Raw genomic sequence first — 57,671 nt, 5'->3', positions numbered from 1 at the left:
TTGGCGACGATGCAGCCGGCGGTGCCCGCGCCGACGACGATGTAGTCGAAATCACCTTCAATCCGCCCAGGCATTTTGTTTGGTTTCCGCCCGATCCCACAGCCGTCATTCCCGGGCTTGTCCCGGGCAGCCACGTCTTTCCCGCTAAATAGTCAGACGTGGTTGGCCGGGACAAGCCCGGCCATGACGGCCTTTGTCAATCGCCGGGGGCTGTTGGGTGGACCGCCGCTTGCATGCTAGACAGGGGCAAATCGCTCAAACCCCCAACCGAGACCCCTCATGCCCATCGTCAACCGCGTCGCCGATCTGCAACCCGATATTCAGGCCTGGCGCCGCGATATCCACGAAAATCCCGAATTGCTGTACGACGTGCACCGCACTGCGGCATTCGTGGCGGACCGCTTGCGGGAATTCGGCTGCGACGAGGTGGCGACCGGCCTCGGTCGCACCGGCGTGGTCGGCGTCATCAGGGGCCGCAAACCCGCCGGCAATGCCGAGGTCAAGGTGATCGGGCTGCGCGCCGACATGGATGCGCTGCCGATCGAGGAAGAGACCAATCTGCCCTATGCCTCCAAGGTTCCGGGCAAGATGCATGCCTGCGGCCATGACGGGCATACCGCGATGCTGCTGGGCGCGGCCCGCTATCTCGCCGAGACCCGGAATTTCGCCGGCGATGCGGTGGTGATCTTCCAGCCGGCGGAGGAGGGCGGCGCAGGCGCCGCCGCGATGATCAAGGACGGCTTGATGGACCGCTTCGCCATCGATCAGGTCTATGGCATGCATAATGGGCCGGGAATCCCGATCGGTTCGTTCGCGATCCGGCCGGGTCCGATCATGGCGGCGACCGATGCGATCGATATCAAGATCGAGGGGCTCGGCGGCCACGCCGCGCGGCCGCATATGTGCATCGATTCGGTTCTGGTCGGCGCGCAGCTGATCACCGCGCTGCAGTCGATCGTCTCGCGCACCGTCGATCCCCTGGAATCCGCCGTGATTTCGATGTGCGAGTTCCACGCCGGCAACGCGCGCAACGTGATCCCGCAAACCGCCGAACTCAGGGGCACCGTTCGCACCCTGACCGACGAGGTCAGGAAACTGGTCGAGAAGCGGGTGCGCGAGGTCGTCGCCGGCGTGGCGCAGATGACCGGCGCCAGGATCGACCTGGTGTACGAGCGCGGCTATCCCGTGGTGGTCAACCATGCCTCGCAGACCGATTTCGCCACCCAGGTGGCGAAGGAAGTTGCCGGCGACGCCAATGTTCACGACATGCCGCCGCTGATGGGCGCGGAGGATTTCGCCTATATGCTGGAGGCGCGTCCCGGCGCGTTCATCTTCTGCGGCAACGGCGACAGCGCCGGGCTGCACCATCCCGCCTACAATTTTAACGACGAGGCGATCGTGTTCGGCACCTCGTACTGGATCAAACTGGTGGAGAACACGCTGGCGGCGTGAGGCGAGATCGTCCGAACCCGGCCCCCGTCAGGGCTGGACACGGTACAGCCTCAGATCGCCTCCATCGATTGCGGCGGTCAGGAGCCAGCGGCCATCGGCTGACATTTGCAGCAGTCGCTGCGCGATGGAAATGATCCGCTGCCGCTCGCGGCCAGTGACGCTGTCGCGCACGACGAGTTCGCCTGTCTTGCTGTCTTTCCGCCAGAACGCCTCGATACGCAGACCGTGTCCCGACAATGCTTGCTGCGGCGTATTGATCTGCGGATTTGGAGCGCGGTGATCGCCTTGGTCGATACTGCCGATCAGGGCTCCGGTCAGCGTATCGAAGGTCAGCGTCCGGCATATCCAGGATGAGGGCTTGGCGTTAGCCAGTGCGCCCGGCGGAACGCCACAAAAATTCAGCCGGATGGTTCTGTCATCGATCTGGACCTGGCCGGTCTGCGCCGTGAGGCTCCCGATCAGCGGTTTGGGCATTGCGACCATGACGATGTCGCGATCATTAGTCAGATCATGAATCCGGAATGCCTCGCCGCGGGGACCGAACTGCCAAGCCCACACGCTATCGCCGATTCGGTCGAGCCCTCCGGTCTGGCCGTTCGCCGCGACCGCCCCGTAGCTCCGGATATCGAATGGCTTGATCGTCAGCACGTCAAGCCGAACGGCCATCACGTCGTCGGGTTTGGGCGCGCCAGACTGGCCGCATGCCATCCATAGGCTGTTGCTGTCGCGGGAGAACAGCATCGGTTCGCGGGCGTACGTATCCAGGCAGGCGGTTTCGCGGCCTGAGAACTCTCCAGCCAGTTTCAGGTCCGGCAGCAGATAGAGCCGAACGCGATTCTGGTTTCGCCGGTACGGCGTGCCCGGCACCGCGACGTCAGCGCCATTGCTGCGAAGCGCGAGATAGCGGCCGTTCGGGCTCCACGCGATGGAATACCTTTCCGTCGGACCGAGCGCGCTGGCAAGTTGCTGCAAGTCGCGGCCGGTCGCCAGCTCCACCTGCATCAATGTGTGATCGACGGCGCGAACAATCGCCGTCTGTCCATCGGGCGCGATCACGGCCGTGGGCGCGTGGCCGACGGAAATCGCGATGTTGTGCGAATAGGCGAGAACGACCTCGCCCTGCGAGCGATCCTGCGGAAGCGATAGGGCCTTGCGCAGTTCCGGCGCGCTGCCGACGACCCCGTTCGGTCCCGCAAGGTAGCCGGCAAATGGCGCCAGCACGGCAATCAGCAACGGGGCGATCAGCATCAATTTCAAGTCCGTCGCATCATGGAGAACGAAATTCGCTGTGGCCGAAGTGTTTTCCAATGGCCGTATCATCAGCACCACGACGATTGCAGTGGTCGCACCCCAGACGGCGCCGACGCCACCGCGGACGGTGAGGATCTGAAAACGTTGGGTCCATGACATGCCGTTGAGGGCCCAATCACGGATCGGCCTGTTATCGACGGTCATGAGATAGATCTGTTCGACGATGCCCGATACGCATGCGCCGGCGATAGCGGCAACGAGGAACAGTAACGTCGCTCGCCGCATCCCGGATGCCGCGCCGAGCATCCATGCGGGTACGATCGAGATGAGTGTGCTGGTCGCGAACGTCGAGAGTAGAAACGGACCCCATGGCAGGCGGAGGATTGCCGCTGCGTTCAACGTGCCAGCCAGGCGCTCAAACCGCGCGGCGTTTTGAAGCCGCAATTGCGTTCCGAAGCCCCCTTCGATCGGCAGCTTCTGCGTCAGCACGAGCCACACGATGCCGGACAGCAGGATACCCAGGAACCAGAAGGCGACGTTGAGCTTCGGCATGATGCGCCGGAGCACGAGCCCCTGCATGATCGGCGGAGCCAACAATGCGAGAGGCACGATGGCTACAAGCCCGATCGCGATCAGCGTCGGGTGCTCGGCGTCCCGCGATATTTGCTTGCCGAAGGCCGTTGCAGAAATGGAGCAGAGGACCGGACCGAGCGCGGCGACGAGCACCCAGGCGAGCCAAATGGTCCAGGTGACTGGCCGGAGGCGTTCGGAAGAGTCCGGCCGTGAAGTCAGCGTGAAGGGAGGCAATCAATGTCTCGGCAGGTTGTGCGACGGATTGCTTCACTTCGCACGCCACGACGAGGCAAGAAGGGCAAAGGCCTGCATTTCCTGCGCAGGCTTTCACCATTTTCCGCTCATGCGAAATCGGGGACGCCGGGATCTGAAGGTTGGATTATCGTTGCGAAACCGCTGGACGCCGGCCTGGCCGCAGCCCCGCCGCGTCCGGACACAAGGACGGGCATACGCCGGCGGAGCCGGAAACGCTTCACTGGATAAACAGAATGGGACCCGGGTCTCGTGCCGCAAGACCGGCACGCTGCGCGGCGTCCGGGGCTAGGGTCGCTACGCAGCGCGCCGGACTCGAGACGGCACAGTAGTCTCACAATTAAAGGTTGTGAGATGGAATGTCAAATCCTTGTGCTGACTATCTGTGTGAATGGGATGCATGGCTACGCCGCGCGCGCCGAGCCTACGGGCGCGCCACCCATTCCGGTCTGAGCAGGGACATCAGACGCATGGATCGAAAGTTGCCATCGGCATCCCGGTGTAGGTCGCGAACGAGGCCTTCCTCGACGAAGCCGGTTTTCACGTAAGCTCGGTAGGCCCGCTCATTGTCCTCGAACACAAGGAGTTCGACGCGATGAGCAGCCAATTCGTCGAAACAAACTCGCAGGACCGATCGCAGGAAGTTTGATCCGATTCCGTGCCCGGCGTTTCGCACGGCGATGCGCTTCAGCCGAAGGCGTTGGTTGACACTTCCGACGCCCTGCAAAATAGCGAATCCGGCGACGTCTGTTTCATCTCGTGTCAGCAGATACCTGCAAGACGGGTTTTCGATTTCAGTGGCGTGCCGCTCGGCATCCCATCTGCCGACCAGGCGCGCATAGCCTTCCATGCGTTCCACAAGCATGATGGCCGGGATGTCCGATGGGGTCGCGGCTTGAATTTCCGTGGCTTGAATGTCCATGACCGCAGTTTGCCGTTCGGGACTGATCCAGGCAACGCGCGAAGCGAAAGCGCGGCCCGGCGGCTGCGAGCCATTTCGGGCTCCTTCGATCCCATTGGGATTGCTCATGAAAATCACTCCCTCCGATCCTGATTGACTCTCTTGGCCCTATTAGCTTTATATTAGAACATATCATGAACAAATGGGTTGGTCGCGGGTTCAACAAAGACCTGTGACGGCCCAACACCCCCGAGGAGCGGCGCATGACCGGCGCACGCACGAACACGCTTGCAAAGATGCGCGGCAGCATCGAGCGCATCGAGGCGCAGGCGGACGCGACAGTCCCTTTGCGCGTGGCGCTTGGGCATGCGGAGGCCGATGCGACGCTGCAGGGCGGCCTCGCGCTGGCCGCTATGCACGAGGTGTTTGCCGAGGGACGGCAGAGCGCCGTGGCAACCGGATTCATCGCGGGGTTGGCGGGGCGCGCGGCGGCACGGCGGCCGCTGGTGTGGATCCGGCAGGATTTTGCCGAGATCGAATCCGGCGCGCTGTCGATGGCTGGCCTTGCCGAACTCGGGCTCGATCCGCGCTGCGTGGTCACGGTGCGCGCTGCCGATGTCGACGCCGCATTGCGCACCGCCGCCGACGCGCTGGCCTGCGATGCGCTTGGCGCGGTGGTGCTGGAAGTCTGGGGCGAAGCCCGGCAGTTCGATCTCGTCGCCAGCCGCAAGCTGACGCTGGCGGCGCAGGCCTCCGGCGTCACCGGACTATTGCTGCGGGTGGCGGCGCAGCCGCAGCCCTCGACGGCGGAGACCCGATGGATCGTGCGCGCGGCGCATTCGCCGCCCGCCTCAGCCGGGAGCGCGTGGGGCGCGCCGGTGCTCGACGCGCAACTCGTCCGCAATCGTCATGGCCCGGTTGGCCGGTGGATCATGGAATGGAAATGTGATGAGTGCCTTTTCGCGAAACCGTCGGCGTATTCTCAGTCTGTGGCTGCCGCGCCTGCCCATCGACCGCATCAAGCGCCAAATTTACCGCGACAACGACGGGCCGGCTAACGACACGGACAGTGCGCTCCCTCTCCCGCTTGCGGGGGAGGGCCGGGGTGGGGGTGCCGCCGCGAGTCAAACCGTTCAAGTTTCCCCCACCCGTATCGCATCTATCGATGCGATACGACCTCCCCCGCAAGCGGGGGAGGTGAAACAAGAGCCCAGCATCGTCGTCGCCAGGCAGAACAATGCGCTGCAGATTTTCGCGCTCGATGACGCCGCAGCACGTCTCGGCTTGTCGATCGGCCTGCCGCTCGCCAATGCCCGCGCCATCTGTCCGCAGTTAAAAGTGTTCGATGCCGACGAGGCGGCGGACGCCAAGGCGCTGGGCGACATCGCCGCCTGGTGCGACCGCTTCACCCCGCTGGTGGCGCTGGATCCCCCGCATGGCCTGTTTCTCGATATCACCGGCTGCGCCCATCTGTTCGGCGGCGAGGCCGCGCTGATGCAGATGGTGTGCGGATCGCTGACCCGGCAGGGTTTTGCCGTCAGCGCCGCGATCGCGGGCACATCGATCTGCGCCCGCACCATGACGCGTCATGTCTCCGGCCGCATCGTGGCCGATGGCGGCGAGGCCGAGGCGATAAAATCGTTGCCGGTGTTTGCGCTCGGCGCCGATGAAGCCATCACCCGCGGCCTGCGCCGCGCCGGGCTGAAAACCATCGGCGACGTGGCCTCGCGCGCGCGCCACGAAATCACGGCGCGGTTCGGCGATGATTTTACCACCTTGCTGGAGCAGGCGCTGGGGCAGGGCGATGCGCCGATCAGCCCGTTAAAACCGCTGCCGGATTACATCGTCGAAAAGCGGTTTGCCGAACCGGTCGCCACCGAAGCCGTGATCTCGGCGACCTTGTCGCGGCTGGCGGCAATGCTGGTCGCGGCGATGGACCGGCAGGGCAAGGGCGCGCGGCGGCTGCAAGCCCAGTTCTTCCGCACCGACGGCGCGGTGCGCGCGATTGCGGTCGATACCGGGCAACCCGTGACCAGGCCCGAGGTGATCGACCGGCTGTTTCGCGAGCGGCTCGATGCGTTGAGCGATCCGCTCGATCCCGGTTTCGGCTTCGATCTCATTCGCCTGTCGGCCAGCCGCGTCGAGATCGTGGTGCAGCAGCAGCGCGATCTCGATGCCAATGTGCACGACAATGACGAGTTGGCGGCCCTGATCGACCGCATCGCCGCGCGGATCGGCGGGCCGCGCGTGGTCGTGCACCTGCCGCAGGACACCCATATTCCGGAACGCGCGGTGATGGCGGCGCCGGCGCAGCATCATCTGGCGGCGGCTCAAGTTGCGGACTGGCCGGAGCGGGAAGAGAGCGAACCGCCGTTGCGGCCGCTGCGGCTGTTCGCGCGGCCGGAACCGATCAAGGTGATCGCGGAAGTGCCGGATGGGCCGCCGGCGTGGTTTCAGTGGCGGCGGGCGTCCCATACGGTGGTGCGCGTCGAGGGTCCGGAGCGCGTCGCCATGGAATGGTGGCGATCGCGAGAGGAAATGCTGACTCGCGATTATTTTCGCGTCGAGGACGAAACAGGTTTGCGGTTCTGGCTGTACCGCGACGGTTTGTATGACCGCGAGATCGCGCAGCGCGAGGGTGAGATCGTGCAACCGAACTGGTTCGTGCACGGGCTGTTCGCATGAAGGGCCCTGACGGCATGGCTTACGCCGAAATCGGAATCACCACGAATTTCTCGTTCCTGCGCGGTGGATCGCATCCGCAGGAATATGTGCGGGAGGCCAGCGACCTCGGGCTTGCCGCCATCGGCCTGGCCGATCGCAACACGTTGGCCGGCGTGGTGCGGGCCTACAAGGAACTGGAAAATCCTGAGCTCACCTGCAAACCAAAACTGCTGATCGGTTCACGCCTCGTCTTCATCGACGGCACCCCTGATATCCTGGCCTATCCGCGCGACCGCGCCGCGTACGGCCGGCTCTGCCAGTTGCTGACCCGCGGCAAGCGCGGCGACGATGCCGACAAGACCGAAAAGGGCGAATGCCGCCTCGGTCTCGACGATCTGCTCGAATTCGCCGAAGGGCAATTGCTGGTCCTGACGCTGCCGCACCGCTTCGAGCCGGAACAAACCCTTGAAATTCTCGACCAGCTGCGGCGCAGCGGCGCCGATGGCGTGTGGCTGGCGGCCAGCCTGCTGTATCGCGGCGATGACAGACGCCGGCTGGCGCGGCTGCAGCGGATCGCGGCCACCGCCCGCGTGCCGCTGCTCGCGACCAACGAGGTGCTGTATCACCATCCCGCCCGCCGCCCGCTGCAGGATGTTTTGACCTGCATTCGCGAGAAGACCACCATCGACACCATCGGCAAGCGCCTTGAAGCCAATGCGGAGCGCTATCTCAAGCCGGCCCACGAAATGGCGCGGCTGTTTCGCGACGTGCCGGAGGCGCTGGCGGAAACCATGCGGTTTGCGAACCGCATCGATTTTTCGCTCGACCAGCTCAAATACCAGTATCCCGACGAGCCGGTGCCGCCGGGCAAGACCGCGCAGCAGCATCTGGAAGACCTGACCTGGGCCGGCGTCCAACAATATTTTGTCGGCGAGTTCGACGACACGCTCCGCGCCACCTTGCGCAAGGAGCTCGACCTCATCGCCGAGCTGAACTACGCGCATTATTTCCTCACCGTGCACGACATCGTCCGTTATGCGCGCAGCGTAAACATCCTCTGCCAGGGCCGGGGATCGGCGGCGAACTCGGCGGTCTGCTACGTGCTCGGCGTCACCTCGGTCGACCCGACCAAGGTCGACCTGCTGTTCGAACGGTTCATTTCCAAGGAACGGCTGGAGCCGCCCGATATCGATGTCGATTTCGAGCATTCGCGGCGCGAGGAGGTGATGCAGTATGTCTACCGCCGCTATGGCCGCCACCGCGCCGCGATCATTGCCACCGTCATTCACTATCGCCCGCGCAGCGCGATCCGCGACGTCGGCAAGGCACTGGGGCTGACCGAAGACGTCACCGCAGCGCTGGCCGATACCGTGTGGGGCAGTTGGGGCAAGGGCCTCAACGAGATGCAGGTGCGGCAGGCCGGGCTCGATCCGCACAATCCCATGGTCGGCCTCGCGGTCGAACTCGCCGGCGAGTTGATCGAATTTCCGCGGCACCTCTCCCAGCATGTCGGCGGCTATGTGCTGACGCAGGACCGGCTCGACTCCTATGTGCCGATCGGCAACGCCGCGATGGATGACCGCACTTTCATCGAATGGGACAAGGACGACGTCGACGCCCTGAAAATGATGAAGGTCGACGTGCTGGCGCTGGGTATGCTGACCTGCATCCGCAAATGTTTTGACCTGATCGCCGATCACAAGGGCGAGCGCTGGCAACTCGCGTCAGTTCCGCAGGATGTCCCCGAGGTCTACGACATGCTGTGCCGCGGCGAGTCGCTCGGCGTATTCCAGGTCGAAAGCCGCGCCCAGATGAACATGCTGCCGCGGCTGAAGCCGCGAAAATTCTATGACCTCGTTATCGAGGTGGCGATCGTCCGTCCAGGTCCGATCCAGGGTGACATGGTGCATCCCTATCTCAGGCGGCGGAACGGCATCGAGAAAGAGAATTATCCTTCGCCGTCGCCCGAGCACGGATCTCCTGACGAACTCTACAAGGTCCTGCACAAGACGCTCGGCGTCCCCCTGTTTCAGGAGCAGGCGATGCGGATCGCGATCGAGGCGGCGGGATTTAGTTCAGAAGAAGCGAACGGACTGCGTCGTGCGATGGCGACGTTTCGCAATGTCGGCACGATCGGAAATTTCGAAGAGAAGATGACCGGCAACATGATCCGGCGCGGCTACGATCCCGAATTCGCGAGAAACTGTTTTAATCAGATCAAGGGTTTTGGCAGTTACGGTTTCCCGGAAAGCCATGCCGCGAGTTTTGCCCAACTGGTCTACATCTCGTCATGGCTGAAGCATTTCCATCCCGATGCTTTCTGCTGCGGCTTGTTGAACTCGCAGCCGATGGGTTTTTACGCCCCGGCGCAGATCGTCGGCGATGCCCGCGCCAACGGCGTCGAGGTGCGCGAGGTCGACGTCTCGTTCAGCCATGCCCAGAATACGCTGGAGCAGGGGAGCGGCAAGTATTGCGCCGTGCGCCTCGGCTTCCGCCAGATCGACGGCTTCAAATGGGCTGATGCGGACGAGGAGAGGCTGAAGCGGATGCAGGCGTCGTCGCGAAGGGTACCGCATGCGAGCCCAATTCACCTCTCCCCGCCTGCGGGGAGAGGTGATGTCGACGACTGGGCCGACCGCATCGTCGCCGCGCGAGCGCGCCGTCCCTTCACCTCGCTGGAGGATTTCGCCCGCGATACCGGCCTGCCCAAGCGCGCGCTGATCCAGCTGGCGGATGCCGATGCGTTCCGCTCCATCGGGCTCGATCGCCGCGCCGCGTTGTGGGCGGTGCGGCGGCTGCCCGACGACGTGGCGCTGCCGCTGTTCGAAATCGCCACCGCGCGCGAGCAGCCGGACGAGAACGCGCGGCCGCTGCCGGAGATGCCGCTGCCGGAACAGGTGGTCGCCGATTACCAGACCATTCGGCTGTCGCTGAAGGGCCATCCGATGGAGTTTCTGCGGCCGATGTTCACTGGGGAGCGTGTCGTCGCCTGCAGGGACATCTGTCACGCCAACGACAGAAAGCGTGTCCGCTGCGCCGGCGTGGTGCTGGTGCGGCAGCGTCCGGGCAGCGCCAGGGGCGTGGTGTTCATGACGCTGGAGGACGAAACCGGCATCGCCAATATCGTGGTGTGGCCGCAGGTGATGGAACAATTCCGCAAGGAAGTGATGGGCGCGCGGCTGCTTCTGGTCGAGGGCTACATCCAGAGCAGCCCCGAACAGGTGACGCACCTGGTCGCGCAACGCCTCACCGACCGCTCGCACGATCTGGTCGGCCTCGCCAACGACGCGCTCGGCCGCAAGCATGCCGTGCCGGCCGGTCCCGCGCTGATCGAACCGCTCAACGACGACCGCCGCGAGCATCCGGACAATCCCGCCCAGAAAATCCGTCATCCGCGCAACGTGCGGATCCTGCCGCCGTCGCGCGATTTTCATTGAGGGGCGTGAGCTCACCGGCATTCTTAAGAATTCGTTCAGTTCTACGCATGATCATTGGCCAGGGAAGGTCCGTCATGCAGGTCCAACAGCCAATCATTTTTGAAGGTATTGGGGTGGAGACGTGACCAACAACCAGCTGCCGTCGCCACCCGCGAGCATGGACCCCTCGGATTACCTCAGCCCCATCCGGGAAGAAGCTTTGCAATTGCTGAACCCGGGTGTCGATCGGGCCCGCGTTGTTTGGCTTGCAGCGGGCGCACTCGTCGTTGGGTTCGGATTGGGATGGGCCAGCAGCTCAAGCTGGTACGATTCTCCAGTGGTCGTCGCATCGGCCCCGTCAGCTCAAAAAGATCATTCCATCCGTCGAACCGAAATGAAGCCGGCCAATAAGGCCGAAAGTGGTCGAAAGCAAACGGCGCTCGGTACCGGGACCAAACCTCCGAGTTTATCGTCGGGTGCGATACCAAGAACGACAACCGAAGCTTTGCCACCGGATACCAGTCTGCCCACTGGCTCGATTGCGCCTCGTGAGCCGCTGGTGCCAACCCCGGAGACACGACCGACGACAATTGAGGGCTGGATAGTTCGTGATGTTCGAGGTGGCACGGTCGTCCTCGAAGGACCGGATGGCAGCCGGACAGCAGTGGTTGGGGACAACGTGCCCGGAGTTGGGCGCATCGACTCGATCGTGCGTTGGGGTAATCGCTGGATCGTTGCCGCAGACAAGGGGTTGATTGCGACGCCCTGATCGCAACCAGCCCCGAAAAACTCTGTCGTCGCTCGGGAAGACGCCCGGTAGCGAATACCCGCCGCGAGCAGATGTACGGATCCTGCCGGCGTCAAGGAATTTTCATCAGAGCCGTCATGCGGCCGACGCGCACGGGCTCAACCCTGGCGCCGGTTGCCACCCGCCGAGCCGAGCAGTTACAAGATGCGCATAACTTGTCGGTCGCGCTGCTTCAAGCGGCGCCAACGGCCAAAAAAAAGAACAGGGCGGATCGTCATGCGCAAAAAAATCCTCGCACTGGCAGCGGCATTCGGCATCGCAGCCTGCGGATCAGCCTGGGCGGCATGGCCCGACGACAAGCCGATCGAGGTCATCATCGGCTTTGCTCCCGGCGGGGCAACCGATGTGATGGCGCGCAAGCTGCTGCCGTTCGTCGAAAAGAGGCTCGACGGCAAGGCCAAGTTCGTGGTGATGAACAAGCCGGGTGCCGGCGGCGAGATCGCGTTCGCCGGGATTGCCCGCGCCGCGCCCGATGCCTACACGATGGGCGTGGTCAACGTGCCCGGCTACAACTTCCTGCCGCTGACGCGAAAAACCCAGTACAGCATGGATGAAATACGCCTGGTCGCCCGCGTGGTCGACGATCCCGGCGTGATCGTGGTGAAGGCGGAAAGTAAATTCAAAAATCTTTCGGACGTTCACGCCGAGTTGCGCAGCAAGCCGGGCTCGGTGACGTTCGGCCACAACGGTGCGGGCACCAACGGCCATCTGGCGATCCGCATGCTGGCGGGCGCCGCCAAGGTCCAGCCCAACGAAATTTCCTATTGCGGGACATCGGCGCAACGAACCGATCTCCTGGGCGGCCATCTGGAGGTCGGAATGGTCAGCCTCAGCGAATTGCCCGAGCTGCACGGCGGCAACAGGGGGCCACTCCGTGCCATCGCCATATTGTCAAAGAAGCGCTTTCCGTCTCTTGCCGACGTTCCGACGGCAGAGGAAGCAGGCGCCGCGGTCACAAGTACGGCGGAACGCGGCTTTGCCGTACCAAAGGGCGTTGCCGACGACATCGTCAAAAAGCTTGAAGCTGCCATTGCCGATAGCCTGCGCGATCCCGAGTACATCAAGAGCTCGCCCGGCGACGAGCCCGTCCTCGCCTTCATGCCCGGCGCGGAATGGCAGAAGCATCTCGACAATGCGACGCAAGCCCTTCGTCCCCTCGCCGAGGAGCTGAAGGCGAGCGAGGCGAAGTGAGCAAGCCCCACCGACGGGCAAATCACTTCTGATTTACAGAAGTCATGTCAAGCCCCTCGCGAAAAAATATTTCTGTTTTCCAGAAATAAAAATCAGACTATAAGCGTAGCCATCCCGTCCCAATCCGGAGGGGCGTTGCGCAACGTCACCAGCGCGGGGCGGGGATGCGGTGGACGCGGATGGTGCTCCTGACGAGGGCGCCTGAGGCGGACGACGAAGTCGTGTTGTCCTGACATCTCGGTGCTGGTGTCAAGCCTGCGGTCAGTCCCGCAGGTGACGGTGGCAAGAAAGCCGATCGCCGGGGAGACCACGTATAAGCGTAAACCATCGCGCGGGGAGTGCCGGGTGATTCCGGTGTGACCTGACTAACGCGTGTGCGTTCTACCCACTACCCATTGCACACGCGGCTATCGGGCGCATCGGGCGCCCGGCCTCCCCGCGCCCTCTGATTGGAGAGGGCGGGAAGTAAATGGCAAACCTCGGGCGAAACGCGCCGCGAGAATTATACTCATGTCCGGATATCGTCATTGCGAGGAGCTCTTGCGACGAAGCAATCCATCTTTTCTTTACGCTGCGAAATGGATTGCTTCGTCGCATCCGCCTTCGCCCGAAGGCGGGCTTCGGCGGACAAGAGCTCCTCGCAATGACGCTGAAAGAGCGGTGCCTCGTCACGGCCGGGCTTGACCCGGCCATTCATCCGCTTTGAATGTCAGCCTGAGATAAACGAGAAGCCCTCATGCAAACTCCCCGCGAAATTCTCGCCGACATCTGGACGTCCGCCGGCGGCGATCCTTCAGCGCTCGATGTCGTCACGTTGAGCAGCGAGGAGCCGCAATTGCCGTCGTCGTTTCGTGTCGCCGTCGCGGCGCAGGCTTCGATCGCCGCGACTGGCCTTGCTGCCGCGCAGATCTGGCAACTGCGCAGCGGGCAAAGCCAGGGCGTCGCGGCCGACATGCGGCACGCCGTCGTCGAATGCCGCAGCGAGCGCTATCTGCGGGTCGACGGCAAGGGCTCGCCGATGGCCTGGGACGCCATCGCAGGAATTTACAACACCCGCGATGCGCGCTTCGTGCGGCTGCATACCAATTTTCCGCATCATCGCGATGCCGTCTGCAAGGTGCTGAACTGCAAGGCCGAGCGTGACGAGGTCCAGGCCGCGTTGCTGCAGTGGGACGCCGAGGCGTTCGAGACCGCGGCCTATGCCAATGGCGGCGTGGTTGCGATGATGCGTTCGCGCGAGGAATGGCTGGCGCACCCCCATGCCAGCGCGCTGGCCGAACAGCCTTTGGTGTCGATCGAAAAGATCGGCGATGCCGCGCCAAAATCCTGGCCTGCAGGCGATCGCCCGCTGGCAGGGCTGCGCGTGCTCGATTTGTCGCGGGTAATCGCAGGTCCCGTCGCCGGTCGCACGCTGGCGGCGCACGGCGCCGATGTGCTGCTGATTTCCGGTCCCGACCTGCCGTTCATTCCCTGGCTCACCATCGACACCGGGCGCGGCAAGCTCACGAGCTTTGTCGAACTCAAGAGCGAGCAGGGGCGGGGCGTCCTGCGCGACCTGCTGGCGGATGCGGATATTTTCGCGCAGGGCTATCGGCCGCAATCCATTGCCGCGCTCGGCTTCTCGCCGGAAGACGCGGCGAAGATCAATCCCGGCATCGTCTATGTGTCGCTTTCGGCCTATGGCCACGCCGGGCCATGGGCCGGGCGCCGCGGTTTCGACTCGCTGGTGCAGACCGCGACCGGTTTCAATCATGCCGAAGGCGAGGCGGCCGGGGTCGAGGGTCCGAAGGAATTGCCGGCGCAAATGCTCGACCACGCCACCGGCTACCTGATGGCGTTCGGCGCCATGATGGCCAGGGCGCGTCAGGCACGCGAAGGCGGCAGCTGGCACGTCCGGGTATCGCTGGCGCGGACCGGGCAATGGCTGTGGAATCTCGGCCGCATCGCCGACGGTTTTGCGACTGAGGATTTGAAAGGCGATGCAGTCAAACCGTTCGTGGAGGAGATGTCCTCAGGCTTCGGTCCGTTGCGGTCCGTCAGCCATTCGGCCTTGCTGTCGAAAACGCCAGCGTTCTGGGCCCGCCCGGCGATGCCGCTCGGCAGCCACCCGCCGCAGTGGCCGGCGCGTCCCTCAGGGAGGGGCTAGTTCTCAAAAAATTTTACGTCAAACACGCCATGCCGATCAATTTTTTGGTTGTTTGTCACAGGCGTTGGGCACTATTAGCATACTTATGAGGCAAATTGTCGCTGCAATCACAACCGGTTGATCAAGCCTGATGTTCCGATATTTTATTAAACAATTGCAGAAGCTTACCCGGCAACGACTGGCTGTCGCCACAGCCCTGCTGGCACTGGCCGGTGCCGCCTTGTTTGGCGTCCTGCATAATGGTGGGGCAAGCCACGGCCATTCCGAAGTGTCGAGCCAGTCCCGCAAGGGGCTGCAGCGCTACACCCCGACCCCGGCCGAATGGGCCAGCCTGACGATCCAGCCGGTGACCGAGCGCGCCTTCCGCGAAGAGCATGTCACCGAAGGCAAGATCGCGGTCGACGAGGACCGCTCGACGCCGGTGTTTTCACCCTATGCCGGCCGGGTCACCAAATTGCTGGCGCGGCCGGGCGACAGCGTCTCCCAGGGCCAGCCGCTGTTCGTGATCGAGGCCGCCGACAACGTGCAGGCGCAGAACGATTTCATTGCGGCCATGACCGCCTCGAACAAGGCGAGATCGGCGCATGATCTGGCGCTGCTGCAGGACAAGCGCGCCAGGGATCTGTTCGAGGGCAAGGCCGTTCCGCTGAAAGACTATCAGCAGAGCCAGGCCACCCTGATCCAGGCGCAGAACGATCTGCGCTCGACGCAGACGGCGCTGGAAGCCGCGCGCAACAAGTTGCGCATCCTTGGTCTGACCGACGAGGCCATTGCGACCTTCCAACAGAATGGCCGCATCAATCCGGAAACGACGATATCGGCGCCGATCGCGGGTACGGTGGTGCAGCGCAAGATCGGCCCCGGTCAATATGTCAATTCCGGCGCCGGCGATCCGGTGTTCGTGATCGGCGATCTCTCCTCCGTCTGGCTCACCGCCTTCGTGCGGGAGACCCAGGCGTCCGCGGTGGCGGTGGGGCAGGAGCTGAGCTTCAACGTGCTGGCATTGCCCGGTCGCGTCCTGACCGGCCGTATCAATTACGTCGCGGCGGCGATCGATCCCGCCACCCGCCGGCTGCTGGTCCGCGCCACCGTGGACAATAGCCGCGGACTATTGAAGCCGGAGATGTTCGCGACCGTGACGATCTATGCGCCCGGCGACGTGCCGTCGGTCGGCGTTCCCAAGACGGCGCTGATCATCGAAGGCGACCAGGTCCGGGTATGGGTCGCGCACGAGGACAAGACGATCGAACTCCGTCAGGTCAGGATTGGTCTCACCAATGGTGACCTGGTCGAAGTCAAAGGCAATTTGAAGCCCGGCGAGCTGATCGTGACCAAGGGCAGCCTGTTCATCGACCGCGCTGCGTCCAGCGGCAGCTGAGCTCCAGCGAATTGAAAGCTCCGGTCTGAATGGATCGCCTTCGCCGAGGCGGTCAGCAACGGGCATTTGCGCGCGCGACATGGGCGTGCGCCCACTGTTCCTGCCCACTCCGTTTGTGGTTGACGCATTCCAGCGGTTGCCCCCTGATTGCAGGCAGGGATCAAACCGCGGGAGATCAACCATGCGGGTCGAGGAAAATCCGGGACACGCCACCGCCGATCAGGTGCTGGGCGAAATCCGCGATTATTGCCGCGCCACGCGCACGGCGGAATCCACCTTCGGGCGGCTGGTCGTCAATGACGGCAAGCTGGTGTCGCGGTTGCGCGACGGCGCCAAGATCACCACCGGCACCCTCGACAAGGTGCGCGCCTATTTGTCCGAGCACGGCAGCACGTTGCCGCCCGCGCCCGGCCAACCGTCGGCGCCGGCGAGGGTGGTCAACGGTTTCGGTGCAGCCGCTGACGTAGCGCCTGCCGGCTTCCGGTTCTTCGACAACCGCCAGAAATATCTGCTGTTCGTCTCGACCTGCAGCGAGAAGACTGAAGTCGCCAGCCGGATTTCGCTCGAACTCGGCAACCTGCAGCCGGCGCCGCCGGCGCTGCGGATCTTCGATGCGGGAGTAGGCGACGGCACCGTGCTGTCGCGGGTGATGCGGGCGGTGCACGCCCGCTTCCCGACCATGCCGCTGTATGTCGTGGCCAAGGAAATCAGTTACGAGGACGTCCGCCTGATGCTGGAAAAGATGGCGGACCGCCTGTTCGAGCATCCCGCCACCGTACTGGTCATCACCAACCTCTATTATGCCGAAGCGCCGTGGCTGACGCCGCGCTCGGCGACCGCGGCGCAAAGCCTGATCTGGAAGGATGTAGCGCTGTCAGGCAATACCGCACAGGGCTTTGCCGAGCAGATCGGCGAACTCGAAGGGTTTTTGGCGCAGAACTGGCGCGCGGGGATCAGCCCGACCACCGGCAACCCGGTCTATCAGCGGCCGATCGTCCTGACACTGCGGCGCGAGGATCATTCCTTCCTGCTCGATCCGATCATGCCACGGCCGGGACGGGTGATGGCGGATTACGATCTGGTGATTGCCTCGCAGCCCTACCGGGCGCGGGCCAGTGTCGAGTTCAAGGCATCGAAAGTGGTGGCGCCGCTGGTGCGGTCGCTGCGGGCGGGGGGCCGGCTGATCGGCATCCATTCGCATGGCGGCGATCCCGGCATGGAGATCATCGACGGGGTCTGGCCCGGCGACAATCCTTTCACGTCGGATCGTCACGCCATCCTGCGACAGGTCAAGCACGAGCTCGGCGCGGCGGCACGGCACTATAATTTCAACGTCTCGTCCGACGCCCGCTCGATCTTCCGCTATCACATGCACACGCTGCCCGACGAGGTCTCTGGCCCGATCGGCACCTCGACGCTGTTCGCGGCCTGGAATGCCGCGATCTATGTCGCGCAGATCGAGGATGTCAGGCTGTCGGAGGTGGTCCGCGACGGCCGCTACCTCGAAGCCACCGACCGGGTGCTGAAGAAGCACGGCGGTCTGTGGTTCAACGATGAAACCTATGTGATTTCGCGCCGCCGCGCCCAGGCCTGACCCCGGGGAGGGAGCCGTGACCGCAGCCGACCTGGTTCCGTCCCGCGACCTCACCGCGCTGCTGTCGTCCGCTTCGGTCGAGGTCTCCTCGCGCGGGCATCAGCTGGCCGAATTGCGCGATCACTTCGCTCCCGGCACGGACGTCACCATCACCTTTCTGCCCGGCGACAATTATCGCCACAACGTCGAGACGGCCACAGCACTGCGCCGCGCCGGCTACAACCCGGTTCCGCACATCGCCGCGCGCGAAATGGCCTCGCGCGAGGCGCTCGACGATTTTCTGGCGCGGCTGCGCGACGAGGCTGACGTCACGCGCATCCTGCTGATTGCAGGCGATACCGCCATCGCCAGGGGGCCCTTCAAATCGAGCCTCGATCTCTGCGCCAGCGGATTGCTCGAGGCCCGCGGCATCGCGCGGTTGAGCGTTGCCGGTCATCCCGAAGGCCATCCTTATCTGGAAACGGTCGAAGCGCTTGATGTGCTCGACGCGTGGCAGGCGTGGGGGCACGAGCGAAAAATCCAGGTCGAGGTCATGACGCAATTCTGCTTCGAGGCCGCGCCGATTCTCGGATGGATCGGTGGGCTGGATGCGCGCCGCATCCAGCTTCCGGTTATCGTCGGGCTCGCCGGCCCGGCGACGCCGGCCACGCTGATGAAATTCGCGCTCCGCTGCGGCGTCGGCCATTCGATGCGGGCGGTGCGCAGCCAGATCGGCCGTTTCGGCCGGCTCCTGACCGACACCGGGCCGGATGAAGTCATGCGCGGCCTGCAGTCGGCGCCGAAAACTGCGACGGCAGCGATCGCCGGATTTCACCTGTTTCCGTTCGGTGGCTTGCGCAAGTCCGGCGACTGGCTGCGCAGTTATCGCCGGGAAAGCATCGGGTTGCCCAACCGGGCATCGGCTGACAGCGCGTCTGTTGAACCAGAAGCTTCCAGGTTTGACTAATAGAGCCTGCCTCTAGATGATCGCGCTCGATCCGGAATCAACTTAATGCAAAAATTATCCAGGAAATTCAAAACCGGCGCGTCGGCGATCGCGGTGCTGGTGGTGCTGTTCGGCGTGTACGGCTTTCGCAAGCTGCAGGCGCTGGCGGCCGACCCCGTCGGCGAAAAGGATTGCCGGCCCGCCGCAGACGGCGGCGAGCAAGGCAAGATCGATCTGGAGCGAATCAAGGCGATTGCGCCGCTACCGGGCGTAAAATGGTCGCAGCTCGGCGGCAGCATCAATGACGCAAGCTGTCTCAACAAGACCGAAATCTACGGCGTGGTCGAGGTGCACAGCGTCGAAGACATTGCCAAAACGCTGGCGTTTGCGCGCGACAACAAGCTGTCGCTCACGACGGCCGGCGTGCGCCACAGCATGGGCGGGCAGGCCTTTCGCAAGGGCGGCGTCGTGCTGGACATGCGGGGCTTTAATCGGATCGAGCTCAACGAGAACACGCGATCGGTCACGGTGCAGCCGGGAGCGACCTGGCACGATATCCAGAACGTGCTGCATCCGCGCTTCGCGGTTCGCGCCATGCAGTCCACCGACATCTTCAGCGTCGGCGGATCGATCTCGGTCAATGCCCACGGCATGGACCATCAGGCCGGTGCGCTCGCCAAGTCGATCAAATCGATGCGGGTGATGCTCGCCGACGGCTCGCTCAAAACGGTATCGCCGACCGAGAACAGGGAATTGTTCGACCTCGTGGTCGGCGGCTACGGCCTGTTCGGCGTCATCGTCGAGGCCGAACTCGATATCGCCGACAATCTGGTCTACCAGACCGGCCGGCGGATGCTCGACTACAAGGAATTTCCGGCGCTGTTCGCCAACGAGATCGAAAAGGACGCCAATGTCGGCCTGATGTACGGGCATCTTTCGACCGCGCCAAGCACGTTTCTGAAGGAAATGCTGCTCTATACCTATACCAGGGTGGACGGTACCGATTTCAAGCGCCAGCCGCTCGGCGAGGTCAGCGGCGTGAAGGTGCGGCGGCTGACCGTCAACCTGTCAAAGCAGGGGCCGCTGTTCCAGGAATTAAAATGGTTCTCCGAAAAGCACATCGAGCACCGGATGGAAACCTGCACGGTTTCGCGCGCGCAGGCGATCGGATCGGCGGAGGCTTGCTTGGTCAGCCGCAACGATCCGATGCACGATTCGGTGCCTTATCTACGTAACGCGCTACCCAACGATACCGACATCCTGCACGAATATTTCATTCCGCGCAGCCAGTTCGTCAGCTTTGTCGACGGCATGCGCAAGGTACTGACCGACAACAAGACCAATTTGCTGAACGCGTCGGTGCGCATCGTGCATCAGGAAAGGAACTTTCTGACCTATGCGCCTGAGCCGGCGTTTTCGCTGGTGCTGTATATCAACCAGAGCACCGACGACGAGGGCAACCGGCGGATGAAGAAGGCGACCGAGGAACTGATCGATCTCACGGTCGCCCACAAGGGCCGGTTCTTCCTGCCCTACCAGCTGTATTACTCGCGCGACCAGCTGCAGCGGTCGTATCCGCAAATCAATGACTTCTTCGCGGCGAAGCGCAAATACGATCCCGGTGAGGTTTTCACCAACACCTTCTATCAGAAATATTCGTCGTAGCCGCGACGCGCGATCAGAGGCTCGCGGTCCGCTTCGGCGGCAATCCGCTGCAGCCGCCGGCCTGCTCGGCATCGAGCACCAACAATGCGCCGGCCGCATAGAGGCGCGCGACGAAGCCGGCATCGTCGGAGCGCGCGAGCGTCACATAGTCATTCGATGCGAGGATGTGACCGTTCGCCTTGACGGCCGCGGCCAGCGCCAGCGACGGGGGTCCGATGATGGCCATCGACTTGCCCGGCGGTGATACGAAGGTGAGAGCCACGACGATCGCGAACCAGCCGGAAGCGACCAGCGTGATCGCCCCGGCGATCCTGCCCAACGGCCGCAGCCAGGCCGTAGGTGGCCTGCCTTCAATAGTCGTAGAAATGCTCAATATCAGCGCCTTTGGCCTTAAGGTCCCTGGCGATATCGACCAGCTGATTGATCCTAGCCTTAAGACCCGCTCTGCGAAAGCCAGGCTTGGCATCGAGATCGAGCGAAAACAGCTCCGCGGTGGCCTTCGCATCCAGGGCCGCCGCTTTGGGCGCGATCACGGTGATGAGGATTTCGTGATTGCCGGCGATCTCGGCAAGTGGAATGCCCTGGTCCAGCAGGCCCTTGATGATTTCGGTGAAATCCTGGTAGCGCGGCGTCTGCACCAGCTGCCATTGTGGGGTGAGCGTGCGGACCGGTTTGATGCGCGGCTCCTTAGCCAGCACCTCCGGCGGCAGCGTCGCCACCACCAGCATGATATCGCGCGGCTCGCTGTCACTGGAGGCGTCGAGCGCTTTCTGGATCAGCCTGCTGTAGCCGATCTTGACGAAATATTCCGCGCCGAGCGCGAAGTCGCGCTCCCGGCTGCGGATCGAACTCGTCGTCGGCGTCGAAATCGCCATCAGGCCATCCAGCTTCTCGCCAAACGGAAATTTGTACCAGGGGATGGTGTAGAGAAACGCGGCGTAGTCCTGCGCCACCTTGCGGGCATAATCGTCCTGCGGTGTGCGCGTGGGGCCTCTGATCCACTCGGTGATGCGGCCGATGGTGTTCTCGTAAAATCCCTTGATGGCGTATTCGACGGAATAGCTGACGCCGATCACATAGATCATGGTCTTGACCTCGGCGCGGGATTCGCCGCTGTCGGGCACGGCGCGGTTGATGGTACAGAAGCTGCGCCAAAATCCGAAGATGTGCTGGAGGTAGCCGAACTGGCTTTCGCTGGAGGAATCGAGGAAGCGGCCGAAATCCTCGAACGAATAGACGATGTACCATTCCGGAAAGGTGAAGAAGGTGTTGGCCTGTTTGCGCCGATACCCCTGTTCGTCGATCGCGGGCAATGCCGGTCCCGACGCAGAGGACGTCGCGGCGGCAGTGGAGGGCGAGCAACTGCCCTCGATGTAGGCCATCGGCACAAGCACGGCCAGCGCGATCAGGATCACGACGGTGACGAGTATGCGCCGCAGCCACCTAAGCATGAACGGCGGCCCGCGTTCGCGGCGCCAGTAGATAACCGATCAGGATCGCCACACCGCCGAGACCGAGATGCGGTGCATTGGCAAAAAACCGGGTGCTCAGCGGCAAGTTCTGGATGCCATTGATCAGGATGCCGAAGTCGAGATAGCCGCTGCCGGTCAACAGGCCGAGCACGCCATCGGCGAAATAGAAGGCGCCGAACAGCTGGAAGAACAGTTCCGAGGCGCGGCGCGAGGTCAATGCCGCCGTCGCCGCCCACAGCGCCGAGACCAGATGCAGCCCATCGGCATACCAGGTGCGCCGGAACAGGCCGAAGATCATGTCGTTGGCATCGATGAAGGCGGGGATGTATCCGGTCAAGATCACGAAGCCGAGCAGCGCCGCGTAGCCCCAGGCGCAACACCTGATGATATCCATTGTTGTCTCCTGCCAGCCCGAATCTGTGCTTGCGAGTTTACAGCTTCCCGAGCGCCGTGAGCAAAGCGGAGTTGAAGGCCTCGGGGTCCTCGATTTGCGGAATGTGACCAAGACCGGGCAGCACGGTCAACGCCGCCCGCGGCAGCAGCTTCTGCAGGTCGTGGGCCTGCTCCAGAGGGGTGATTGAATCCTTGTCGCCCCACAGGATCGCCACCGGGAATTTGAGGCGCGGATAGGCGCTGCGGTCGGCACTGTCGGCGGTGCGGTCGTCGCCGGCGAAGTAATACAGCCAGCCGGCGATATCAGGGGTGCTGTTGCGCAGGCTGGTCGGCCGCTGCAGGATCTCGATATATTCCGGCAGCGCACGCTCCTTCTTCTCGATCAGCGATTGCAGCAGAACCTTGGTCGCCAGCGGATTGGTGATCGTCAGCGATACCAGGATTTCGCGGATCCCCTGCGGCCGGACCAGCAGCGGCGGTTCCGACGGCGGCGACGTCAGGCCGAGCGCCGCATCGACCAGCACCAGCGCACGGGCCCGGTCAGGGTATCGCATCACAAGTTCGGTCGCGGCACCCGCGCCGAACGAATGGCCGACGATGATGGCTGGGCCAGCCTTGAGCTGATCGAGCACATCGTTGACGCGCGCGGCCTGGTCGCGCCGGGTATAACTTCCGGGCCGGTCGGAAAAGCCGAATGGCGGCAGATCGAGCGCGATGACGCGGAAGCCGGCTGCGGCAAGCGCATCGATGGTACGCCGCCACAATTCGCTCCACGCCGCGGTGCCGTGAAACAGCACGACGGGAACGCCGTCGGCGGGGCCTTTCTCCTGCACGAAAACCCGGCCGGAGCCGGTCGGCACCAGACGGCCGGTCGATGGCGCCAGTTCGTCGCGCAGGCCGGTTTCGCGCGTCGAAGCCGCCACCCAGAAGGTGGCCATGGCTGCAACACCCAGCAGCAGGAGAACGAGCAAGGTCGTTATCGACCAGCGCAGGATTTTGACGATCACGAGGCCTCGCAAGATGGTGCGGAACTACGAATCGATGGAATCCAGATCCGTTGCGTGAGTCTAGCGACCGCCACCAACCCCGTGATGAAAAATACCTGACATGATCAGTACCCGGTTAACGTGCCGGAGCCATCGCACGGCTGACTTCCGCGACCAGTTCGGACAATGGCCTCGATCCGTCGAGAGGCAGAACAGGGCAGGGCAATGCCGCAAGCCACGCCTGATGCTTGGCGAGGCTGCGACTGGCGAAATCGCCGTCGTCGTATTGTGACGCCCATTCGAGGAATTCCCCGGTTTCCTTGTGGCGCCAGCCGCCGGGCGCGACCGCCTCCGCCCCGTATCGGGTGGCCTCACGGGCTTGCAGGCGCCGCAGCCGGATCTCCCTGGGGGTGGTCAGGAAGACCACCAGATCGAAGGCGGGAATGATTGCGTCGCCCCAGCCCGTTAGCGATCCGCTCACCACCCAATCCGTGCGTGGCAGAAACATCTCGTGCATCAGGCGGAGTCGGTCGGCAGGCTCGCGCATGTTTTGGTAGGGCGGCGACGTTGGTTGCCAGAAATAGTCGTCGGTGTCGTGATGAGGGATAGAAAGGGCATCGGCCAATGCACGGCCGAGGCTGCTGACGCCCGCACCTGACGCTCCCGTGATGTGAATGCGGCAGCTTTTCATGGCGCCGGCCTGACGTTTCACTGCCCCGACGGCGTACGCAGGCCGTGCCAGGCGTCGCGCACCTGATGGTAGTGCACTTCCGGCAGATAATCCGGCGTGTTGAGCCCCAGCGTCTTGACGTCGAGCTTGCCGATGGCGCTGAGCAGCGTGTAGGAGGCGATGACCCGCTCGCGCTGGGCGCCGATCAGCCGCGCCTTCGCCAGAGTGAGGTCCTGCTGCGAGTTGAGCACATCGAGCGTGGTGCGCTGGCCGCCTTGCGCTTCTCTGCCGACGCCCTGCAGCGCGACCGTTGCGGCGCGTACTTCGGCTTCGGAAGCGGCCACCGCGACCTTGGCGCCCTCATGGGAAACCCACGCGCCGACCGCCGCGGTGCGCGCCTGGTTGCGGATATGGTCGAGCACCAGCCGGCTTTGCGCCGCCAGTTCCTTGGACTGCCGGGTCTGCGAGGCGCCGGTGCCGCCGTCATAGATCGGCGCATTGAGCTGGCCGACCACGGAGGCCTGATCGGTCCCGAATGTGCCCAGCGTGGGATCGCCGTCCCGGCTGCGGCTGACGCTGCCTTGCAAGGTGACAGTCGGCAGCAGGCTGCTCTCGGCGACGCGAATGGTGGTGGAGGCGACGTCGACGTCGAAGGCCGCTGCCAGCACCGCCGGATGCTGCCTGAAGGCGAGGCCGGTCGCGTCGTCGCGGCTGCGCGGCAAATAGCGGTCCACGGTTTCGGCAGGCCGCAGCTGCGACGGTGGATTGCCGATCACCTGGGTATAGGTCGCCTGGCTGATCGCCAGATTGACCTCGGCGGCATTGAGATCCGCGCGCCCGCGGCTGAGCCGCGCCTCGGCCTGCGCGGTATCGGTCGGCGTCACGTCGCCGGCATTGAGACGCTTCTGGACGATACCCTGCGTTTCCTGCAGGAACGCGACGTTGACGCGCTGCGCCTCGACCAGCGACTGATTGGCCAGCACGTTGGTATAGGCGGTGACGGCGTCGAGCAGCACGCCCTGGCCGACATTGCGCAGGGCTTCGCGCCCGGCCTGCACTTGCAGTTCCGCGACGCGGACGCTGTTGGCGGTCTTGAAACCGTTGAACAGGGTTTGCGTCACCGTCACCCCGACGGTCCATGGCTTCAGGTTCGCCGACTGGAACGTGTTGCCCGGCAGCAGGTCGCGTACCGCCTGCAGCCCGGCGCTGAGACTGGCGACGATCTGCGGCCGGTAGCCGGCCAGCGCCTGGGGGACGTTCTCGTCCGTGGCGCGTTGTCGCGCCCGTTCGGCATTGAGCTGCGGATTGGTCTGGTAGGCCTTGGCCAGGGCCTCTGGCAGGTTTTCGCTGCGGGCTGCGGAAGCCGCAAATCCGACGCAAACCACCACGCCAAGACAAATGCCCGATCGAAGCACGCGCCTTGTTACGTGGCCTACTTTAGCGGCACGCCCAACCATATGATCCCGCAAACACTTCCGGTCGTCCGCCCCCGCCGACGCCTTGGTGTTTACTGTTTAGAGGCCGTTGCCGCTACTGGCAAACAGTCGCGCACCGAAACTTGATTCAGTGCTTTGCTGTTGCCGGTTCGTCACAGATATCAGGCAAGTTCCTCGGCAACAGCCCTTTGAACTTGCGGCCGTTCGGACATCCGGCGCCGGTGATCCCTCACTTTGGGAAACCGCGAGGGGTCCACGCCGTCCCCCTCCAGCCACTGCGCCATGGTGAACAGGTAGGGATCGCAGATCGTGTAGGTTTCGCCCATCACCCAGGGCGCCCCGAGCATTTGATGCTCGATCAGCTCGTAACAGGCCGCCACGGACTGCGGTACCTTGCGCTGCATCGCCTCGATGGCCTCGGGATCGTCGGCCCAGCGATAACCGCGCATGCGGTGGGAGTGGGCCACATGCAGCGTCGAGCACAGATAGAGGTTGAAGGCCTGGACCTGCGCGAACAGGAAGGGATCGTCCAGCGGGGCCAGCCTTGCCAGCGGAAAGCTCTGCGCGATGAAGGCCAGCATCGCGGGCGTCTCGGTCAGGATGCCCCGACCGGTCACCAGCGCCGGAACCCGGCCTTTCGGATTGATGGCCAGATATTCCGGCTGGCGCTGCTCGTCATTGGCGAAGCTGATCCGCACGGTCGTGTAGTCGGCGCCGGCATCCTCCAGCGCGATATGGGACGCCAGTGAACAGGTGTGCGCAGCGTAATACAGCGTCAGCATATCGATCTCCCTGAAGGATGGAGGCTTGCCGTCGGCCACGCGGCCCTCAGGCGGCGCCGTCAATGATGATGAAATCGGCGTCCGCATATTGCTGCCGGATCGCCTTCGCGCTCTGGTATTCGGGGCTGTGATAGCAGGCCAGCGCGGTCGCACGGTCCTTGAACTCGACCACGACATTTCGGTCGCGGGCGTGGCCTTCCATGGTTTCGAATGCGCCGCCGCGCACCACGAATTTGGCTCCGAAATTCTGAAAGGCAGGACCGGCCGCGGCAAGGTATTCGGGATATCGCTGCTCATCGTGAACCGAGACCCGCACGATCCAATAAGCCCTCGACATATCGTTCTCCTCTTGTGGCTTGGTGTTGACCGCGATGGTCAATCATCGCGTCTCCGTGGTCTTTACGCGGGATGCTCAATCCCATAAAATGAATAATTGTGATACAATTGATCTCACGGAGAGATGTATGGACCTGTCGGATCTCCAGATTTTCAGCGCCGTGGTGCGCGAAGGCAGCGTGACGCGCGCGGCCGAGCGGCTGCATCGCGTGCAGTCCAACGTCACGACGAGGATCCGGCAGCTCGAGGAGGATTTGTCCGTCGCGCTGTTCATTCGCGAGGGCAAGCGGCTTCACCTTGCGCCGGCCGGCCAGGTGTTGCTCGGCTATGCCGAGCGACTGCTGGCGCTGGCCGACGAAGCGCGCGGCGCCGTGCTGGACGCAAGGCCACGCGGCACCTTCCGGCTCGGTGCGATGGAGAGCACGGCGGCGGTCAGGCTGCCGGGGCTGCTGAGCGAGTATCACCGCAGGCATCCCGGGGTCGTACTGGAACTGCGCACCGGCAACCCGGTGGTGCTGGGAAGCGCGATCCTGGCCGGCGATCTCGACGCCGCCCTGGTTGCCGAGCCGATTGCGGATGCGCCGTTCGAGAAGACGTTCGCCTTTGACGAAGAGCTGGTGATCGTCGCTCCCGCCAATCATCCGCCGATCGGCAGGAAGGGCAGTCTGCCGCACACCGTGCTGGTGTTCGAGCCCGGCTGCCCGCACCGCAAACGGCTCGAGGACTGGTATGCAAGGCGTCAGCAGATGCCGGAGCGCACCATCGAACTCGCGTCCTATCATGCGATCCTGGGATGCGTCGTGGCCGGCATGGGGATATCGCTGATCCCGAAAAGCGTGCTGACCACGTTTCCGGAGCGCAAGCGGTTGAGCGTGCATTCGCTGGCGCGAACCGAAAATGGCGCGCAGACCGTCCTGATCTGGCGCAAGGGTGCGGGTTCGGCGAATGTCAGGGCCATGGAGGAGATTTTGCGGGGCGGTTCGCGTCCCGCAGCCAGGAAGGACTGATGGAAATATACTAGGTTCAGACAGCTCGAATCTGTGAGCCGGCCGGCGATGCCGGCTGGTATTGTTCCCGACGGAAACCCGATGCCGAAGAAATTCACCGACCCCGATGACATCGCGGAGGACATCATCCGCGATGTCGGCACCAACCTCGTGGTCGGGTTGCCGCTCGGCCTCGGCAAGGCCAATCACATCGCCAACGCGCTCTACGCGCGCGCCGCCGCCGACCGCACCATCAATCTGACCTTCTTCACCGCGCTGACGCTGGAAAAGCCGAGGCCCAGGAGCCTGCTGGAGCGCCGCTTCATCGCGCCCGTCATCGACCGGCTGTTCGGCGGCTATCCCGATCTGGCCTATGCCGGCGCGCTGCATGCGGGTGCGCTGCCGACCAATATCAGCGTGATCGAGTTCTTCTTCCTGGCGGGAAAATGGCTGCACGCGCCGTTCGCGCAGCAGCATTATATTTCCGCCAATTACACCCATGCGTCGTCCTATCTGCTGGCGCGCGGGCTCAACGTCGTCATGCAGCTGGTGGCAAAGCGCGTCGTCGATGGCGAGACCCGCTACAGCCTGAGCTGCAACACCGACACGTCGCTGGATCTGCTGCGCGCCCGCGCCGAGGGTCGCGCCTCGTTCAAGGTGTACGGGCAGGTCAATTCCGAACTGCCGTTCATGCCGGGGGCGGGAGACCTTGCGGCCTCGGAGTTCGACGCGCTGCTCGACAGTCCCGAGACCGATTTTCCGTTGTTCGCGCCACCGGCCGAGCCGGTCAGCGACACCAAATACGCCATCGGGCTGCATGCCGCGACCCTGATGCGCGATGGCGGCACGCTGCAGATCGGAATCGGCCAGATCGGCGATGCGCTGGCGCAGGGGCTGATCGTGCGTCATCGCGACAATGCGCGGTTTCGCGAGATCATGCAGCGGCTATCGCCCGGCGCGGAGCCTTCGGCGCTGGAAACTGCAACGTTCGAAAAGGGTCTCTACGGCGTCAGCGAGATGCTGACCGAGGCGTTCATCGGCCTGATCGAGGCCGACATTCTCAAGCGCGAGGTCGATGGCGTGGCGCTGCATGGCGCGTTCTTCCTCGGGCCGAAATCGTTCTATCGCGCGCTGCGGGAGATGACGCCGGATCGGCTCGCCCGGATCCAGATGATGCCGGTGTCCTTTACCAACGAGCTCTATGGTGACGAGGCCGCCAAGCGGCGCGCCCGGGTCGACGCCCGTTTTGTCAACAATGCGATGATGGCGACCCTGATGGGAGCCGCCGTTTCCGACGGCCTCGAAGACGGGCAGGTGGTCAGCGGCGTCGGCGGCCAGTATAATTTTGTGGCCCAGGCGTTTGCGCTGGCCGGCGCGCGCGCGATTCTCACGGTCGAAGCGACCCGGCAGGGCAAGGCAAGGACGCATTCGAACGTCCGCTGGAACTATGGCCACCTGACGATTCCCCGCCACCTGCGCGATGTCACCGTCACCGAATACGGTGTCGCCGATCTCAGGGGCAAATCCGACGCCGATGTCATCGCGGCGATGCTCGGCGTCGCGGACTCGCGCTTTCAGAGCGAACTGGCGCGGCAGGCCAAGGATGCCGGCAAGCTGCCGAAGAGTTTTGAGATCCCGGCGGACAAACGCGAAAACTTTCCGGAGCGCATCAAGGCCGCCTTGCGGCCGGCGCGCGAAGCGGGCCTGCTGCCATCGTTTCCGTTCGGCAGCGACTTCACCGACACCGAGCAGCGGCTGATTCCGGCGCTGCAGGCGTTGCAGGAAGCGCAGCGTTCGCCGCTGCAATTGCCCGGGCTGTTGTGGCAGGGATTTACGCGCACGCCTGATACGGCCGACGTTGAATGCCTGGCGCGGCTCGGCCTCGATAGGCCCAAGACGTTGTCGGAACGCGCCTATCGCGCGCTGGTCAGCGCGGCGCTGGTGAGGAGCCGGGCGGAATAATCTCTCTCGTCGTCCCCGCGAACGCGGGGACCCATACGCCGCGGCGGTTATTGTTGACCACGCTGGTCGACGGCCTTCTTCAACAACAAATGACCGCGATTATGGGTCCCCGCGTTCGCGGGGACGACGAGGGAGTTGTGTTCGCCCCGCTACCTGTTCTTGTTCACCGGCTTGCGCTTCTCGATGAACGCCGCCATGCCTTCGGCGCGATCCTCCAGCGCGAAGGTCGAGTGGAACAGGTTGCGCTCGACGTTCATGCCTTCCGCCAGCGGCGTCTCGAAGGCGCGGTTGATGGCTTCCTTGGCCATGGCGGCCGCGGGACGCGACATCGCGGCGATTTTTTCCGCCGCCGCCAGCGCTTCCGCCATCAACTTGTCCGCGGGCACGACGCGGCTGACCAGGCCCGAGCGCTCCGCTTCGGCGGCATCCATCATCCGGCCGGTGAGGCAGAGGTCCATGGCCTTGGACTTGCCGACCGCGCGGGTCAGCCGCTGCGTGCCGCCGATGCCGGGAATGGTGCCGAGCGTGATTTCCGGCTGGCCGAATTTGGCAGTGTCCGCGGCGATGATGATGTCGCACATCATGGCCAGTTCACAGCCGCCGCCCAGCGCATAGCCGCTGACGGCGGCAATGGTCGGCTTGCGGCATCGGGCGACGCGGTCGCCGCCGATCGCGGTGAAATCGCTGGAAAACATGTCGATGAAGGTTTTCGGCTGCATTTCCTTGATGTCGGCGCCCGCCGCGAAGGCCTTTTCGCCGCCAGCCAGCAGGATGCAGCCGATCGCGTCATCGGCCTCGAGATCGTCGACCGCCGCGGCGATCTCCCGGAATACGCCGAACGACAGCGCATTGAGCATTTTCGGGCGGTTCAGCGTGATAATACCGACCGCGCCTTTGGCTTCGACAATGATGTGTTCGAACGTGCTCATGATTCACCCCGGCGCCTGATTGCGCCGGCAATGTGCCCGCTGGCGGGGTGGGCTTCAAGTGGGGGATTGCCGTGTCCCGGACGCGGTGCAGCGCTCTTCGCGCTGCTCCGCAGAGCCGGGACTCAGACAGCAGCATGGAAATCATGGGCCCCGGCTCAGCTGCGCAACGCTTCGCGCTGCGCAGCGTCCGGGGCACGAAACTCCTTACGCCATGAACATGCGCGCGGCGGAGGCCATCGTCAGCAGCGCACCGAAGGCGATGAAGATCTTCCCGATCAGCGAGGTCTGGTCCCAGGCGGAATCTTCCTTGCTGGCGGCCATGACAGGCGCGGCTGGGCTGGCAGGCGTTTCGACCGACGCCAGCGTCATGGTTGACGCTGCGGACTTGGCGTCGGGCTTGGCTTGTTGCAGTGCGCGGTCGAGATCGTTGAGCTGATCGGAGGCGACGACCTCGGCTTCAGCGGCCGGCTGGGCGTCAACCGGCTTGTCCGCGGCGGCCAGCAGCATCGTGTTGGCTTTCGCCGACATCGCCATGGCGCTGCCAGCGGGCGCCTCGGCGGAGGCCAGTTGCGCGTTGGCATTGGCGATCGACGGCGGGATCGCGGTCGAAGCCTTGTCGGCGTCACCAGCGACGAAAGTCGCCTTCCTGGTGGCCGAGGATTTCAGCGCCACCTTGCTGGATTTTCGCTGCGCGACTTTCTTGGAGTGACGCGGCTTGGAGTATTTGTTGAGCTTGATCGGCGCCCCCGTGGCGCTTTCGGATTTTGCAGTTGCGGTCACCGTGTCATCGCCTGGTGCCGCCTGCGATGGCCCCGCCAAACACACAAAGAGCCCTGTCGCTAGAATCAATGCCGAGCGCCCGCTGGCTTTGATGATCATTTGGCAATCTCCCCATTTGCCCGCCCCCAAGGCGAAATGAGACCCCACCGCGTGGCCGCAGCGCGGCAGAAAAAGGGAATCTTCGGGCGAGACCGGGCGAAAGCAGGGCAGCGACGGCCCTGCCGGGCACGCGGTCGCCGGGCACGCATTCGCATCGCATGCCGTAACCGACGCTGTGGGTGTCAGCGGAACCGATCGATGTTATGAGCCAATCGGAGCGGAATTCGCGGTCGCGATTCCCGAAGCCGGGGCGCGACGGTCTCAAGGCCGCCGGAAGCTTCGATCACGAACTCGTGATTGACGGCTGTCGGCGTAACAAATTGAAAGATCGACCGAATTGCAATGTGGGAGCGCGCGTGCGCGAACGTGAGGACGAATGGACCGGCCTGATGCGGTCGGCCATTTCAGGCGACGATGCGGCGTATCATCGCCTGCTCAGGGCCGTCACGCCGGTGCTCCGGGCCGCGGCGCGCCGCGGCCTGACGCGGGCAGGGCAACCGGCCGATCAATCCGAGGACATCGTGCAGGACATTTTGTTGGCGGTGCATCTGAAGCGGCATACCTGGGACGCCAGTGCCCCGTTCGCGCCATGGCTGTTTGCGATCGCCCGCAACAAGCTGATCGACGCGCTGCGCCGCCGCGGCCGACGGGTGTTCGTCAACATCGACGATTTCGCCGAGACGTTGCCGGGCGAGCCGGCCGCGGAGACCGTGCCGGCCGGCGAGGTCGAGGCCCAGCTGCAGTCGCTGCCGGCCCGTCAACGCGACGTGCTGCAGTCGATCGCGGTCGATAGCGCGTCGATCCAGGATACCGCGAAGAAATTCGCGATGAGCGAGGGCGCGGTGCGCGTGGCGCTGCATCGCGGACTGGCCAGCCTCACCGCCAGGCTACGGGGAAAATGAGAATGGAGACCGATCAGCTCATTCGTACCCTGGCCGCCGACAACGCCCACCGCGCGCGGCCGGTCGGGTCCGTGCTGGCGCTGTCGCTATTGCTGGCGGCGCCGGTTTCGATCGCAATTTTCGTGGCCGAGCTCGGCGTCAGGCCCGACGTCATGACCGCGATGCGCAATCCGTTTTTCGACCTGAAATTTGCGGTAACGCTGGCGCTGGCGATCTCGGCCATCGCCATCAGCCTGCATCTGTCGCGGCCGGAGGCCTCGCTGCGGGGCTGGGCATGGCTGCTGCTGATTCCGATCGGGCTTCTGGTTGCGGGCATCGGCGGCGAGATGATGATGCCGCAGCGGGCGCCGATGATGACGCGTTTGATCGGGCGCAATGCGTGGAACTGCCTGACATCGATCCCGCTGATGGCGCTGCCGCTATTGGTGGCGGCGCTGCTCGGCTTGCGTCACGGCGCTCCGACACGGCCCGCGGTCGCCGGCGCGATCGCCGGACTGCTGTCGGCGGGCTTGGCGGCAACGCTCTACGCCTCGCATTGCACCGACGACTCGCCGTTGTTCGTCGCGACCTGGTACACGATCGCCGCCGCGCTGGTCGCCGCTATCGGCGCGCTGGCGGGGCCGAGGATGTTGCGGTTTTAATGAGGTTGAAGGCTTACGCCGCCGGTGCGGCGGCGGCCTGCTGCATGCGGTGGAAGCGCAGGACCTGCTGTGCGGTCGAGGACCGCAGCCGTTCATAGGTGGCCTTGCAGGCCGCCAGATCGGTCGGCTCCAGGCCCGACAGTTTGTCGCGCATGTTGATGATCGCCTTCACGGTCGACCACGACAACGCGCCGACCTTGGCCAGGATCATGACGCCCTCGGCACGGGTTTCCAGCATCATGTTCTCGGCGATCGACACCGGCACGTTGGCGAGCGCCGCGAGCGCCGCGTTGGCCTCGTCGAATTTGCCGGCCTCGGCGAACGTCGCGATCTGGAATTCGTCGAGCCGGCCGTCCTCGTAGAGCGATTTGACCAGCGCATGGGCGATCGCGGTGTCCTTGCTGATCGCCACCGGCGCCGAGCGCGCCAGCCGTGTCGCTTCGCGCACGGCGGTCGGCACATCCCCTGCCTGCTTCGGATGGGCGGCCTCGAGGCGCTCCCGTACCGTGGCGGAAGCCTTGGCGATCAGTTTCAGATAGAGGTGCCGTGGTATCGTCGGACGCATGCCGAGGCAGGTTGCGAGATTGTCGTCGCCCTCGGCGCGATGGACCAGCCGGGTGAAGCCGCGTTCGGAAAACTCCGCGCCGGGATTGTTGACGGTGCTCTGGATCACCTCGTCATTGCCGCGCAGCACCAATACGTCCGTCACCGCGCCGCTCAGCACCCGTCGCAGCGAAATCGCCAGCAAATGCGCCTGGCTCTTGTTGCGCGCGGTCTCGATCAGCGCCTCGTCATCGAGGCGCTCCGACCTCGACAGCACCGGAGCGGCGACCTCGATCAGGTCGTCGAACGCCAGCGCGCGGATCGTGCCCGGCGGTGCGGTGTCGATCGCAGCCAGACGATTGGCGAGCAGCGCCCTGGCGGAAGTCTCGATGTGAACCATCAGGCACTGGAAAACGTCGTCGAACAGCCCGACCTGTTCGTCGGAATAATCCACCGCGCCGTTGATGAAGAGGTCGGTGACCCGGCGCAGGGTCTCGACCCGGCGCGCCACGGTTCCATGCGCGAGCGTGGTCTGCAACTCGTCGAGCAGACTTTCGGTGGTGGCGGCGGGCTTCGAACTCATGACTCTATCCTGGAGCATTCGGACATTTAGGCCGTCGACGGTTTCTCCGTCGTCCGGAAACGGAATTGGTCGGATCAGGCGCTGGCGATGCGATTGCGTCCCCGTGCCTTGGCTGCGTAAAGCGCGCTGTCGGCACGCGCGAGAATGATGTCGGGCGTCTCGTTCGGCTTCAGCGTCGCGATGCCGGCCGAAATCGTTACCTGCATGCCGGGCGAGAACGCGCTCCAGTCGAGATCGGCGATGATCGCGCGCAGCCGGTCGAGGATGCGCGCGGCGCCTTCACCCGAAGTGTCGGGAAGCAGCAGCAGGAATTCCTCGCCGCCATAGCGGCCGAACTTGTCGATGGGGCGGACGTTGGCGAACACGGTAATGGCGAATGTCCGGAGCACTTCATCGCCGGTAGGGTGGCCGTAGGTGTCGTTGATGCGCTTGAACCAGTCGAGATCGATCAGGGCGACGGAGCACGGCGCCTGGTTGCGATGGGCGCGGGCGATCTCTTCGTCCAGCATGCCCATGATGCAGCGGCGGTTGAACGAGCCGGTCAGATCGTCGAGTTCGGCGAGTTCCTCGATGCGCTTGTAGGCTTCCTTCAGCTCGACGCCGCTCTTGTAGAGTGACCCCTGCATGGCACTGGAGAAAATCCCGATGAACATGCAGCGCCCGATGGTCAGGATGAACACCATCATCGTTGCGAAGCGCTCGACATAGCTGCCGTGCGGCATGGCAATCGGCTTGTCGGTCAAAAGAAACAGCGCGGCGAGGCCGAACGCCATCGCGGTCCAGACCATCGCGGTCTGTTGCGGCGTCGATCGCAGCGAGCTGAAACTGAACACGACGAACAGGGTGCACAGGAACATCACGCCGACTTCCGGCGCGATCCAGGTGAAGGCCAGCATGATCATCATGTTGATGATCGACTGCGGCGCGACGAGGTAATGATCCTTGAAGCGCTCGTTGAACCCCATTTCCGAGAGTGCGATCGAACCGGCGGTAAAGACCAGGCCGCAGACGGCGAATGCCGGGCTGATCGCGGCCGGTATCGTGCCGGCGTAAGCGTAGATCAGCAAGACGAAGCCATCGACGAGGTAACTGACGCCGATCATCCCCAGAATTTGGCGACGCTGCCTGGCGCGACGCGCCAGCGTCTTCGCCGTCGGCTTGGGGCCCACGCCTTCCAGTTCGGCCGCAATCGGATTCAGGAACGAGGACGCAGCGGTGGCCATAATCTCGCCGGTGATGGAACTAATGCTCCGAAAATCTAAGTGGGAAAGCCTTTAGGTTTGGTATCCTTCGTTCAAAATCGGGGCGCAGCGGGGTGGCTTGTCCTTGTTTCGCAAGGGAAATTAGCGGGAACCGGGTACCGGCAGACGATCTGGCCGGGCCGGGAAAGACGGGTGGTGTGGAAACGGCAAGCAAGTGCTGCTTTGACGACAAAGCCTTGATAAGGTCGACATAATCTCGGCGGCGGTGGCCACGGGCTTGAAGAAAGTGTTTCCGTATTATGATACCAATTTTTCGCTTATCTCCCCGACTGTGGGGTAGATCACACGTGAAATCGCGGACTTGCGATAATTTCAAGAATCTTGCCGTTCCCATCGAACCACCCGCCGATCCAATCCGACCAACCTTGCGAGACGGCCATTGAGTGCGACACAGGCGGCTACGGACGATGTCCTGATCGCTCGGATCGCTCAAGGCGACCGGCTCGCCATGCAGGTGCTGTACGGAAGGCACCATGTCAGGGTGTTCCGCTTCGGGCTTCGGCTGGTTCGGGACGAACAGGTTGCGGAAGACCTCATCAGCGAGGTTTTTCTCGATGTTTGGCGGCAGGCCGACAAGTTCGAAGGCCGATCCGCCGTTTCCACCTGGCTCCTGGCAATTACGCGATTCAAGGCCCTGTCTGCGCTGCGGCGCAGGAAGGACGGCGAATTGGACGACGAGGCCGCCAACGCGATCGAGGATACGTCCGATGATCCCGAAGTGGCGGTGCAGAAGAAGGATACCAGTGTAGCGTTGCGCAAGTGCCTCACCGCACTCTCGCCAGAGCATCGGGAGATCGTCGATCTCGTCTACTACCACGAGAAATCGGTGGAAGAGGTCGCTGAAATCGTCGGGATACCCGAGAACACGGTGAAGACGCGCCTGTTTTATGCGCGCAAGAAATTGGCCGACCTCTTGAAGGCGGCCGGCATTGAACGAGGTTGGCCATGATGGCAGCGAGCAAACAAGTGCTGGATCAAGAACCCAGCGAAATCGAAGTGCTGCTGCCCTGGCATGCGGCCGGCACCCTGAACGCGCGCGATGCCCGCCGCGTCGATGAAGCGCTGGCGCGCGACCCTGAGCTTGCCAGGCAGTATGCCGTGATCCGGGAAGAGTACGCCGAAACCATCTCGCTCAACGAAAGCCTCGGTGCGCCCTCCGCTCGCGCCATGCAGAAACTGTTCGCTGCGATCGACGCAGAACCGGCGCGCGCGCCGTCGATCTCGCTGAATTTATCGGCGCGGGTCGCCGAGTTTTTCGCTGGCCTGTCGCCGCGGACGCTGGCCTGGTCGGCGAGCCTGGGCGCGCTGGCGCTGCTTCTGCAGGCTGGCGTGATCGGCGCGGTGCTGGTGAAGAACCAGACCTCCTCGTTCCAGACGGCCTCGCTCAGCACCAATGCGCCCGTCACCCGCGACCTCGGTGCGGCGGCAGCGCCATACGCGCTGGTGCGGTTCGCGCCGGAAGCGCGCATTGCCGATATCACCGCACTGCTCGACAGCTATCAGGCCGTCGTCACCGACGGCGCCAAGGGCGGTATGTTTCGGCTGCAATTCGGCAACAGAGCGATGAGCAAGGACGAAGCCGCGGCGCTGCTGAGCAGGCTGCAGCGCGAGAAAATCGTCAGTCTCGCCGTGGCTGCGCCGTAGGCCGCGCTTCCGCTCGCCCGCGTAAACCCGAGGCCTCATGATCCACGATCCCGCGAACCGGCTGATTGGAATGCGGCGTACGGCGCTGGCGTTGACCGCCGCTGCGTTGTCGTTCGCATGCGCTGGTATCCCGGCGGTTCACGCGCAAAGTGTCATGCGCTCGCCCAACCTCAACATCCAGTCACGGATGCCCACCATCAATCCGACTGTGGCGCCGCGGATCAATCCGGTTGTCGGGATCAACAGAACCCCGCCCGGTATCAATACGCCCCGCGTCGGGGTGACGTCGACGCTTCCGAATGCGCGCTTCTCGCCGAACCTTTCGCCAGCCTGTAGTTACGCCCATCGTGACAGCAGTGGCGAATGCCGGGAGAAACCGGTTTCGTTGTCCGATGGCGGCGGCGCCGGCAAATCCACCAAGAACGGCAAGGACGGCAAGAACGGCGGCGCCGGCCGCAACGGGCCGCTGGCAGCGCTCAACCCGACCGCGGTTCCCAATGAATTCGTGGCCGAGATCGATGGTTCGCTGTCGGACGCGCAGGCCGATGCGCTGGCACGGCGTCACGGCCTCGTGCGGCTGCAATCGCTGAATTTTCCGCTTGTCGGCGCCACCATCGGCCTGTTCCGGATCACCGACGGCCGCCCGGTGGAGAAGGCGCGCCGCTCATTCGCTGCGGCTTCCGGCGTGCGCTCGGTGCAACTGAATTTCCGCTACGTTCTGCAGGACCAGAAGGCGGCGCCGACCGAAGGCGATCCCGCGCAATACGCGCTTGCAAAACTTCGACTGCCGCAGGCCCATACGCTGGCCAGCGGCGCCAACGTGACCATCGCCGTGATCGATTCCGGAATTGACGACAGGCATCCGGAACTCTTGAACTCGGTCGCGGACAATTACGATGCGCTCGGCAGCAAGGAAGGCCCGCATGTTCACGGCACCGGCATCGCCGGCGCGATCGTGTCGCACGCGCGGCTGATGGGCAGCGCGCCGCAGGCCAGGATTCTGGGAATCCGCGCCTTCGGCACAGCGGCGAACGGCGCGGAAAGCACCACCTTCGTGATCCTGAAGGCGTTGAACTATGCCGTGCTGCATGGAGCCCAGATCGTCAATATGAGCTTCGCCGGTCCGAAAGATCCGCTGATCGAGCGCGGTATCGGCGCCACGGCGGCGAGGGGGATCGTGATGGTCGCGGCCTCCGGCAACGCCGGTGCGAAATCGCCGCCGCTATATCCAGCCGCTAACGCCAATGTGATCGCGGTCAGCGCTACCGACGCCGGCGACAAACTGTTTGCGGCTTCGAACCGCGGCGGCCATATCGCCATCGCGGCCCCCGGCGTCGACATCTTCCTGCCCGCTCCGGATGGAAAATATCAGATGACGTCCGGAACCTCATTTTCCGCCGCCTACATCAGCGGCCTTGCGGCCCTGATGCTGGAGCGCAATCCTGCATTGAAGCCGGGTGAACTGCGCGCAATCCTGATGAGAACTGCCCGCGATCTGGGCAGCCCCGGTCGCGACGATCAATTCGGCGCCGGCCAAGCCGATGCTTTTGCGGCGGTCTCGTCGATCACTGCCGCGCCGGCGGTGCCGGTCGCCGCGATTCCGGCCGCGCCGGCGGTTGAAAGTGTCGCGGGCCGGCAACAGGTACTCCCGACACGGGCTCTGAACCAGCCGGCGGCCGCCATGGCGTCGGATAAGTCAGCCGCCAGCGAGGCCAATCGCCCCGCCGCGCAGTAAAATATCCGCCAAAAGCGGCTGGCAAAAAATTCAAAAAAATCGCGCGCTCGTTTGAACGTCTATCGCCCCTGCTGCGACTTATATTTGTGGGAGCGGTTATCCCTCCCCATCGAGGCTGTATTCGGCGCGAGCGCCCATCCACCCCAAGCGCCCATATGGCTTGACCCGTCCGGTTGTCCCCCCGGACGGGTCTTTCGTTTGTGGCGCTGTTTTCCGGCTTTCCATGCGGGAAGTCTCACCCGATGAAATCGGTGGATACGCGCGGGTGCTGGCGGCGCAGCCCGGCCATGCTGCTATGCATCTTGACGGCGGATTGGGCGGAAAACCCCGCATGACTACGGCTTTTGGTCGATAAACGGCATCCAGCAACGTCGTTTGATAGACTTCGTTAAGGTTTTCCACAAAATATCGCTGTCACGTTTGCCTGATTCGTTTTCGTTGCGTCTGCGTCCGTTTTCTCCTCTTACGGGCTGGTTCATGACACATCGATTGGACGTGGCAGATGGGCGCGACGTTGTCGCGCGCTGGTGCAATTTGGCCGAACAGCGGCTGGAATACCTCACCGAGCTGTTCGAAACCGGCCGCTGGCGCCGCTTTCACACCGAACTCGCATTCCTCGAAAATATCCAGGAGGCCAAGACCGCGGTCGAAACCTGGCGCAGCCTGTCGACGCGCGAGGCGTTGGCGGACAATTCCGCAGTCGACATGTCCTGGCTCGGGCACACCCAAACGGCTTTGCCGCGTGCCGAAAGGCTGCGCGATCAACCCGATCGGCCTCCACCGTCGCCGGTGGAGATTGTTGCCGAACTGCCGCCGGAGGATATTTCCATTGCCGCGGAACCCGAGCATTTCGCTTCGGACGAGGCGCCGTCGGCGCCGGCAATGGACATGCCAATGCTGGAAGACGTGGAAGATGGTCACGGGCTGGCGTTGGACGCGATCGCGCAACGCTATCCGCTGCTGCGTAACGCGCTGTAGGCGCCGGGCCGCAAGCCGATCATTGCGCTTTGGTCGTCTCTTGCAGATGGGGGCGCGCCGCAACCGCAGCGCCGTTGCCGAATATGCTCGTGAGGTCGCGGGTGCGCCCGGTGTCGATGCTGACATAGGCGGTCATGCCGGCGCGCAGCGGCGGCTCGCCCGGCCGCTCCAGCAGTCGCAGCCGCACCGGCAGGCGTTGCACCACCTTCACCCAGTTGCCCGAGGCATTCTGCGCCGGCAGGATCGCAAACTCGGCGCCGGTCGCCGGGCTGATGCTTTCCACTTCGGCATCCCAGGTGATGTCGGGATGCATATCGAGAATGACCTTCGCCTTTTGTCCGACGGTCACGTGGGTCAGGTCGGTTTCCTTGAAGTTGGCTTCGAGCCAGGGCCGGCGGTCGGTGACAACAGCGAACAGCGGCGTCTGCGCCTTGACCTGCTCGCCGATCTGGAGCTTGAAATTGACGACCACGCCGGCGCGCGGGGCCTTGATCTCGGTATGGGTCAGATCCAGCGCCGCGCGATCGCGCATTGCCTGCTTTTCGCGGACCGCCGCATATTGATCGGTCGGCCTGTCCGGCTTGCCGCCGAGGGCTGCTTCAACACGGGCGATGCGCTGCTGCAGCACCGCGAGGCGGTCTTGCCCTTCCTGTTCCTCGCTGTTGGCCTGCTCGACCCTGGTCGCCGAAGTGACGCCGCGTCCGGACAGATCGCGATGTCGTTTGGCCTGGATCTGAAGATACGACAATTTGTTCTCGGCCTCGGTGGCCTCGGCCCGGATCTCGCGCAGGCTCACCTTGAGTTGCTCGACGGCGGCACGCGCCGAATCGGTCTCGGCTTCGGCCTTGGCGAGGGCCAGCTGGTAGGGCACGGGATCGAGGCGGAACAGTACGTCGCCTGCCTTGACGGCCGCATGGTCCCGAATACGCACGTCGATAATCCGGCCGGGCACTTCGCTGGCGACCTGGGTGATATCGGCTTTCACGAACGCGTTTTCGGTCGAGGCGTACCGGCCGCCCTGCAGCCAGACCATCAGCGCTCCGAGCAGGACGAGCGCCGGCACGCCGATCAGCGCCGATGTCCGCAGGCGCTTGCTCATGGCGCGGCCTTCCCATTGAGACCGCGTGCGCCACGTGACGCAGCTCTGCGGCCCGCAGCCACGGCCCTCCCGGGCGGGACGGCGTCCACGGCCGAAACCAGGGTCTTCTTGATGCGCTGCAACAATGTCATCAGTTGCCGGCTTTCCTGCACCGACAGGCCGGTGAGGGCGTCTTCCACCGTTGCCTCGGCGACGCGCCAGATGCGCTTGTGCACGCGTTCGGCTTCCGGTGTGAGATACACCCGCTTGACGCGGCGGTCGTCACGCTGGGTCCGGCGCGCCACCCAGCCATTGGCCACCAGACGGTCGATCATGCGGCCGGCGGTCGCCTTTTCCACCTCCATCATCTCGGCCAACTCCGAAAGCGAGGCGCCCGGATACCGGTGCAGGCGGGTCAGCACCAGCCATTGCGCCCGGGTGATGCCGAGCCGGCGCACGCGGCGATCGAACTCCGTCCGCAACAAGCGGGCGACGTCAGAGATCACGACACCAATGTATTCGTCGGTATTCGGCATGCCGCAATTGTAGCCGCCGGCGGATTAGTAAGCTAGGTTATTAGTTAGTAAGCTTGGTTATTATCCGCCTCTTGGGCGCCGCAGGGGACATGGCCACAAGCTCAGCAAGCGTCGCTACCGAAGGCCCGGCCCTGACCGCGGCGCAGCGATATTTGACCCTGGCCACCGTGGTGCTGGGGTCCTCGCTCTATGGCACCGCGCTGCTGACGACATCGACCGTGCTGCCGCAGATGCAGGGCGCGATGTCGGCAACCCAGGACGAGATCGCCTGGGCGATGACGTTCAACATTCTCGCCACCGCGGTGGTGACGCCGATGACCGGCTGGCTGGTGTCCCGCTTCGGCACCAAGCGCGTGGTGGTGTATTCGATTGCCTGCTTCACCGCCGCGACGATGCTGTGCGGGATGGCGCAGTCGCTCGAAATGCTGGTGCTGTGGCGTATCCTTCAGGGCGGCGCGGGTGCGCCGGTGGTGCCGCTTTCGCAGTCGATCCTGTTCGCCACGTTCCCGCGCCACCAGCATACGATGGTGATGTCGGTCTTCGGGATGGCGGTTGCGGTCGCGCCGGTGTTCGGTCCGGTGGTCGGCGGCTATCTCGCCGAGATCTACAGCTGGCGCTGGTCGTTCTACATGCTGGTGCCGATCGGCGTCTGCGCCACCATCGGCATGCACTTGACCTTGCAGTCCACCGTGCAACTGGAAAAAGTTCGCTTCGACTGGACCGGCTTTCTCGCACTCGCCACCGCTCTTGCCGCCATTCAACTCGTACTCGCGCGCGGCGTGCGGCTGGACTGGTTCAACTCGACGGAGATCGTGATCGAGTGCCTGGTCGCAGCACTCGCCTTCTACGTCTTCATCGTGCACAGCCTGAGCACGCGCGCGCCGTTCCTGAACCTGAAGCTGCTGACAGACCGCAACTACGCGATCGGGCTCGCACTGGTGACGATCTACGGCATGCTGAATTTCACGCCGATGGTGTTGCTGCCGCCACTGCTGCAGCAGCATGTCGGATTTTCGGACGCGCTGGTCGGGCAGGTGATCGGATGCCGTGGCATTGGAATGCTGATGGGGTTCCTGGCCGCGGGCTTCATGAGCCGGATCGATCCGCGCATCAGCATGGCGTTCGGCTTTGGCCTGCAAACCGTGGCAGGGCTGTGGATGCTGACCTTCGACCTCAACGTGACCATGGAGATCCTGGTCATCAACAGCGCCATCCAGGGTTTTGCGGTCGGCGTCGTCTGGGTGCCGATCACGGTGGTGGCGTTCGATACGCTGGAGGCGAAGGATTACGCCGAGGCGTCCTCGATCTTCCATTTGCTGCGCAACATCGGCTCCAGCTTCTTCATCTCACTGTCGATCGCCGAGATCGTGCGCACGACCGGCGCCAATTACAGCCGCATGACCGAGATGATCACGCCCTATAACCGGGCCATCACCATGCCGGAGGTGACGGGAGCGTGGAACTTCGACACCGTCCCGGGCCTCGCCAGGGTGGCGAAGGAGATCATGCGGCAGTCGGTGATGATCGGCTATCTCAACGCGTTCACGATGTACACGGTGGCATCGGCGCTCGCGGTGGTCTTCGTCCTGATGGTGCGACGGCGCCGCAGGGCGGCTGCGTGAAGCTATCTGCGCACTGCGTTGGTGCCCACCACCACCTGGGCAAAACGCTGCGCGCCCTCGGCGGATAGATCCGGCGTGATCGGCCGCGCGTGATCGAGCCCGACCACGGCGCCGCGGGGCGTTTGCGAGATCATGTTGTTGTTGACCAGCGCGGTGCCCGCGCCCGGCGCCACCGACACGCCGACGCCGACAAAGGCGTTGCGGATCACGTTGCCTGATATCACGACGTCGCGCAGATACTTGCCCCAGCCGGCGATGATCCCGAACGACGGTGCATTCTCGATCACGTTGCCGTTCACGGACGAATCGGCTTCGACATAGATGCCGATGCCGGCTTCGTCGTCCGGCGCGGTGCCGATCGGGCGCTTCGGCAGCAGGTTGCGAATGATGTTGCCCTGCACGACTGCGATGCGTCCGCCCTCGTTGAAATTGCAGACCGAAACGCCCAGCGCCGCGCCATCGACGGTGTTGTTGGCGATCACCGCCCCCTCGAACGCGAATTCGGAATACAGCGCCACCTCGCGCACGCCAGAGACGCTGTTGCCGGTGATCTGGATGTTGGAGGCCGAATTGCCGCGCACCGCGGAATAGTCGCAGTTGCGGATACGATTGCCGCGCACGATGACGTTGCCGGCGCGAAACGCGTTGATGGCGTTGCCGTATTGTCCGGAGCCGCCGGGGCCGGCCTTGATGTCCTCGATGCGGTTGTCGAGCACCAGGGTGCCGTCGTCGCCGATCGCGTGGCGCAGGATTTCGATGCCGTTGTCGTTGGTGTCTACAATGGTGTTGCGCGACACCAGCAGGCCCTGCGCATCGAATGACGTGAAGCCAGTCACGGCGATCTTCGAGATGATATTGCCGCTGACATCGCCGGAGCAGTTTTCGAACCAGATGCCGTTGCCGCCACTGCGGGTGATTTCGCAATCGGTGATGCGGACGTCGCGTCCGCCTGTGAAATGCACCAGGCCGCGTCGTGTCGGCAGCGGGATGCCGCCGCCGTCGAGCGTGATGTTGGTCAGGCCGATGCTGCCGGCGCCTTCGCCCTGCAGCATCGATGCGCCGCCGCTGAACACCAGTTTGGTGGCGCCGCGCACGCCGACCAGTTGCGTGCCGTTCTGCAGGCGCAGCATGCCGGTGCGATAGAGCCCGGGCGGCAACGCCAGCGGCACTTGTGCCCGCGCGGCCTCGTCGATGGCGCGCTGCAGCGCCCGGGTCTGATCGTCGGGACTGCCGGGCCGCACGCCATACTGGGTGGCGTCGCGGCCGAGCGCCGAGGTCGGTGGTGCCGCGCGTGCGGCATCCGGCGACATCGCCAGCGCCCCGGCAACGCCGGCGGCGGATACTCCGATGAGATGGCGGCGATTGACGTCCATGATCGCGTCTCCGGCGGACGCAGGTCCGCGGGTTCTGGAGTAGCGCAAAAATGCGGCGCGGCATGCTGAAGGCGAGGGCGGAGGAAGGCGATTGTTGGGGGTAGGGTTAATCGTTAGCGAGCGCCGCCCTCCGCGCCAGCCGCACCATCTCCAGCAGCATCGCCTCGCCGGCATCGACCAGTTCCTCCAGCGTGACGCGGTGCGCCGCGCCCTTGCGCTGCCGAGCCCCGTCGCGCGCCAGCGGCGGCACATGGACGAAGGCGGCGAGGCGGGGGCCGCTGTCGCCGCAGGTCGCCTCGATCGCGCGCCAGCTCAGGTAATTGCACAGATAACTCCCGGCATCGCGCGAGGCGCGCGCATCGACTCCGGTACCGGCTGCGGCACGCAGCAGTCTGGCGGTGTGCGGCCCAAACGTCATGGCGTCGGCGCCGCCTGATATCGATCCCTTGCGCACCCGTGTGTGATCGGCGTCGGGCCATAGCGTGGTGACGGCATTGCGGGCGCGGGTTTCGATCCGGACATAGGGCGTGCGCGAGGCGAGGCCGAACATCAGCAGCGCCTGCGGCCGGTGTTTTGTCAGCACTTCCGGCAATTGGCGGTCAACCGCCCGATAGGTCACCGGAAAGATGTGGCCGGACAGATCGATATCGCCGAGCGCGGGACGGCGCAGCCGCAGCAGCCGTGCCACCAGCGGCTGGGTCGGATTGTACGGCGCGCCGGGGAACGGGCCGAAGCCGGTGACGAGAATGCGGAGTTTGTCGCTCATGTCACTTCAGCATCTCCGCGATCTGCTCGGCCGCCAGCGCCGGCGCGATGCGGCCGTCGGCCACCTCGGCCTCGATCTTCTTCACCTTGCCGCGGATCGCCGGATCGGCGCGCAGCCGCGCCATCATCCGCTGCTCCAGCATCGACCACATCCATTTGACCTGTTGCTGCCGCCGCCGTTCGGCGAATTCCCCCGACGCATTCATCGCGGTGCGGTGATCGAGGATCTTCTGCCACAGCACGTCGATGCCGGTCCCCGTCAGCGCCGAATAGGTCTCGACCGGCGGCTGCCAGTGTTCCGAACGCGGGGTGAGAATATGCAGCGCGCCGCGGTATTCGGCCGCCGCCAGATTGGCGCGTTTGATGTTGTCGCCGTCGGCCTTGTTGACCGCAATCATGTCGGCAAGTTCGACCAGGCCCTTCTTGATGCCCTGCAACTCGTCGCCGGCGCCCGGCAGCATCAGCGCCAGGAAGAAATCCGTCATGTCGCACACCGCGGTCTCGGACTGGCCGATGCCGACGGTTTCCACCAGCACGACGTCGAATCCCGCGGCCTCGCACAGCAGCATCGCTTCGCGGGTTTTAGCGGCGACGCCGCCCAGCGTGCCGGCGGCCGGCGAGGGCCGGATAAAGCCATGGTCGGAGGCAGACAGCAGGGCCATCCGCGTCTTGTCGCCGAGGATCGAGCCGCCGGTGCGCGCCGAGGAGGGGTCCACCGCCAGCACCGCGACCTTGTGGCCGCGTTCGATCAGGAACATGCCGAGCACGTCGATGGTGGTGGATTTGCCGACCCCGGGCGAGCCGGTGATGCCGACCCGGATCGCCTTGCCGGTATCCGGCAGCAGCGCCTGCACCAGCTCGCGCGCCATGGCCTGGTGATCGCCGCGCCGGCTTTCGTTCAGCGTGATCGCGCGCGCCAGCGCCGCCCGGTTGCCGGCACGGAGGTCCTTGGCCAATGTTTTGAGGTCGACGGAGGCAATTTTCGGCAGGTTCATGGCTTGGTTTACAACGGCCAGACGTCACAGGCGAGGGGGCTCGGCGCGCCCTCAACCGGCCGGCGTGACGGCCGGCGACTTGCGTTTCAGCCGCTGCCACAGCCAGACCACCACCGGCCAGATCACCGCGCCGATCGCGAAGGCTGCGAGGATCGCCGAGATCGGCCGCTCGAAGAACGGCAGGATGCTGCCGTCGGATTTGATCAGCGAGGTGACGAAGGCTTGCTCCACCATGGTGCCCATCACGACCCCGAGCACCATGGCGGCGACCGGGTAGCCGTTGGCCTCCATGACGTAGCCGATGATCCCGAAGGTCGCGACCGTCACGACGCCGAACATGTTGTTGCCGATCGCGAACGATCCGACCGCGCAGCACAGCATGATGACCGGCATGATCGAGGAACGCGGCGCCCGCAGTACATGGCTGGCGAGGCGGATCATCACGATGCCCAGCGGAATCATCAAGAGGTTGGCGATGATGAACATCAGGTAGATCGCATACATGCTCGACGCTTTTTCGGTGAACAGCGTCGGGCCGGGATTGAGCCCCTTCATGTAGAGCACGCCGATCGCGATCGCGGCGATGGTGTCGCCGGGAATGCCGAACAGCAGCGACGGCACCCAGCCCGAGGCGATGCTGGCATTGTTGCTGGCGCCGGCCTCGACCAGGCCTTCGACATGGCCGGTGCCGAACTTTTCGGGCTCCTTCGAGAAGCGCTTGGACATTGCGTAGCTGACCCAGGCCGCCATATCGGCGCCGGCGCCCGGCAGCACCCCGATGATGATCCCGATGATGTTCCCACGGGTCATCTGCAGGTGATATTTTTTGGTGAGCCGCCACTGGCCCGCCATGATGCTTCCGAACTTGCGCTTCGGGATCGGCGGCGGCTCCGGCGTCAGCATCGCGCGCATCACCTGCGCCACCGCAAAGACGCCGACCAGCGCCGGGATCGGCTCGATACCGCCGAACAGGTCGGTGAAGCCGAAGGTGAAACGCGGCACGCCGCCCGGGTTTTCGATGCCGACGCACGCCACCAGCAAGCCGATGAACATGGCGGCAATCGCCTTCACCGGCGAGGAGCGCGCCACCAGCGTGGCGCACATCAGGCCGAGGAAGGCGAGCCAGAAATATTCGAAGGTCGAGAACGACAGCGCGACTTCGGCCAGCGGCGGCGCCAGGATCATCAGCGAGAGCGTGCCGGCGATGCCGCCGACGGCGGAGAACCAGACGCCGGCGCCGAGCGCCAGTTCGGCCTCGCCCTTGCGGGTCATGGCATAGGCTTCGTCCGCATAGGCGGCCGAGGCGGGGGTCCCCGGGATACGCAGCAGCGCGCCGGGGATGTCGCCGGAAAAGATCGCCATCGTGGACGCCGCCACGATGGTGGCGATCGCGGCGATCGGCGAGAGGTAGAAGGTGACCGGGACCAGCAGGGCGGTCGCCATGGTGGCGGACAGCCCGGGTAGCGATCCGATCACCAGCCCGTAGACCGATGCCGCCAGCAAGGCGATGATGACTTCCCAGGTGGAAATCAGGGCAAACGCTTCCATCAGGGTGTTAAGCATGGATCACCACGGCATCGGCAGCAGCCCGATCGGGAGCGGCACGCGCAAGAGCTTGCTGAAAATCAGATGGATGCCGATCGGCGCCATCACGGCGAGCGGCAGCGCGAGCCTCCACCTGGCGCCGAGCGCGGCTGATGTCGCGTACACGATCAATGCGGCCGTGATGATGAAGCCCAGGCGGTCTGCCACCGCCACATAGAACAGCAGCAGCGCCGGCGGCAGCAGGGAGCGCAGGCCATAGAGCTTGCCGGGCGGCGGCCGGACCGCGCCGCCCTCGATCGGAATGATCTCTTCTTCCTCTTCGAAGGTGCTGCCGATGCCGAACGTGATCGCGAGCCCGCAAAGCGCCAGGCCCGAGCCGATCACCAGCGGGAATACGTTGGGACCGACCGGCTGGCCGGGCACCGGCGGCAACAGCCAGCCGCCATAGGCGGCGGCTGCGCCGAGAACAACGAGAAACGATCCCGTGACGCGATCGGGAAGACGCATGAACCGAGCCTCACGGATTTCCGAACAAGTGAGCAGGCGGGACGGATCAGGCCTTGGAGAGACCGGCGGCCTTCATCGCCACGCCCATCTGGGCGTCGCCCTTGTCCATAAAGGTCGCGAATTGGGCCGCATCACCCCACACCACGCCGAAGCCGCGATTGCTCATGAACTCCTTGTATTCCTTGGAGTCGTAGACCTTCTTCAACGACGCCGTGAGCTTGGCCGCGACGTCGGCGGGCAGGCCCTTCGGCCCGGCAATGCCGCGCCAAGCGCCGGTCGAATAGTCGATGGCCATCGCTTCCTTCAGCGTCGGCACGTCGGGGAATACCGGGTTGCGCGCCGGCGCCATGATGGCGAGGCTGCGTGCCTTGCCGGCCTCGATGATTGCGCGCGCCTCCGGCACCGAGCAGGTGGTCAGATCGAGACCGCCCGCCGCGAGATCCTGCATCGCCGGTGCTGCGCCGTTCGACGGCACCCAGGCCACCTGGTTGGCGGGAAGTCCCATGGCCTGCATCCAGCCGACCAGCGCGAGATGCCAGATGCCGCCCTGGCCGGTGCCCGACGCTTTGAACTTGCCGACGGGGGCTGCCTTGATGGCGTCCGCGAGCTCCTTTACGGTCTTGTAGGGCGAGGTCGAGCTGACCTGGATGCCGGGCGGGTCTTCGTTCATCAGGGCGAGCGGCGTGTAGCTCTTGGGCGCCAGTTCCGTGAGTCCCTGCCAGTGCATCATCGAGATTTCCACCGTCAGCATGCCGATGGTGTAGCCGTCGGGCGGTGCCGAGGCGATCGCTGTATGGCCGACCACGCCGGAGCCGCCGGTGCGATTGACCACGTTGAAGGGCTGGCCGAGGTCCTTTTCCAGCAGCGCTGCGACGATGCGCGCGGTCGCGTCGGTCCCACCGCCGGCGCCCCACGGCACAATTACCGTCACCGGGCGCGCCGGATAGGCCTGCGCCAATGCCGGCCTGGAACCGAAGGCGGCTACGGCCGCGGCAGCGGCGGAAGAAGCCGCGAAAGCGCGGCGGGTAATTTTGGGCATGCGTTCCTCCCCGTGGCGCCGGTGAAATCAGGCGCTCTTATGATGCGGCCATACTAGCCAGCTTTGCGCTGCGGTCGCAAGGCGTCACCGGCACGGTGATGCTGTTCGCACCGCCGATCTGCCGAAATTAATGCCGCCTAGATGCAAAGCTTGTTGTCGTCGAGCGCCTTGCGTAGCGGGCCGTCCTTGGCGGCACAAGCTGAGCGGGCGATCTGCAACGCCTCGTGACGCCGGTCTCTGTTGACGGCAATGGCCAGCACGACTCGCAAGCCATAGCCGAGTAGCGGTGACAGGGACGTGCGCCAGCTATTCTCCTCGGCCAACCCGGCGCGGGCTTCGAGTTCCGCGCCGGCCAAATCGTTGGCATTCAAAAAATCCATCGCCCTGAGAAAACGCGGCCGGGGATCGCGCGGAAATTGCTCGATCAGCTCCGTCATGCGGGCTCGCATTTCAACGTCGCTTTCCGGAAGCTTGTCGTGGGGAATAAGTTGCGCAGTGAACGCGATGGCCTCATAGCCACGCACGATGAATATCGCGGGATATATCAGGGCAACGGTGGCGGCGATCGCAATTGTTGCTGCCGCCCGCCGGAATTTCGGCAATGCTTCGGTTCGCGACCAGATGACGAGGATGACGAGGCCTACCAGCACGCCGCCGATGGCGCCGCCGAAATGTGCCCCGTAGTCCACCTCGTGACCCTTCAGCGCGTCCGAGAGCGGAAGCAGCGAAGGAATCAGGATATAGGCCGCGTTCATTTGCAGGCCCATGCGAATGGCGCCGGGCGGGAAATGCATGCTGATGACCAACGCGGCGGCGAACAGACCCATGATCGCGCCGGAGGCGCCAACCGCGACGACCAAGGCGGGGCTGATCATCAGCGAGAGCAATGAGCCGGTAAGCGCACCAAAGGCGTAAATCGCACCGAACCAGGCGCGTCCGATCAGCCCCTCCAGGGCGCGGCCTGCCATGAACAGAGCGATCCCGTTCAGCGCGAGATGACCGGCATCGACATGCAGGAACGGCGCTGACAACAGCCGGTACCATTCGCCGGATTGCAGGACGAGCCTTCTTGAGAGCCCGCCAAACGCCACCAGAGTTGGAATCGTCGGCTCCAGCAAATTTGTCCAGGGACCGATACCAAAGGCGATTTCGGCTGCGAATACTGCGCACAGCACGGCCAGTATGGCGGTGGTCAGGATCGGAAAGCCGAATGACGCCGTCGCGACGACCGGCGGCGCCATGTCGACGGTTTCCCGTGGCGAGGTGAGCAGTCCCTCGACGAAGCTGTGATAAAGGCCCTTCGAGAACCAGCCTCCGCCGTTGCTCCAGACCGCGCCCGTCACCGTATCCACGGTCATCGCAAACGGCACGACTTTCGCCAGCAGGCCTGATCGCCTGAATGCCTCGAGCCGCCGCGGCTGCTCGGGGGATCCGGGGCCGACCTCGATAATTCCGATCGAGACCGGCATCTGGCTCCGGTTGATCTTGCCGGCATATTTCAGGCAGGCTTCGCCGATCTGCTCCAGCTCTCCGACGCCAATAGTAAAGGCCGCGCCGGGCCGCGCTTCGCGGTCGACCATGGCGAGAATGCAAAACGTATAGCCATCGGATCGCGCCAGCACGATCTCGCAGGCGTCGTAAAGCCGCTCGGCTTCGGGAACGCGTGCCATCTCGAAGCCTTGCCTGGCGATGAACTGCTTGGCGAGATAAGTACAGAATGTTTCAGGGAAATTCGTCGGGCTGGCCGGAGGAGGTGCTTCGGGCCGGGTGGAGGAAAAAGACGGCTCGAGACGCGTCATACAGAATTCTCGAAATACCAAATGGCCTACGCCAAGATTACGCTGTCGCAGCGCGCGACACAATCATTACGTGTTCCGTAAAAAAATAAACCTGTGGGACGAGCTATTCGGAGGCACGACCCAAATATCTGAAATAGGTATGGCCGGCGGGAAGCTACTCCGCCGCCTCGCTGTGCCCCAGCCGCGCATTGAGCTTGTGGATCAGCTCCTCTGCGGCATCCGCGATCACGGTGCCCGGCGGGAAGATCGCCTCGGCGCCGGCCTTGTACAGCGCGTCGTAATCCTGCGGCGGCACCACGCCGCCGATGATGATCATGATGTCGTCGCGGCCCTGCTTCTTCAGCGCGGCCTTCAGTTCCGGCACCGCGGTGAGATGGGCCGCGGCGAGCGACGACAGCCCCAAAATGTGCACGTCGTTCTCGACCGCCTGCCGTGCGGCTTCCTCGGCGGTGGCAAACAGCGGCCCGATGTCGACGTCGAAGCCGACATCGGCAAACGCCGACGCAATCACCTTCTGGCCGCGGTCGTGGCCGTCCTGGCCGATTTTTGCGACCAGGATGCGGGGACGGCGACCCTCGGCATCCTCGAAGGCGTCGATCAGCGCCTGCACTCTTTCGACCCGGTTGGACATGGTGGACGCCTCCCGCTTGTAGACGCCGGTGATGGATTTGATTTCGGCGCGGTGCCGCCCGAACACCTTTTCCATCGCATCGGAAATTTCTCCGACGGTGGCTTTGGCCCGCGCGGCATCGATCGCCAGTGCCAGCAGGTTGCCGTTGCCTTCGCCGGCGCTGCGGGTCAGCGCCGCCAGCGCCGCGTCGACGTCCTTCTGACTGCGCTCGGATCGCAGCCGCGACAGCTTGTCGATCTGCAAGCGCCGCACGGTGGAATTCTCCACCTTCAGCACGTCGATCGGTGCTTCGTTGGACGGCTTGAACTTGTTGACGCCGATCACGGCCTGCCGGCCGGCGTCGATCCGCGCCTGGGTCTTGGCGGAGGCTTCCTCGATCCGCAACTTGGGTACGCCGGCCTCGATCGCCTTGGCCATGCCGCCGAGTTCTTCCACTTCCCTAATATGGCTCCAGGCCTTGGCGGCGAGGTCGCGGGTCAGCCGCTCGACATAATAGGAGCCGCCCCAGGGATCGATGATGCGGTTGGTGCCGCTTTCCTGCTGCAGGAACAGTTGGGTGTTACGGGCGATGCGGGCGGAGAAATCGGTCGGCAGCGCCAGCGCCTCGTCGAGCGCGTTGGTGTGCAGCGACTGGGTGTGGCCCTGGGTTGCCGCCATCGCCTCGATGGTGGTGCGCATCACGTTGTTGTAGACGTCCTGCGCGGTCAGCGACCATCCCGAGGTCTGGCAATGCGTGCGCAGCGACAGCGAGCGCGGATCCTTCGGGTTGAACTGCGTCAGCAGCTTGGCCCACAGCAGCCGCGCCGCGCGCATCTTTGCGACTTCCATGAAAAAATTCATGCCGATGGCCCAGAAGAACGACAGCCGTGGAGCAAAACGGTCGACGTCGAGCCCGGCGGCGAGGCCGGCGCGCAGATATTCGACGCCATCGGCCAGCGTGTAGGCGAGTTCGAGGTCCTGCGTCGCGCCGGCTTCCTGCATGTGATAGCCGGAGATCGAGATCGAATTGTATTTCGGCATCTTCTGCGAGGTGTACGAAAAGATGTCGGAGATGATCCGCATCGAGGGTGCTGGCGGATAAATGTAAGTGTTGCGCACCATGAACTCTTTCAGAATGTCGTTCTGAATGGTGCCGGAGAGTTTTTCCGGCGGCACGCCCTGTTCCTCGGCGGCCGCGACGAACAGCGCCAGGATCGGCAGCACCGCGCCGTTCATGGTCATCGACACGCTCATCTGGTCGAGCGGAATGCCTGAGAACAACGTGCGCATGTCGTAGATCGAGTCGATCGCCACGCCGGCCATGCCGACGTCGCCGGACACGCGCGGATGATCCGAGTCGTAGCCGCGATGGGTGGCGAGGTCGAACGCGACCGAGAGACCCTTCTGCCCGGCGGCGAGGTTGCGGCGATAAAACGCGTTGGAATCTTCCGCCGTGGAGAAGCCGGCATATTGCCGGACGGTCCAGGGCTGGTTGACGTACATCGTGGGGTAGGGGCCGCGCAGATACGGCGCGATGCCGGGGAAGGTCTCGAGGAAATCGATGCCCTCGAGGTCAGCCTCGGTGTAGCCCGGCTTGACCAGGATGCCCTCGGGCGTCAGCCACGGCTCGGTGCTGCCGGCGCGTTGGGCGCGGGCGGTGTTTTCAAATGCGATATTCGCGAAGTTCGGTATGCGGCTCATGGGCTTCTTCTATAGCACGTGCGACCTCGGAGGTCGCCACTGTCAATCATGGTCCGGATGCTGGTGGCTGACGATGCCGCCAAGCTTCTCCGGCCCGTAATTCTGCAGCGTGGTCTGGCTCGGCAGGTTGGCGACACCCACCACCCAGCCGAGCCGGGATTCGGTTCCATACTGCCGTGTCGGCACCAGCCGGTCGGGGCGGTCGAAGGCGCCGGTCATGATCTCGATCCGGGGACCGTCGATCAGACGGTAACTCAGCGGCGTGCCGCAATCCCGGCAGAAATCGCGTTCGGCGATCGACGAAGAGCGGAATGTGGCCGGCTTGCCCTTGGTCCAGGCGAAATCGGCGTGTTCGATATCGGCGAATGACGCGAATGGCGCGCCGGAGGCCTTCTGGCACATCCGGCAATGGCAGATGCTGATCTTGGCGGGCGGCGCCGACAGCGCAAAGCGAACCGCACCGCATTGGCAGCCGCCGGTCAGTACGGGTTTTGCGGTCGACGTCATGCTCGCTCCATCCGCTGCCAGGCGTCCTGCAGGGCCGCCAGCGCGTCGCCGCCGGCGACGATGAAATCATGAACGCCCGCGGCGCGGAACGCGGCTTCCTGTTCCCCGGGCCGGCCTGCCAGATAGATATGCCTTGCTCCGGCGTCTTGAAGGGCTTTCGCGGAAGCCGTCGCCTGCGCGGCATAGACCTTGTCGGACGAGCACAGGCAGGCCAGAGCGGCGCCGGATGCCTTGAACGCATTGGCCAGCGCGGCCGGATCGGCAAATCCTTCGGTATCGACCGCCTCGATGCCGCCGGTCTCGAAAAAGCTCCTGGCGAAGGTCGCGCGGGCGGTGAAGTCGGCGGGGGTGCCGAGATTGGCGAGGAAAATCCTGGGCCGCGCGCCGGATTTCTTCAGGATCTGGTCCGAGCGGTCGCGCAACTGTTCGAAGGGGACGGCCAGTCGCATCGGCGGCAGCGGATCGAATTTTATCTTCGCTTCGCCATACGGCGCGAGCACAATTGGTTGGGCCTCCAGCACCGCGACCTGCGCCTCATGCAGGTTGGGAAATTCGGTGGCACCGGTCAGCACCTCCTTGCGCCTGGCGATATTGGCTTCGCGCACTTTTCGTGTTGCCGCGACCTTGCGCTGGATCAGGCTTTGCTCGAGCGAAGCGAACATGCCGCCGGCTTTCTCGATCTCCTGGAACAGCGACCACGCCGTTTCGCACAGCTGTTGCGTCAGGGTTTCGATGCCGCCGGAGCCGGCGGCGGGATCGGACACCTTGGCGAGATTGGATTCCTCCAGCAGCACCAGCTGGGTGTTGCGCGCGGCGCGCCGCGCGAACGCATCCGGCAAGCCCAGCGCCAGCGTATGCGGCAACACGTTGATGCTGTCGGCGCCGCCGAGCCCGGCGGAGAACGTCGCCATCGTCGCCCGCAGCATGTTCACGTAAGCGTCGCGCTGGGTCAGCATCCGCCACGCGGTGTCGGCGGCGATGAACAGCGGCTTTGGCACGAGGCCGCTGGCCTGTTCGACCCGCGCCCACAACAGCCGCAGTGCGCGGAATTTTGCCATGGTCAGGAACTGATCGGCATCGGCGGCAAGCCGCGCATAGATCATGCCTTGGGCGTCTTCCAGCGCAATACCGGCGCTCTCGATCGCGCGCAAATAGGCGACGCCGGTTGCCAGCACGAAGGCCAGCTCCTGCACTTCCGATCCGCCGGCGTCGTGGATCACCCGCCCGTCGGCCGCCGCGAACGGCCCCTTGAAGCCCATGGCGGCGAGACCTTTGATCGCGCCGGTGATCGCAGGCACGATCTCGGGCCATGAATAGGGACTGGATCCCCACACCGCACCGGCGCCAAGAGGATCGATACCGAAGCGGATATCGCAGGCGGCGGGATCGAGGCCCCTGCGCTTGACATATTCCGCGATGTGGATCGCCGCCATCCGCGACTGCGGACCGATCTGAAGCTCGATCCCGATACCGGCGTCGATGAAGACGCCGTCCAGGACTTTCGTGATCGCTTCCGCCGAGGGGTCGAGCCCAAAACCATGAGCGCCATTGGCGCCCGCGAACACCAGGGTCAGCCCGTTGGCGCCGTTCTCGAGGTCGTGCAGCGCCTGCGCGTTGGCCATGGTGGCATCCGGATGGTCGATCCGCTGCATGATCTGCCAGGGGGCTGCCGCTGGCCTGCCTGCGACCGGCGCGGCACCTCGCGCCCTCGGATAGATCGGGTCGATCTTCAGGCCATCATAGGTCTTGCCGACCAGCTTCTCGAACGGCGCGCCCTTCAGCACGCCATCAACCAGCTTGCGCCAGTCGTCATAGGTCGCCGGCGCGAAATCCGCTGCCAGCCGCAGGTCGTCGGTTACAGATGTCATTTACGCAGATCGCTCCCGGGCGCCGTTGTTTGTTGGCCGGAAATTGCCACGTGGCGGCCGCCAAGCCAAACGGTTGTTTTTGGTCCCTTATGGTCAATTTAGGTCGGGTAGCCGCTCGATTCCAGCGCTGGACAGCTTCGCCAGCGCCGCCGCAACGCTGCGTCCCGCAATGACACGATCGGGGACGATCTCCGCCAGCGGCACCAGCACAAAAGCCCGTTCGAACCACCGCGGGTGTGGCAGCGTCAGTTCCGGCTTCTGGACCCTGACGTCGTCATAGGCGATCAAATCGAGGTCGAGGGTGCGCGGACCCCAGCGCGTTTCCTTAGGCCGATCGCGGCCGAACTTGTGTTCGATCTTGTGCAGTGTGAACAAGAGTGCATGGGGATCGAGGCTGGTCTCGATCTCGATGCAGGCATTGATGAAGCGCGCCTGCTGCTCGTCGCCCCAGGGCGGGGTGGCGTAATCGGACGAACGCGCCAGCAACGCCGCCTGCGTCATGCCGCAGATATTGGCGATCGCCTTCTGGAATGTCGCGCGGACATCGCCGACATTGCCGCCGAGTGCAATCAGGACGTCAGCCATGCGCGGTCGCTTGCCGGGTGCGGGTCAGGACCACGCCGACATCCTCGAAAATCGCGGCGATCGGGGCATGCGGCTTGTGAACGGTGACCTTGATGGCGCTGACGCGGGGAAACGCCGCCAGCACGGCTTCGGCGACGGCGCCGGCCGCGCGCTCCAGCAGCTTGTAATTGGCATTCTTGAAGGCCGCGGTCGCGGTCGCCACCACGTTGGAGTAGGACACGGTATCGGCCAGGCGATCGGTGCGTGAGGATTCCGACAGATCCGCAGACAGTTCGAGATCGATGACGAAACGCTGCCCGACCTCGGTCTCATGCTCCATCACGCCATGGCGGGCATGGATGACGACGCCGGTGATGAAGATGGTATCCGTCATCGTCTGTCCTCGATTGCCGCGGCCACCCGCAGCGCCTGAACGGTTTCCGCCACGTCATGGGTCCGGATGATCCGGGCGCCGCCTTGGGCCGCAATCAGGTGCGCCGCGATCGAGCCGCCCAGCCGCTGCTGCGGCTCCGAAGGGCTGACCGAACTGATAAAGCGCTTGCGCGACGCTCCCACCAATAGCGGCAGGCCGAAGGCACCGAGTTCGTCGAGCCGGGCCAGCGCCGTCATGCTCTGCTCCGGGGTCTTGCCGAAGCCGATGCCGGGGTCGAGCACGATGTTTTCACGTGAAATGCCGGCCTTGTCGGCGATCTCGAGCGAGCGCGCGAAGAAAGCCGCCATATCCTTCATGATGTCGATGTCGGCCTCGACGCGATCCCGGTTGTGCATGACGATGACGGGCGAATGGCGTGTCGCCACGAGCTTCGCCATGTCGGGATCGCGCTGCAGGCCCCAGACGTCGTTGGCGACAGCTGCACCCGCATCGAGCGCCCAGGCGACCACGGCCGATTTCATGCTGTCGATGGAGACGGGAACACCGAGCGACACCACGTCGGCCAGCACCGGCCGCAGGCGCTGCAGTTCTTCGTCCGCGGTGACGGGTTGCGCGCCGTAGGGCCGGGTGGATTCCGCGCCGATGTCGATGATGTCGGCGCCCTCGGCGATCATGCGGCGGGCCTGCGCCAGCGCGCTCTGCGGTGCGATGAACTGCCCGCCGTCGGAGAATGAGTCCGGCGTGATGTTCAGAACCCCCATCACGGCAGGATAGGGTCGCGACAGCAGCGCCCGCAGCACCTGACGATCTGCCGGGGTGGCGGAAGGGGCGGGTCTGGACGTGGTCGCGATCATGCGGTCGCTTTGCGCGGTCCGTGCATGGGAGTCAAGACGCTGCGCCCGCTGTCGGGGGCCATCCAAAGCGGTCGATAAGCGACCTTCAGTAGGTGATTTTGGGCTGAAGCTTGCGGGCCTGCGCGATCAGCTGTTCGACCGACTTTTCCGAAGGCAGAATCCGGACGAGTTTGCGCTTGGTATTCACATCTCTCATGTTCTGTGCCAGCCGCGCCGGGTTGCGCAGGGCGAGCTCGCGAACCGTGGTGACGCCGGCGGCGCGCACCAGGCCGACCTTTGCCTTGCCCATGCCGGGGATCCGCATGTAGTCGGAAACATTGGCCCATTCGAGCAATTGCTGCTCGCTGATGCCGGTCTTGTCCGCGAGCGCCTTGCGCCCCTTGACCGTGCGGGCGGCTTCCAGCAGCCCGGCGGTGGTGCGGATGCCAAGCGATTTGAGTTTCGAAGCGGCGAAGGCTGGCAGGCCGTCAATCTCGGAGATGGGGTATGTCATGATACTCGATATCAAAAGGTGCTTTAAGCGAACTGACTGAGGCCCGGTGTCCCTGCGATGATCTCGCCCATCTGATCCGCTCCGAT

51 protein-coding genes (1 of these 51 running past the window's edge) are annotated in these 57,671 nt (G+C 64.3%); 20 read left to right on the top strand and 31 right to left on the bottom strand.

The window, feature by feature from the left end:
• The coding region annotated (locus tag Q7T45_RS26640) for a GMC family oxidoreductase N-terminal domain-containing protein (RefSeq protein ID WP_304874954.1) crosses the window boundary (this coding region is incomplete at its 3' end): on the bottom strand, positions 1-74 show 74 of its 329 nt. The annotated region extends 255 nt beyond the left edge of the window.
• A gap of 205 nt (positions 75-279) precedes the next feature.
• On the opposite strand from Q7T45_RS26640, the gene Q7T45_RS26635 reads away from it, so the two are divergent.
• Positions 280-1,452 (top strand): M20 aminoacylase family protein, encoded by a 1,173-nt coding sequence (locus tag Q7T45_RS26635; protein ID WP_304874952.1) that lies wholly within the window; start codon positions 280-282, stop codon positions 1,450-1,452.
• 27 nt (positions 1,453-1,479) lie between these two features.
• Here the strand turns inward: Q7T45_RS26635 and Q7T45_RS26630 are convergent, their stop codons facing one another.
• Positions 1,480-3,510, bottom strand: coding sequence for a hypothetical protein (locus Q7T45_RS26630; protein WP_304874950.1), 2,031 nt, complete (start codon positions 3,508-3,510; stop codon positions 1,480-1,482).
• Between the two features lie 442 nt (positions 3,511-3,952).
• Positions 3,953-4,558 carry a GNAT family N-acetyltransferase gene (locus tag Q7T45_RS26625; protein WP_304874948.1) on the bottom strand — a complete coding sequence of 202 codons (606 nt, stop codon included), beginning with the start codon at positions 4,556-4,558 and terminating at the stop codon, positions 3,953-3,955.
• Between the two features lie 134 nt (positions 4,559-4,692).
• Between Q7T45_RS26625 and Q7T45_RS26620 the strand changes: the two genes are divergently transcribed.
• From Q7T45_RS26620 to Q7T45_RS26575, 10 genes are all read left to right on the top strand, one after another.
• Positions 4,693-5,487, top strand: a complete 795-nt coding sequence (locus Q7T45_RS26620) for an ImuA family protein (RefSeq protein WP_304874947.1) — start codon at positions 4,693-4,695, stop codon at positions 5,485-5,487.
• A complete protein-coding gene (locus tag Q7T45_RS26615) occupies positions 5,378-7,114 on the top strand; it encodes a DNA polymerase Y family protein (RefSeq protein ID WP_370691369.1) in 1,737 nt (578 codons plus the stop codon). The genes Q7T45_RS26620 and Q7T45_RS26615 overlap by 110 nt, the downstream gene beginning before the upstream one ends.
• Positions 7,111-10,530: an error-prone DNA polymerase gene (locus tag Q7T45_RS26610; RefSeq protein WP_304874945.1), complete on the top strand. Its 3,420-nt coding sequence runs from the start codon at positions 7,111-7,113 to the stop codon at positions 10,528-10,530. Before Q7T45_RS26615 ends, Q7T45_RS26610 begins: the two co-directional genes overlap by 4 nt.
• A gap of 121 nt (positions 10,531-10,651) precedes the next feature.
• Positions 10,652-11,278 carry a hypothetical protein gene (locus Q7T45_RS26605; RefSeq protein WP_304874943.1) on the top strand — a complete coding sequence of 209 codons (627 nt, stop codon included), beginning with the start codon at positions 10,652-10,654 and terminating at the stop codon, positions 11,276-11,278.
• Positions 11,279-11,533: 255 nt separating this feature from the next.
• Entirely contained in the window at positions 11,534-12,508 is a 975-nt protein-coding gene (locus Q7T45_RS26600) for a tripartite tricarboxylate transporter substrate binding protein (protein WP_304874942.1), read from the top strand.
• A gap of 736 nt (positions 12,509-13,244) precedes the next feature.
• On the top strand, positions 13,245-14,654 hold the full coding sequence (locus Q7T45_RS26595; RefSeq protein WP_304874941.1) for a CoA transferase: 1,410 nt from the start codon (positions 13,245-13,247) through the stop codon (positions 14,652-14,654).
• Positions 14,655-14,784: 130 nt separating this feature from the next.
• Complete coding sequence (locus Q7T45_RS26590; RefSeq protein ID WP_304874939.1) at positions 14,785-16,032, top strand: efflux RND transporter periplasmic adaptor subunit; 1,248 nt, start codon at positions 14,785-14,787, stop codon at positions 16,030-16,032.
• A 181-nt stretch (positions 16,033-16,213) separates the two neighbouring features.
• Complete coding sequence (locus Q7T45_RS26585) at positions 16,214-17,626, top strand: hypothetical protein (RefSeq protein ID WP_304874938.1); 1,413 nt, start codon at positions 16,214-16,216, stop codon at positions 17,624-17,626.
• A gap of 16 nt (positions 17,627-17,642) precedes the next feature.
• Positions 17,643-18,572 carry a hypothetical protein gene (locus Q7T45_RS26580; protein WP_304874937.1) on the top strand — a complete coding sequence of 310 codons (930 nt, stop codon included), beginning with the start codon at positions 17,643-17,645 and terminating at the stop codon, positions 18,570-18,572.
• A gap of 45 nt (positions 18,573-18,617) precedes the next feature.
• Positions 18,618-20,216: an FAD-binding protein gene (locus tag Q7T45_RS26575; protein WP_304874935.1), complete on the top strand. Its 1,599-nt coding sequence runs from the start codon at positions 18,618-18,620 to the stop codon at positions 20,214-20,216.
• Between the two features lie 13 nt (positions 20,217-20,229).
• On the opposite strand, the gene Q7T45_RS26570 is transcribed toward Q7T45_RS26575, so the two are convergent.
• The 8 genes from Q7T45_RS26570 to Q7T45_RS26535 all read right to left on the bottom strand — a co-directional run bounded on the left by Q7T45_RS26570 (position 20,230) and on the right by Q7T45_RS26535 (position 26,292).
• The gene (locus Q7T45_RS26570; RefSeq protein ID WP_304874933.1) at positions 20,230-20,535 is read right to left on the bottom strand and encodes a hypothetical protein; all 306 of its coding nucleotides are present in this window, start codon (positions 20,533-20,535) and stop codon (positions 20,230-20,232) included.
• 31 nt (positions 20,536-20,566) lie between these two features.
• A complete protein-coding gene (locus tag Q7T45_RS26565) occupies positions 20,567-21,667 on the bottom strand; it encodes a hypothetical protein (RefSeq protein WP_304874932.1) in 1,101 nt (366 codons plus the stop codon).
• Positions 21,660-22,082 (bottom strand): hypothetical protein, encoded by a 423-nt coding sequence (locus Q7T45_RS26560; protein ID WP_304874930.1) that lies wholly within the window; start codon positions 22,080-22,082, stop codon positions 21,660-21,662. The genes Q7T45_RS26565 and Q7T45_RS26560 overlap by 8 nt, the downstream gene beginning before the upstream one ends.
• A 37-nt stretch (positions 22,083-22,119) precedes the next feature.
• Complete coding sequence (locus tag Q7T45_RS26555) at positions 22,120-23,088, bottom strand: alpha/beta fold hydrolase (protein ID WP_304874929.1); 969 nt, start codon at positions 23,086-23,088, stop codon at positions 22,120-22,122.
• 115 nt (positions 23,089-23,203) lie between these two features.
• Positions 23,204-23,758, bottom strand: a complete 555-nt coding sequence (locus Q7T45_RS26550) for a hypothetical protein (RefSeq protein ID WP_304874958.1) — start codon at positions 23,756-23,758, stop codon at positions 23,204-23,206.
• A gap of 17 nt (positions 23,759-23,775) precedes the next feature.
• A complete protein-coding gene (locus Q7T45_RS26545; protein ID WP_304874927.1) occupies positions 23,776-25,194 on the bottom strand; it encodes a TolC family outer membrane protein in 1,419 nt (472 codons plus the stop codon).
• 140 nt (positions 25,195-25,334) lie between these two features.
• A complete protein-coding gene (locus tag Q7T45_RS26540; protein WP_304874957.1) occupies positions 25,335-25,955 on the bottom strand; it encodes a glutathione S-transferase family protein in 621 nt (206 codons plus the stop codon).
• A gap of 46 nt (positions 25,956-26,001) precedes the next feature.
• Positions 26,002-26,292: a DUF1330 domain-containing protein gene (locus Q7T45_RS26535; protein WP_304874926.1), complete on the bottom strand. Its 291-nt coding sequence runs from the start codon at positions 26,290-26,292 to the stop codon at positions 26,002-26,004.
• Positions 26,293-26,419: 127 nt separating this feature from the next.
• On the opposite strand from Q7T45_RS26535, the gene Q7T45_RS26530 reads away from it, so the two are divergent.
• Both Q7T45_RS26530 and Q7T45_RS26525 read left to right on the top strand, forming a co-directional pair.
• Positions 26,420-27,298, top strand: a complete 879-nt coding sequence (locus Q7T45_RS26530) for a LysR substrate-binding domain-containing protein (RefSeq protein WP_304874925.1) — start codon at positions 26,420-26,422, stop codon at positions 27,296-27,298.
• A gap of 81 nt (positions 27,299-27,379) precedes the next feature.
• Entirely contained in the window at positions 27,380-29,239 is a 1,860-nt protein-coding gene (locus tag Q7T45_RS26525) for an acetyl-CoA hydrolase/transferase C-terminal domain-containing protein (protein ID WP_304874924.1), read from the top strand.
• 149 nt (positions 29,240-29,388) lie between these two features.
• Here the strand turns inward: Q7T45_RS26525 and Q7T45_RS26520 are convergent, their stop codons facing one another.
• The gene (locus Q7T45_RS26520; protein ID WP_304874922.1) at positions 29,389-30,168 is read right to left on the bottom strand and encodes an enoyl-CoA hydratase; all 780 of its coding nucleotides are present in this window, start codon (positions 30,166-30,168) and stop codon (positions 29,389-29,391) included.
• 204 nt (positions 30,169-30,372) lie between these two features.
• Positions 30,373-30,948 (bottom strand): hypothetical protein, encoded by a 576-nt coding sequence (locus tag Q7T45_RS26515; RefSeq protein ID WP_370691368.1) that lies wholly within the window; start codon positions 30,946-30,948, stop codon positions 30,373-30,375.
• Positions 30,949-31,403: 455 nt separating this feature from the next.
• On the opposite strand from Q7T45_RS26515, the gene Q7T45_RS26510 reads away from it, so the two are divergent.
• Positions 31,404-31,949, top strand: a complete 546-nt coding sequence (locus Q7T45_RS26510) for a sigma-70 family RNA polymerase sigma factor (protein WP_304874920.1) — start codon at positions 31,404-31,406, stop codon at positions 31,947-31,949.
• A gap of 2 nt (positions 31,950-31,951) precedes the next feature.
• Entirely contained in the window at positions 31,952-32,590 is a 639-nt protein-coding gene (locus tag Q7T45_RS26505; RefSeq protein WP_304874917.1) for a DUF1109 domain-containing protein, read from the top strand.
• A 13-nt stretch (positions 32,591-32,603) separates the two neighbouring features.
• Here Q7T45_RS26505 and Q7T45_RS26500 read toward each other — a convergent pair whose 3' ends face one another.
• Both Q7T45_RS26500 and Q7T45_RS26495 read right to left on the bottom strand, forming a co-directional pair.
• A complete protein-coding gene (locus Q7T45_RS26500) occupies positions 32,604-33,716 on the bottom strand; it encodes a DUF2336 domain-containing protein (RefSeq protein WP_304874916.1) in 1,113 nt (370 codons plus the stop codon).
• A 74-nt stretch (positions 33,717-33,790) separates the two neighbouring features.
• Complete coding sequence (locus Q7T45_RS26495; RefSeq protein ID WP_304874914.1) at positions 33,791-34,939, bottom strand: GGDEF domain-containing protein; 1,149 nt, start codon at positions 34,937-34,939, stop codon at positions 33,791-33,793.
• A 418-nt stretch (positions 34,940-35,357) separates the two neighbouring features.
• Here Q7T45_RS26495 and Q7T45_RS26490 point away from each other — a divergent pair, with 418 nt between their 5' ends.
• From Q7T45_RS26490 to Q7T45_RS26475, 4 genes are all read left to right on the top strand, one after another.
• Positions 35,358-35,927, top strand: coding sequence for a sigma-70 family RNA polymerase sigma factor (locus Q7T45_RS26490; protein ID WP_304874912.1), 570 nt, complete (start codon positions 35,358-35,360; stop codon positions 35,925-35,927).
• The gene (locus Q7T45_RS26485) at positions 35,924-36,622 is read left to right on the top strand and encodes a hypothetical protein (RefSeq protein WP_304874910.1); all 699 of its coding nucleotides are present in this window, start codon (positions 35,924-35,926) and stop codon (positions 36,620-36,622) included. Before Q7T45_RS26490 ends, Q7T45_RS26485 begins: the two co-directional genes overlap by 4 nt.
• 70 nt (positions 36,623-36,692) lie before the next feature.
• A complete protein-coding gene (locus Q7T45_RS26480; protein WP_370691370.1) occupies positions 36,693-38,357 on the top strand; it encodes a S8 family serine peptidase in 1,665 nt (554 codons plus the stop codon).
• Positions 38,358-38,834: 477 nt separating this feature from the next.
• The gene (locus Q7T45_RS26475) at positions 38,835-39,335 is read left to right on the top strand and encodes a TIGR03809 family protein (RefSeq protein WP_304874955.1); all 501 of its coding nucleotides are present in this window, start codon (positions 38,835-38,837) and stop codon (positions 39,333-39,335) included.
• 19 nt (positions 39,336-39,354) lie between these two features.
• Here the strand turns inward: Q7T45_RS26475 and Q7T45_RS26470 are convergent, their stop codons facing one another.
• Both Q7T45_RS26470 and Q7T45_RS26465 read right to left on the bottom strand, forming a co-directional pair.
• Entirely contained in the window at positions 39,355-40,434 is a 1,080-nt protein-coding gene (locus Q7T45_RS26470) for an HlyD family secretion protein (RefSeq protein ID WP_304874906.1), read from the bottom strand.
• The gene (locus Q7T45_RS26465; protein ID WP_304874905.1) at positions 40,431-40,949 is read right to left on the bottom strand and encodes a MarR family winged helix-turn-helix transcriptional regulator; all 519 of its coding nucleotides are present in this window, start codon (positions 40,947-40,949) and stop codon (positions 40,431-40,433) included. Before Q7T45_RS26465 ends, Q7T45_RS26470 begins: the two co-directional genes overlap by 4 nt.
• A gap of 89 nt (positions 40,950-41,038) precedes the next feature.
• On the opposite strand from Q7T45_RS26465, the gene Q7T45_RS26460 reads away from it, so the two are divergent.
• Positions 41,039-42,571, top strand: a complete 1,533-nt coding sequence (locus tag Q7T45_RS26460; RefSeq protein WP_304874903.1) for a DHA2 family efflux MFS transporter permease subunit — start codon at positions 41,039-41,041, stop codon at positions 42,569-42,571.
• 2 nt (positions 42,572-42,573) lie between these two features.
• Here the strand turns inward: Q7T45_RS26460 and Q7T45_RS26455 are convergent, their stop codons facing one another.
• The 14 genes from Q7T45_RS26455 to Q7T45_RS26390 all read right to left on the bottom strand — a co-directional run bounded on the left by Q7T45_RS26455 (position 42,574) and on the right by Q7T45_RS26390 (position 57,585).
• Complete coding sequence (locus Q7T45_RS26455; protein WP_304874901.1) at positions 42,574-43,944, bottom strand: TIGR03808 family TAT-translocated repetitive protein; 1,371 nt, start codon at positions 43,942-43,944, stop codon at positions 42,574-42,576.
• Positions 43,945-44,050: 106 nt separating this feature from the next.
• Positions 44,051-44,710, bottom strand: coding sequence for a pyroglutamyl-peptidase I (locus tag Q7T45_RS26450; protein WP_304874900.1), 660 nt, complete (start codon positions 44,708-44,710; stop codon positions 44,051-44,053).
• Between the two features lies 1 nt (position 44,711).
• Positions 44,712-45,704 (bottom strand): methylmalonyl Co-A mutase-associated GTPase MeaB, encoded by a 993-nt coding sequence (gene meaB, locus Q7T45_RS26445; protein ID WP_304874897.1) that lies wholly within the window; start codon positions 45,702-45,704, stop codon positions 44,712-44,714.
• Between the two features lie 51 nt (positions 45,705-45,755).
• Positions 45,756-47,267 carry a tripartite tricarboxylate transporter permease gene (locus Q7T45_RS26440; protein ID WP_304874895.1) on the bottom strand — a complete coding sequence of 504 codons (1,512 nt, stop codon included), beginning with the start codon at positions 47,265-47,267 and terminating at the stop codon, positions 45,756-45,758.
• Positions 47,268-47,270: 3 nt separating this feature from the next.
• Positions 47,271-47,756, bottom strand: coding sequence for a tripartite tricarboxylate transporter TctB family protein (locus Q7T45_RS26435; protein WP_304874892.1), 486 nt, complete (start codon positions 47,754-47,756; stop codon positions 47,271-47,273).
• Between the two features lie 46 nt (positions 47,757-47,802).
• The gene (locus Q7T45_RS26430; RefSeq protein ID WP_304874891.1) at positions 47,803-48,795 is read right to left on the bottom strand and encodes a tripartite tricarboxylate transporter substrate binding protein; all 993 of its coding nucleotides are present in this window, start codon (positions 48,793-48,795) and stop codon (positions 47,803-47,805) included.
• A 137-nt stretch (positions 48,796-48,932) separates the two neighbouring features.
• Positions 48,933-50,594: a rhomboid family intramembrane serine protease gene (locus Q7T45_RS26425; RefSeq protein ID WP_304874890.1), complete on the bottom strand. Its 1,662-nt coding sequence runs from the start codon at positions 50,592-50,594 to the stop codon at positions 48,933-48,935.
• 154 nt (positions 50,595-50,748) lie between these two features.
• On the bottom strand, positions 50,749-52,905 hold the full coding sequence (scpA, locus tag Q7T45_RS26420; protein WP_304874888.1) for a methylmalonyl-CoA mutase: 2,157 nt from the start codon (positions 52,903-52,905) through the stop codon (positions 50,749-50,751).
• A 42-nt stretch (positions 52,906-52,947) separates the two neighbouring features.
• Positions 52,948-53,412, bottom strand: coding sequence for a GFA family protein (locus tag Q7T45_RS26415; protein WP_304874887.1), 465 nt, complete (start codon positions 53,410-53,412; stop codon positions 52,948-52,950).
• Positions 53,409-55,280, bottom strand: coding sequence for a methylmalonyl-CoA mutase family protein (locus Q7T45_RS26410; protein ID WP_304874886.1), 1,872 nt, complete (start codon positions 55,278-55,280; stop codon positions 53,409-53,411). The genes Q7T45_RS26415 and Q7T45_RS26410 overlap by 4 nt, the downstream gene beginning before the upstream one ends.
• Positions 55,281-55,373: 93 nt before the next feature.
• Positions 55,374-55,865, bottom strand: a complete 492-nt coding sequence (folK, locus tag Q7T45_RS26405) for a 2-amino-4-hydroxy-6-hydroxymethyldihydropteridine diphosphokinase (protein ID WP_304874884.1) — start codon at positions 55,863-55,865, stop codon at positions 55,374-55,376.
• The gene (folB, locus tag Q7T45_RS26400; protein WP_304874883.1) at positions 55,858-56,238 is read right to left on the bottom strand and encodes a dihydroneopterin aldolase; all 381 of its coding nucleotides are present in this window, start codon (positions 56,236-56,238) and stop codon (positions 55,858-55,860) included. The genes folK and folB overlap by 8 nt, the downstream gene beginning before the upstream one ends.
• Entirely contained in the window at positions 56,235-57,092 is an 858-nt protein-coding gene (gene folP, locus Q7T45_RS26395; protein WP_304874882.1) for a dihydropteroate synthase, read from the bottom strand. Before folP ends, folB begins: the two co-directional genes overlap by 4 nt.
• Before the next feature lie 85 nt (positions 57,093-57,177).
• Positions 57,178-57,585 (bottom strand): DUF4332 domain-containing protein, encoded by a 408-nt coding sequence (locus tag Q7T45_RS26390; protein WP_304874881.1) that lies wholly within the window; start codon positions 57,583-57,585, stop codon positions 57,178-57,180.
• Positions 57,586-57,671: the final 86 nt, after the last annotated feature.

The sequence above is a fragment of the Bradyrhizobium sp. genome, from assembly GCF_030646015.1.
Classification (GTDB): Bacteria; Pseudomonadota; Alphaproteobacteria; order Rhizobiales; family Xanthobacteraceae; genus Bradyrhizobium.
Note: the sequence above shows the minus strand (reverse complement) of the source record. Positions and strands in the feature narration are given on the sequence as shown.

Coding starts and splice junctions, on each gene's coding strand:
- Q7T45_RS26635 (WP_304874952.1), top strand. CDS start 280: ATGCCCATCGTCAACCGCGTCGCCGATCTGCAACCCGATATTCAGGCC.
- Q7T45_RS26625 (WP_304874948.1), bottom strand. CDS start 4,558: ATGAGCAATCCCAATGGGATCGAAGGAGCCCGAAATGGCTCGCAGCCG.
- Q7T45_RS26620 (WP_304874947.1), top strand. CDS start 4,693: ATGACCGGCGCACGCACGAACACGCTTGCAAAGATGCGCGGCAGCATC.
- Q7T45_RS26615 (WP_370691369.1), top strand. CDS start 5,378: ATGAGTGCCTTTTCGCGAAACCGTCGGCGTATTCTCAGTCTGTGGCTG.
- Q7T45_RS26610 (WP_304874945.1), top strand. CDS start 7,111: ATGAAGGGCCCTGACGGCATGGCTTACGCCGAAATCGGAATCACCACG.
- Q7T45_RS26600 (WP_304874942.1), top strand. CDS start 11,534: ATGCGCAAAAAAATCCTCGCACTGGCAGCGGCATTCGGCATCGCAGCC.
- Q7T45_RS26595 (WP_304874941.1), top strand. CDS start 13,245: ATGCAAACTCCCCGCGAAATTCTCGCCGACATCTGGACGTCCGCCGGC.
- Q7T45_RS26590 (WP_304874939.1), top strand. CDS start 14,785: ATGTTCCGATATTTTATTAAACAATTGCAGAAGCTTACCCGGCAACGA.
- Q7T45_RS26585 (WP_304874938.1), top strand. CDS start 16,214: ATGCGGGTCGAGGAAAATCCGGGACACGCCACCGCCGATCAGGTGCTG.
- Q7T45_RS26575 (WP_304874935.1), top strand. CDS start 18,618: ATGCAAAAATTATCCAGGAAATTCAAAACCGGCGCGTCGGCGATCGCG.
- Q7T45_RS26565 (WP_304874932.1), bottom strand. CDS start 21,667: ATGCTTAGGTGGCTGCGGCGCATACTCGTCACCGTCGTGATCCTGATC.
- Q7T45_RS26560 (WP_304874930.1), bottom strand. CDS start 22,082: ATGGATATCATCAGGTGTTGCGCCTGGGGCTACGCGGCGCTGCTCGGC.
- Q7T45_RS26550 (WP_304874958.1), bottom strand. CDS start 23,758: ATGAAAAGCTGCCGCATTCACATCACGGGAGCGTCAGGTGCGGGCGTC.
- Q7T45_RS26545 (WP_304874927.1), bottom strand. CDS start 25,194: ATGGTTGGGCGTGCCGCTAAAGTAGGCCACGTAACAAGGCGCGTGCTT.
- Q7T45_RS26540 (WP_304874957.1), bottom strand. CDS start 25,955: ATGCTGACGCTGTATTACGCTGCGCACACCTGTTCACTGGCGTCCCAT.
- Q7T45_RS26535 (WP_304874926.1), bottom strand. CDS start 26,292: ATGTCGAGGGCTTATTGGATCGTGCGGGTCTCGGTTCACGATGAGCAG.
- Q7T45_RS26530 (WP_304874925.1), top strand. CDS start 26,420: ATGGACCTGTCGGATCTCCAGATTTTCAGCGCCGTGGTGCGCGAAGGC.
- Q7T45_RS26525 (WP_304874924.1), top strand. CDS start 27,380: ATGCCGAAGAAATTCACCGACCCCGATGACATCGCGGAGGACATCATC.
- Q7T45_RS26520 (WP_304874922.1), bottom strand. CDS start 30,168: ATGAGCACGTTCGAACACATCATTGTCGAAGCCAAAGGCGCGGTCGGT.
- Q7T45_RS26505 (WP_304874917.1), top strand. CDS start 31,952: ATGGAGACCGATCAGCTCATTCGTACCCTGGCCGCCGACAACGCCCAC.
- Q7T45_RS26500 (WP_304874916.1), bottom strand. CDS start 33,716: ATGAGTTCGAAGCCCGCCGCCACCACCGAAAGTCTGCTCGACGAGTTG.
- Q7T45_RS26495 (WP_304874914.1), bottom strand. CDS start 34,939: ATGGCCACCGCTGCGTCCTCGTTCCTGAATCCGATTGCGGCCGAACTG.
- Q7T45_RS26485 (WP_304874910.1), top strand. CDS start 35,924: ATGATGGCAGCGAGCAAACAAGTGCTGGATCAAGAACCCAGCGAAATC.
- Q7T45_RS26480 (WP_370691370.1), top strand. CDS start 36,693: ATGCGGCGTACGGCGCTGGCGTTGACCGCCGCTGCGTTGTCGTTCGCA.
- Q7T45_RS26475 (WP_304874955.1), top strand. CDS start 38,835: ATGACACATCGATTGGACGTGGCAGATGGGCGCGACGTTGTCGCGCGC.
- Q7T45_RS26470 (WP_304874906.1), bottom strand. CDS start 40,434: ATGAGCAAGCGCCTGCGGACATCGGCGCTGATCGGCGTGCCGGCGCTC.
- Q7T45_RS26465 (WP_304874905.1), bottom strand. CDS start 40,949: ATGCCGAATACCGACGAATACATTGGTGTCGTGATCTCTGACGTCGCC.
- Q7T45_RS26460 (WP_304874903.1), top strand. CDS start 41,039: ATGGCCACAAGCTCAGCAAGCGTCGCTACCGAAGGCCCGGCCCTGACC.
- Q7T45_RS26455 (WP_304874901.1), bottom strand. CDS start 43,944: ATGGACGTCAATCGCCGCCATCTCATCGGAGTATCCGCCGCCGGCGTT.
- Q7T45_RS26450 (WP_304874900.1), bottom strand. CDS start 44,710: ATGAGCGACAAACTCCGCATTCTCGTCACCGGCTTCGGCCCGTTCCCC.
- meaB (WP_304874897.1), bottom strand. CDS start 45,704: ATGAACCTGCCGAAAATTGCCTCCGTCGACCTCAAAACATTGGCCAAG.
- Q7T45_RS26440 (WP_304874895.1), bottom strand. CDS start 47,267: ATGCTTAACACCCTGATGGAAGCGTTTGCCCTGATTTCCACCTGGGAA.
- Q7T45_RS26435 (WP_304874892.1), bottom strand. CDS start 47,756: ATGCGTCTTCCCGATCGCGTCACGGGATCGTTTCTCGTTGTTCTCGGC.
- Q7T45_RS26430 (WP_304874891.1), bottom strand. CDS start 48,795: ATGCCCAAAATTACCCGCCGCGCTTTCGCGGCTTCTTCCGCCGCTGCC.
- Q7T45_RS26425 (WP_304874890.1), bottom strand. CDS start 50,594: ATGACGCGTCTCGAGCCGTCTTTTTCCTCCACCCGGCCCGAAGCACCT.
- scpA (WP_304874888.1), bottom strand. CDS start 52,905: ATGAGCCGCATACCGAACTTCGCGAATATCGCATTTGAAAACACCGCC.
- Q7T45_RS26415 (WP_304874887.1), bottom strand. CDS start 53,412: ATGACGTCGACCGCAAAACCCGTACTGACCGGCGGCTGCCAATGCGGT.
- Q7T45_RS26410 (WP_304874886.1), bottom strand. CDS start 55,280: ATGACATCTGTAACCGACGACCTGCGGCTGGCAGCGGATTTCGCGCCG.
- folK (WP_304874884.1), bottom strand. CDS start 55,865: ATGGCTGACGTCCTGATTGCACTCGGCGGCAATGTCGGCGATGTCCGC.
- folB (WP_304874883.1), bottom strand. CDS start 56,238: ATGACGGATACCATCTTCATCACCGGCGTCGTCATCCATGCCCGCCAT.
- folP (WP_304874882.1), bottom strand. CDS start 57,092: ATGATCGCGACCACGTCCAGACCCGCCCCTTCCGCCACCCCGGCAGAT.
- Q7T45_RS26390 (WP_304874881.1), bottom strand. CDS start 57,585: ATGACATACCCCATCTCCGAGATTGACGGCCTGCCAGCCTTCGCCGCT.